Origin of the sequence: Marseilla massiliensis (genome assembly GCF_016899955.1) — a bacterium.
Lineage (GTDB): Bacteria > Bacteroidota > Bacteroidia > Bacteroidales > Bacteroidaceae > Prevotella > Prevotella intestinigallinarum.
Genome location: NZ_JACJJL010000008.1, coordinates 114957 through 162935, shown reverse-complemented (window position 1 = coordinate 162935; position 47979 = coordinate 114957). Strand labels below are relative to the sequence as shown.

The following is a 47979-nucleotide window of genomic DNA, read 5'->3' as shown; positions in this document are numbered from 1 at the left end:
ATTACAACACTGAATTTTGCAGCCGCTTGCTCCCATTTTGTCCTGTTTTTCTCCATGTGGAACGACTTGCCGCTTCCGCTTGGTCCCAGACAAAAGAAGTTGGAGTTGTCTGTCAGCTTATTGCGCCCTTCCTTGCCAGTAATGTCGATGGCCACGGGCACGCCTTGGCGGTCGGTGTAGTATATCTTCAGCGGGGTGTCCTCGCTGTGCTGGATGCGTTCTTTGTACATCAGGCAGGCGGCTGCATCGCCGAGGGTGAGGAAGCGGTCGTAGTCCGGACTCATGCCGTAACAGTTGCCGGGAAACGAAGCCACGAACAGTTCCAGCTGGTTGTACGCCCGCTTGCTGATGTGGATGCCGAGCCTGCCGAAGCTGTTCTCCAAGTAGTTGGTGGGCTTTTGCAGGTCGGTACCCTTGTCACAGCACACCATGAGGTTGTAGTGCATATAGACAAGCTGCTTGCTCTCCCTCGCCACCACGTCCTGCACGCGCTTGATGTCCTCCACGGCCATCAGGTTCGATGGATTGGGGATGCTGGCATGGCGGTTCTTCTTCTTTTCCAGTGCGGCAAGCTCCTTTTTCTGGCCGGGCATGAAAATCATCTGGTTGTAAACCACCGTCCGTGCGTCGGGTATGCTGTCTATCATCGACACCAAGTCCACGGGCATCTTGGTGTTGTTTACCTCGATGTTGGTGAACGGGCGTACCAGCGAGGGCAATCCTGCGCTGTCCACATCGACGATGGAAAACACCTTGCATTTCCTGCCGCCCATCTCCACGCATTCCTCGCCCGCCTTGAAGCTGTCCATCGCCACGGGCTTGCCCAAGAAGTCCATCGTGAAGTAGTGGTCAACGTAAGTACTTGCTTCTGCCTTGTCCAGGAACTGGGTACGGATGCCTGCATCGCGCAACTGGTCTTTCACCTTGCGTATCTTTACCAGGAAGTCCTTCCACCGTTTGTCATCATAGGAGAACAGGTTGCCCTTGCGGTTCTCCTGCGTCACGGTCAGGTAGGTGCGGTTGTCGGTGTACTTTCTGCCTTTGAAATAGCGGAAATAGGATTCGCTCAGGAACTCGTGTCTGCCGTTGCCTGTTTCCTCGAAGCCCTGCCTCGTGAAGATGTCCTGCTTGTGCATGGCATAGCCCTCGCCGAGTGTCTGGGCAAGGGCGGTGAATAAACGGGTATATTCATAGTAGCTGTCGATGTCAGCGGAGAACTTCTGCACCGGATTTTCGATGCGCAGGATGGCGGAGTATTCCCCGGTCTTGGTGTAGAGAATGCCGATGCCGTCTACGTCCTCAATGGAGAAATAGATTTCCCGAAACATACGTTTGCGCTTGCAGCCCGTGCCGAATGCCCGGACGGAGATGGCCATGCCCGCCAAAAGTGCCGTGAATGTCAATAGTACGTATAGTGTCATGGGGTCTTCTTCATTTTAGAATAGGTAGAAAAGTCGTAGTTTCGCCTGGGTATACCGCTTAGATAACCTTCCAGTCACGATGCCGTGGGAGAAGTCCATCAGATAGAAGGTCTCCTTGCCGCTTTCGGAGCAAGTGAGGTATTCGCCTTGCAAGGGGGGTATCAGGCCTTTCAGCGTGGAGGGCTTGGCACATTCCAGCAGGTAATAGAGCTTGGCCAATTCACCGAGTGAGGGCACATAACCGCCGGGATGCCGTGCCGTCTCTTGCAGCATGGTTCGCCTGCCCAAAGGAGAATTTCGCTTGGTTTGTCCATCGGCTTCCACCAGTCCTTGCGTAAGGGTTGCCCCATCAGTATAGCCCAAGGCGCAATCGCTCGAATAGGGCATTCCTGGCTTGTAGATGACCTTGTCATCCTCGCCGATGCCGGTGGTCGGATTGACAATGCCTTCTTTTCGTTTCCCGTCAATGGTCGGGAATCGCCTGCCGCTTGAAACGCCGTTTCCGGAGAATACGAACGATCCCGGACAATCAGATAAGGCAACCGCTTTGCCGTGCTTGCCGTCCGTTTCCATGACCACGGCCATGGAAAGAGTGTCACGCTTCGCCTGTATCGTCCCGTCCCTTTGCAGGTAATGCCCCGTTTGCACGGAATCAACCGGCATCATCCGGAATTTATACGCCAGGCTACGCTCCGGCTCCACCCAACTGCTGTTGATGGCCACGCCCTCGTTGCCTTTGCGGATGGAGAGGTGCGTCATGCTTCCTGCCGTTAAGGGTGGCAACATGGTACGCAACACATGGTCTTTGCCGTTGATGCGGATGATGATAGTAACGGAGCAGGCGGTTTCGGTCGGAATCAGGTAAAGGTCATGCTTCCTGCCGTTGTTCAGCAGGCAGTCCGTACTTCCTGCTTGTAGGCTGCCGTTGGCTTTTTTATCGAACCATCTGCCTGTGTAAGGCTGATAGCCACCTTCAGTATAGATGTCATCCCCGATGAGGGTGATGCCATCCAACCGGTCACGCAGGTCATCGCCCTCACAGACGATGCGTAGCAATGCCATGGAACTTTGCAGCCTGAATGTCGGTTGGATGGTAGTCCCGATGATGCGGCGGGTTTCTACTCCATAAAGGTTTTCATCGAACGGGGCGATCAGGCGGAGAGTATCGTTTGTCCCTAGTCCTTTTCGGAAAGGATAGCAAACGCTGACGGTCGCCGTCGTGTCGGAAGTGAGTGCATGACGGTTTGCCGACACATACACGTCTCCCTTCCGGGTGAACATCGCTCCTGCTAATGCCTGCCTTTCTTCGGGTATGGCAGTGCTTACGTCCATATATACGCCAAGGTGGGGCCATGCAGGGTTTGTTGCCTCCATACCCTCAATGCAGACTTTAATTGTTTGCGGGCTTTTTGCCACTCCATGCGTGTTTTCTCGCCCGATTCGATGGCGGCAACCGTGGGCTTGGGTTGCCTCTCTCCGCCGCAGGAGGCGAGCAGCAGCCCGATACATATCATTAGAAAGACTTGCATCCGTTCGTTGTTTTGTATGGTTCTTTAATCATTTCCGTATTTGCTGTTTTTATGGAGTAATATCATATCCCGCATCAAGGCCGCTTTAATCTTGGCATGGGCGTTTACAGTCCTTTGGAACGGGCATAGACGAACACGCCTTTGTCGTTCTTCTTGCTGTGAAGCCCCTTGCGCTGTTTGAGCAGGATGAGTGCCGCGCCGCTGCCAAGTGTCACCACCAAGACTATCAGCCCCGCAAGGAAACCGGAGAGGCAGTAAGCCACGATGAAGCCGACAATGGCACCACCGATGGCTCCTGCCGCCCAGTAGATGTACCTGCCCTGGATCCCCATGAATTCAAGAGGACGTTGCAGCCCCTTGAACATGGGGTATTCCAGTGGCCGGGTGTCGCCGTTTGTTCCGGGCATGGCTTAGCTGGTGATACCGAAGAACAACGGGAGTGCCTGTGCGGCGGCGACCAGGAAGATACAGGCGCCCACTATCATCATGATGGACTTCTTGACATCCTGTTCCTCGTTGTTCATCTTGATGTACACGCTAATGGCTCCCACGATGGCCACGACACCGGCGATGGCGTAACACAGCTTCACCACGTAAGGCACGTACTTGGCGATTTCGGTCGTCACAGTACCCAAAGCAGTCGTACCTGCCGTGTAATCACCTGCGGCGTTTTGGGCGAGTGCTGCGGTCGTCCCGACCAGCAGCATCAGGGAGAGCATTTTCAGCCTCCCGGAAGGGCGAAGACCCTTCATGCACTTGATGAGTTTTTCCTTAAACATTCTTTTTACCTTAAAAATTAAACACTATGTGAATTGTCTCGTTTCTTCCTGTCATACCCGGTAGCCGAAGAACGCCGGGAACACGATGGACGCGCCTATGATGAACAGGCAGGCACCGACCACCATCATGATTTCCCGTGTGATGCCTTCCTCCCTCGTGTTCATCTTGATGTAAATTTGCAGGCTGGCGTAGATGGCCACGATGGCGGCAACGGCATAGAGCAGGTAGAGGACATACAGCATCATGGTTACCACGTAGTCATGCATGAGTGCCAGCGCGTCCGCGCCCCAGCTGTAGTCCACTCCGCCGCATTTGGCCGAAGCGGGCAAGACTGCACACGCGCCAACCAACAGCCCCGTCAACCTGCGCATCTTACAACTCATTCCTCGTAATCTTCATGGGGGTTTTGAACAAGGTTTCCCGCTTGCCCTCCAACAATTCATGGAGTTCGGGAGCGGTCATGCCTTCCTCGCTTGTTATGTCGGCTTCATACAGGGCCGACTTGATGCGATCCGCCTTTTCTTCGGCTTCACTCTGTTGCTCTTCGGTAGGCTGCCCGGCAGCATCTTCTTCCTCACTTTTTATCGGGTCGGCCGACGTATCTCCTGAACTGCCCACATGGAAGCTGTCACCTGATTCGCTGACTTGCACGGATTCCTCTTCCTCCATGCCTTCCAAGTCAAACACCTCCTCGGTAGAGTTGGTGCGTCCTTTTTTGCCCTGCAAGTCCTTGGCAATGACCACCGCATAATAGATAGCGTAGGCTATTGTCAGCACAAAGGCAAATATCATAAATGGACTCATTGCTTTGTCTGGTTTATAGGTTTACAATCTCGTTTTGCCTGCAAAAGAATAATGGAAAAGCCGTCTTGTGAAACCTCTGACTGAAATACTGGGCTGTTTTAACTTGATTTTTCTTCGCGCGGAGAAATCATACTTTCAATCATACTTTGACAATCTTGCTAAAGACAGTTATACTTACTACGCTTGTTCAGTTATACTTGCCTGACCAACGAAGTAAATCTTCTATGGGCAACGAAGCGTATTAGCCGTCCACGGCTGTTGTTTTTCCTGTGCGAAGGTAAGGCGGTCGGGAAGCTGCAAGGCGCAGTTCCGGGAGGGCGGTCAGCTTCCTCCTTGCATTCGTTCCCTCCTTTCCGCCTTGGCTCTTGCACGTAAAAACAAGTCCCTTTGGACGGGTAAAAGCCCGACGGCAGGGAAGGAGCAAGAAGTCTAACATTAAATTATCAAAACGATGAAACAGATTATTTGGTCAAACGACAGCTTTATGGACGACGAGGCACGGGAGTATTACCAAGACTGCCAGCGTGAGTATTTGGAAGATGACGGTTACACGGTGAGCGATGAAGAATGGGGCGAGGAAGTGTGCAGGTGGCTCGATGACGAACGCATGAACCTCAATGTGCAGGTGGACGGCGTGATAATCGCCTTTGGCGACCTGGGTCTGTGGCGTGGCCGCAGGCAGGGATACCAGATTTTGGGCAGCAACATCGCAGACATCCTGCATAGTTCCTGCGAGGATTGCGAATGGTACGGCGACAGCTATAACATCCGTGGACGCATGGCTCACCACGATGGCACGAATTATGTGCTTTACCGGGTGGCGAAAAGCCGGGAGGATGCCGAAAGGATAGCCGACAAGATTTACAACCTTGAAATTGACGAGAAAGGTTTCCGCAAGCTCACACGTTCGCTCTATCCCTACGTGGCCGACATCTACGGCTGGAAAGTCAGAGGCCGCAAACCGGCGTAAGGGCAAAAAGCAAGAAAGGACAGCCGTTCCCCGATGTGATAGGGCGGTTGTCCTTCCTTGCGATAATTGGCAAGCCAAAGCTTGCTTATACCTTTTATTATTTGTCTAACCTGTTATAAGCAGCTTGCTGATAAACTACTCTACAACAAGAAGTGCTTCAAGTTTTGCCGCTTCGTCTTTCAATTTTTGGGGTTTCTGTTTGGCCAACTTAGCAAGATTAACAAGTTTCCATTTAACAGACGGGTAATCTTTGAAGTATTCAAACTCATACCCATTCCATTTCGGTTCGCCAAGTTCGAAACTGACCAAAAATCTCTTGTCATCATCAGTCATCAACCGGTTGACTTCGGTTATCAGTTTAGTCCTTGTTCCCTCAAATTCCTCGTATGTGAAAGGAATGTCCGTCATGCCATCAAATTGGTTTACCATTGCCACACGTTGGTCTATAAGCCGCGGGGAAAACGATTCATGGATAGGACGGTCGCTGCCAAGCAAGTTAAAGATAAGTCCTTCCCTGCAATCTGCCATCGGCAAATCCATATATTTCACATCAAACAGGTCACGGGGATGTTGCCGGGAAAGAGCCGCCGCAATCTTCCCGCCGTATAGCTGTGTCAGTGGAACTATGTCAGCCTCACAATAGAGTCCGAACTCCTCTTGTGCCTTGTCGCTCAGTGGCATGGTTAATGCCTCACCACCGACAAGACCTCTCTTGGTCTGGTTCACCTCCACCTTGACTTGTTTGCCCCGGTATTCACAAAGTAGTTTGCAGATGTCGTACTTAGGCACGATGTGCATCCCTTTGAAAGCCTTTTCAGCTTTCTCTTTGATGGATTTCAAGTGCAGGTTGATGTCTTCCAAACTTTGGTTTCTGTCTGCCAATGGAGTATATGTCAGGTCTATATCAACCGAATAGCGAGGTAAGTTCTTAAGAAATAGGTTGATGGCAGTGCCACCATGCACGGCAAATACGCCCTCTTCCATGACAATTGGCATCAGTCGCAACAGAAGTTCCACTTTCTGAGCGTATATCTGTGTATTGGCGTTGTTTCTATTCATATTCAGCAAGTTCTTTGGGTATGGTCATATTATATTTAGCGATGTATTTTCCAGTGGGCACTATCATATATCGTGATGTGCCCAATGTTACAGAATCAAGTTTTAGAGCCTTGAACCAAGGGTGGGCCGCTTTTTCTGCCATATAAACAAACAGTCGTTTTACCTTTTGCGAAGTGCATGATTCAAGCAACGATTGCACCAGTTTAGGGCGAAGCGTAGTCAGACTCTCCATGATGTAATACATATCCAGCAAGGAGGAAGCTGCATCTGGCAGATGAAGACATTCCAAGAATGCCCTTTCAGGGGAAGAAACGAGCAAACTGTTACTTTCAACAACCATTGGTTCGACTGCCTTCAAGTCTGTTCCAAGGAAAGAGGTTGTCATATACTTGACAGCCATGTCCCAATTCCCTTGAACAATCCATAAGGGCAGTTTGTTTTCCTTGTCGGTAAACAGGTAGGCTTTAGGCTTGCCGAGGGAAAGATAATGTGAATACCCCCTTAATTCCAAAGCGGTATAAGCGCCCACGATGCACTGTTTACCAAGTTGCGAATTGTAAGCCGCCACCGTTTGCAGCAATGTGGGCGATTTGCCTTTCAAAGCATAAACGCCTTTGGATATACGAGTGAGCCAACCCCTCTTCATGTACGAATGTTGCTCCTTGGAGTTAAGTCCCTGTTTCGTGAGCCAATTCCCGAAAAACAATGAACTATTTGGATGCGATTCCAATATTTGCTGTATTTTTGTTGCCATATTCGCCTTTATTATGAATTTGACGATATTTACCATGCAAAAATACTGCATCCATCCCGAACTGCCAAATATTCCAAGGCAATTCTTTGTGATTCTTGCGGAATATTTTCATTCAAATTCGCATAAATAAGGAATTGCAGACTCTGTAATAAGCAAATCCGTATTATTACGGCATCTTTTTCTTACCAACAAGGATGTCATTGAGGTCTTTGTAGAGCGGGTAGGTTTCCATCATGTCATGCACGGCATCGCCTTTGATTTCCCGTAGCATGTCCACCACACGCCGTCCGGCATCGTCATTGTCGAGATAGCAATAGATGTGCTTGTAGGTTTTCAGCCGTGACAATGCCTTGGGCAAGTTGTTTGCCAAGTTCAACACCAACAGGTCTGCGCCATAACAGGGTACGGACAACCGTTCCCGTTTCCGCAAGGTCAGAAAGGACAAATAGTCCATGAACCCTTCGAACAGGCATACGCAGTCTGTTTGTCCTTGGGAAATGAATGACACCGCTTTCGGAGCAATGCACCCCTTATAATAGGGATTGCGTATCTCATAGCCTCCCGCCTCGTTGGGGAATGCAATGGCATAGTAACTATTTCCATGGCAGGTGTAATGCGCTTCCCAACATTCTTGACTGGCTATTTCCATATCTATGCCTCGTTTGGAAAGGTAGGAAAGCAATGGTAAGGATTCCAACAATTCCAACCGCAGGTTTTGGAATACGGTTGCTTTCAGTTGCGTCCTATCAGGAGCTGATTGTTGCGGATGCGGAACGAATGTCCGTATCCTGAGAGGTGCAGCAGGAGCAGCCTGCTCAATCATTTTTAATATTTTAGGAATGTTGTGGGTGCGGTACACCAATACCGCAAGGTCGATAATGTCGCCGCTCTTGGCTGTAGCGAAGTCATACCATATATTGCGGTTCTTGTTTACTTTGAAGGACAGATCTTCGTCCTCTCGGTATGGTGCGTAGTACCATGCGTAACATGATGTTACCTTGACCGGATAAATCCCTATTGCCAATAAAAAATCCACAATTGGAATTTGTCGGATCAATTTAATGTTCATCCGCTTTATGATAGGCATTTCTGTTCAATTTTAGATTTCCATCGCTAATTCAATGCTTCTTTTGTTACTGCACAACCAACTGTCGAGCTCTTTTCGGTTAAAGAATATCAACTTTCCATGGGGCTTATAATGAGGAACTTCTTTTCCATTCAACAGTTTATATAATTGACTGCTTGAAAGTCCTGTATAAAGGCAGGCTTCCTTAAAGTTTAAGGTTTCCTTTGAATAAGAAAGCATCCGTTCTAACCTGTCTATCTGTGACTGTATGGCACATAATCTTAAGAAACAAGAAGAACAATTTGGTGAATTTGTATGACTTTTGCTTTGTACCATAATTTCAAATTCTTAAATATTACAGAGTTTACCTGCAATATAATTATTGTACGTATTTTGGCTGATTATTCCATTAGATTTCATGTATTGAATATAATTTTTGGATGTACGCTCTTTGACATCCAACATCTCACACAACAATTCTGATAATTCACTGTATGACAGGGATTTTCTTGTGTAGAATATTTCTTTGGCAACATTGATTAAATCGTTGCGTTTACGACGCTCCTTATCTTCAACGGGTTTTTCTCCTGCAAAAATGTGCATGTCTTTATCCGTATCCCAAGAGAACTGCAACAAAGGAACATCCAGTGGGCTTCCATCACGTACTTTTATAGCCTTCACTACCGAATAAACAGGATTATCATCTTTCTCTATGGAAATAATTGCAGCTGCCTTACGTTGGAGTTCCGATCCGATATGCCCTCGTAATTTGATCCCGTTCGGTACAAAATGCAACACACAGATAATACAGGTGCGGTAGATGCCTGCTAAACGATAAAGCTCGTCTACAATGGCGACGCTCTCAGCTTCGTCGTTTGCAGAACGTATCAGATCAGCTATGCCATCAATGACCACAAGGTGGATACCACCGAACCTATGGTAATACAAATCCATACTATCCCTTATTATATCCAACCGTTCTTTTCTGGAAAGAGAGGCAAGATAGAATGAATGATAACTGTCGGGCATATGGGACAAACCACTTCTTTTCAAGGTTTTTGTCATATTCTTATATAGCTGGTATTCTGATTGTTCCGTGTCATAATGCAGGATTGCTTTGTGCTTGAAATTCGGAGTGATGTCAAGTCCCAATGTGTCAATCTCAGAATATTCGTCTACCTCTATCAGGGTTCCTGCAATGATCGCTGAAATAAAATTGCTTTTGCCTGTACCTTCTCCACCCGTAACGCATAATAGATTGTCATAGGTACCAAGTGGAACATTGTTGACTGAGACTACAGTTTTTGAATTTTGCGGGGGATTGTTATAATCCATTTCACATGATTTTATTAGCATGAGTGTATTTGAATAATATTTTTCAAGCGCACCCGTTATTAATGCCTGGAGGTCTGATTTTGTTTTGCCGGATGCGAAAAAATCTGAAATGTCTTTCTCCTTTTTAGTTCCGGGTAAAGGCAGTTCGATCCTTATGACATTATGCCCTGATAATGTTGAGCATTGTCGCAAAGATTCTCTTTTACCCGTTTCGTCAGAATCATACAAGAATATGATATGCCTGAACTTTCTCTCTAACATTTCTATGATTTGTATAGGTATTGTAGCTGTTTCACTATTGAAGCACAAAGCATGGAATCCCTTCGCATACAAAGACATTACATCTTTCTCACCACCCGTAATAAAAACGATGTCACCTTTATTGGGCAATTGTTCAAAGCCAAAGCAATAGGTATCTGGCATTTCTCCGCCATATAGGAAACGGTATTTCTTGTTCATTGGGCGGTATATCTTGACGTACCCTAATCCCTTATATGCAAAAACAGGGTCTATTTCGGAACTTTTGATTTTGAAAGGTTCGTTATTCCTGTTCACGCTTTTGAATACATTGACCGATGATACATGAAAAGTGTCCAAAACAACTTTAGTAATGCCGTATTGTTGCCAATATTCCAATTCGGAACATGTGAAGGTCTTCTCTACAATTTCATATATTGGGACGTCCACCTCAATGATTTGTATCGTGGCTTCTTTATTACGCCTTATCGGATGAAGGGATTGTTTTGAATCTGTAACAACATCCAGATGAAGGTCTTTTGCTATCAGATTAATTATACTTACAAAGTCCGTCTTTAAATTCAGCCCTTTCAATGTAGCCACAAACCAAAAACAATCTCCGGAATAGCCTTCATTGCCAAAGTCTTTCATCTTAAACATCATCGAATGCTTGTCAAAATAGATGTTACACGAAGCGTTTTTATCTTCATATAGGGGATTCCTAAAGTTTTTTCCGGGCTTGAAGGGCATTCCTAAATAGTATTTGAATACATCCAACCCTCGGTTAGTCCTCTCAAGTATCTCGTCTTTGCTTATCATTTCGTTTTATCTTTAGTGACATAGCCGTTCAGAATCACATTGTCTTTAAACTCCATGAGCCTTTTCAAGGCTTCTTCTTTAGGCGTAGCTGGAACCTTGACTTGGTAACATTTTATGGCGACGAAAAGAGATTTGTAGTAATATCTCACATCACCCGAATTAGCGTAGTGATACTTTACCAACCCGTTTTTCCGCCACCTGTACAGGGTGGATTCTGATATTCGCAAGACCTCCATTACATCTTTGCTGCTCATTTCCAAAGCATCGTCAATATCCTTGTTCAACTCCACAGTTCGCTCAATATAGCTTTCTATTCTATCCAATTGCTCTTTCAATTTCAGAAAGGCTGCACTGTCAATTGTGATAACTTCCATATTTATAAGTTTTTATTATTTCTTTTGCATGGAAACTAGAACTTTTTCCAATTTTTGTAGCTCTTCAATGCGTTGTACACCTATCTGAATAGTCACAGAATAAGTGTAGGCTGTGGGGCTTGCATCTCCTGCAAATAATTCAGCAATGGACATCTCCAACACTTTGCAATACTTTTCTATAATGCATAGTTTTACATTGCCTGCATCGCTCTCAACCCTGGATACAGTCGAAGGCGAAACATCCAGTTGTTCAGCCACATACTCTTGCGAATAGTTCTTTTCTTCACGTTTCCTTTTCAGTTTTGCACCGATATTGTCCATATTTTACAAATTTAGTGGCACCTGCAATTGGTTGTATTGCACAATATGCAAACATTTGCAGAGTACGCACCAAACCTTTCAACAGGTGCAAGTTTAATATATATGTAGGAAGATAATAAATACAAGCGAGAACCAGCTGCATGAATATGAATGGGATGTTGCATGAATTCTTATTCATACAGATGATGAATAATTTTTATTGTAGTTAATTTCCTCTTTCATAATAATGGACTAAAACGCTAATTTATCAGCAAAATTACTATATCTTATGCCAAAGTTACATATATTTTTATACCTTTGCATAATAATCCACAACATCCTATGGTAGATAAAGATATAAACAGATTAAAAGTAGTGCTTGCGGAAAAAAACGTACTGCTAAATGGTTGGCCGTAATGCTCAGCAAAGACCCTACAACAGTTAGTAAATGGTGTACGAATAAATCCCAACCATCTTTGGAGATGCTCATGAGAATAGCTGAAGTGCTACAAGTAGACGTTAAGGATTTATTAGTCTCCAATATTCCTTCAAGGGCTGAAAAAGTAATCATCATACAAAATTCATAATATGAGGATAAAGGACATAACAATAAGGAACTTTCGTGGTTTTACAGAACGATCTTTCATTTTTGATTCAAGAATGAATGTTGTTTTAGGAAATAATACAACAGGTAAGACCACGTTACTTCATGCCGTGCAAATAGCATTGGGCGCTTTTTTGCAAGAGTTGACTCTCGTCACCGGATGTGCCAGAAACACGAAAGATAGCGATGTCGTAAGGAAATACAGTGAATTGACTAAAAGTTTTCAAAAACAGCAGGCGAAACCAGTTTTTGAAGTAAATGCTTGCTTCATTGATGGAAACTACAATTTCACATCAAAGGAATACTCCTGCCAAGAAAAGGACATCAAATGGCTTAGACTTGGTCCCAAAAATTCTCGTAAAAATGCTGGGGAATTGAAAGATATGGTGGCTAATATGGAACAGAAACGACGTGATGCTGACATAACAAAAACAACATCGGTATTACCGTTAATGATATCATTCGGTGCTTCCCGTCTTGAGAACAACTATAATGGGGCAGAAAAAACAAAAGCACGTGCTTCGAGGGAAGAAAAGGCATATAAATGTGCGTTGGATGAAAAAGTGGACTTCAAAAGCGCATTTGACTGGATTTATAGATTTGATAAGGAACTGGATAAAGGGCGTGAATTTGCAGGGTCTAACATTGCCTTTCTGAATGCGTTATCTGATGCCATACCTGCATTAAAAGTAATTGAGATTGACCGGAAAAACAATGAGTTTACTGCCGAAATACAGATGGCAAAAGATCCACAACCCTACTGGCTCACGTATGACATGATGAGCGACGGTTTTAAGTCGATGATAAACATCGTCGCAGAAATCGCCTATCGGTGTATTGAACTCAATGGTTTTTTAGGTGTAGACGCGGTAAAAAAGACACCGGGAATTGTCATGATAGACGAGGTGGACTTATATTTACATCCTCATTGGCAAAAGCACATCCTCTTGGATTTGCAGACCGCATTTCCAATGATGCAGTTTATTGTGACTACTCACTCGCCGTTTATCGTGCAAAGTGTGAAAAGCCAGAATGTAATTACTTTGGACGGGGTAAAGGGTATTGATGACCCGAACAAACGGAGTATTGAGGAAATCGTTATAAATGAGATGAATATGGATACAGTCAGAAGTGCCAAATACAATGAAATGGTAGAAAAAGCGGAAGAATACTACCGGCTTGTGAAGGAAGAAAAGGCAGACACGCCAGATGCTCTAAAGGTCAAGAAAGAGTTGGATGAGATAGAAAGCCTGTTTTCTGACGACCCGGCTTATGTGGCACTTCTTAGAGCAGAAAGGAATGTGTTATGAGGCCTGTTGAGAAATGGAATCCTGAGAATGAGCCACGCATCAATGAAAATTATCCCAATTATAAAGATGCAAAGCACCCTTTATGCATGAACTTGGGAACGATATGTTCTTATTGCGAAAAATCTTATGACGATGAACGGGACTTGCAGGTTGAACATATCCAACCTAAAAAATACAAAGATGCTGATGGCAACTATATCTATGCCCATCTTGAAACCGCATGGAGTAATTTCTTGCTTTCCTGTCCAACTTGCAACGGAGCAGACAACAAAGACACAAAAAACGTTGTATATGGAAGTTGCCACTTGCCACACCTCAACAACACTTTTCTGAGCCTTTGCTATAAAGCAGGAGGCGTGGTAGAAGTTAATCCTTCTTTAAGCGGAAAATCAGCGAACAATGCCCGTGCGTTGCTTGAGCTTGTGGGACTAAATAAAGGACCGAAAGATTCAAGTGCGAAAGATTATCGATGGAGGATAAGGTTGGAAAAATGGAACTTGGCAAACATATATCTGGAAAAATATATAGCTGGATCAGTTGATGTTTATACGATTGTCGATTTAGTCAAGGGGCATGGTTGCTGGTCTATATGGTTTACTGTATTTAAAGGACATGATGAGGTACGGAAAGCCCTTATAGAAGAGTTTCCAGGCACAGCAGCTTCTTGCTTTGACGCACAAAACCATTTTGAACCAATCTGTCGGAATCCACTGGATGACGAGGATCCTGTATAATTCTTAATGCAAGTTAAAGCGATATAGACAACATCCAATGGTTCCTTTATTCACCCTTAGTGCATGGTGCAAGCCTCCTTATATAAGGGGCTTGCACCATGCACTAAAAGTGTAGCAGAAATAATCCTAAAAAATTTATTTTCAAACATTTGGAGATTAGTTCGAAAATAACTACTTTTGTACCCAAAAGAAGTGACGATAGAGGTCGTCAGATGGACTTCAGGAAGCATTCAATGCTGTGCTACAAGATTGCTACAAAACGCCAATACGGTGTAACGCAAAAGCGTAATATACAGAGAGTTAGTGTAAAGGTTCATTACCCTCTCTCTCCGCAATAAACATTGAGATTCAATGTTTTATAGAGTTAACACCCGATTTTACACCCAAGAATGTAAAGTCGGGTGTGTTATTTATATAAATAATAGCTATGCATAAAAACCAACTACCTTCATATGGCGAATCATTAGCATCTAAATTCCCTGAAATAGCAAAGGAATGGTGTTATGAAAAAAATGGTAATTTAATACCAGAAACAACTTTTGCGGGTTCCCATAAGGAAGTATTTTGGAAATGTGCTGAATGTGGTCAAATTTATATCCGCTTGCCCGTTATTCAGGACACCCGCCGCATAGATAGCGTAGCCTAATTCTACGGCTGCTATTTTGGTTGCAGTCCACCGGAAAGGGTGTTCCGGTAAGAAAGACCGACTTTTTGCGATGATTACTTGCTTATCAACCCCATGTAGCTTTTTATTCAGATAAATGCAAAGCATATCATTCGCTAATATTTGTGTTGCTTTGTGGTCGTAACAAGTGGAAAACTCCGGATCACGGTCATAAGGTATACAATTCGGACACAGTTTAAAATCAATATGCCCCCGTACAAAATAGTGATTGTCTAAGTGGGTCGCTTTAGAACGGTAATATTGGTAAAAATCCAAATTACTTTCAAAATAGGAAGTCAATTCATCCAATCTGTCGTTATAATACTTTTTTAAGACTTCAATACTTCCATGCGGTTTTCGCATTTCGGTATTGTAAATCTCTGTAAAGTATAATAATCTACTCAATACTTCCGGTTTGATGTGTTTGAAGAAATAAATTTCTTCTTCTTTGCTGCTGAAAGGATGATTGACAATATATGTCCTCAAATCTTCAAGTGACCGTTGCAGGAACTCGACTACATCGAGAACTACCTCTATTGAGATATTCCAATTATCAACATCTATTTTTTCATAGATAGCGCAGTCTATGTTTCTTATAAATTCTTCAAAATCAATTTCATTGCTCATGTTATAACGGTTGTCTTAATGCCGAAAAATGTATCTTTATTATGACTTTTGTAAAAGGCAGAATGCCGGAAATGTTAGGAACAAACATTTCCAGCACCAAGCCTTTTTACGATAAAGTTAGATTAAGACTTTTGCCCTATTGTTATTCTGTAGCCGGAAACCAGCTTCGTGTGTTATTGGCAATCCTTACTAACATCAACATCACCGGAACTTCGACTAGTACGCCCACCACCGTAGCTAATGCAGCCCCGGACTGTAAACCAAAAAGAGAAATAGCCACAGCAACTGACAATTCAAAGAAATTACTTGCCCCAATCATTCCGGCAGGTGCGGCAACATCATGGGGTAATTTCCACCATTTCGCCCAACCGTAAGCAACGAAGAATATCAGAACCGTTTGCAACACAAGCGGAACTGCAATCAATAAGATATGCAGGGGATTGTTCAGTATCGTTTCTCCTTGAAAGGAAAACAGGATAATAAGCGTTAATAGCAATCCAGCTACCGTATAATTATCAAATTTCTTAATAAATACGTTATTGAAATAGTCCACTCCTTTGCGACGAATAACCATTATACGGGTAATAACCCCGGCAGCAAGTGGTATCACAACAAATAATACTACGGATAACAGCAGAGTGTCCCACGGGATAGATACGCCACCAACTCCCAGCAGGAAAGCTACAATAGGCGCAAATGCTACTAATATGATTAAATCGTTTACCGCAACCTGTACCAGCGTGTAAGCGGCATCGCCTTTCGTTAAGTAACTCCATACAAATACCATCGCCGTACAAGGTGCAGCCCCCAATAATACCGCCCCGGCTAAATATTCTTCGGCTAACCCGGCAGGTATAAAGGTTTTGAAAACCACATAGAAGAAGATATAAGCTATTCCGAACATGGTAAACGGCTTTATCAGCCAGTTTGTAACGCAAGTCACCATTATCCCTTTCGGACGCTTGCCAACATTCTTAACGCTTTGAAAATCCACTTTTAGCATCATTGGATAAATCATTAACCAAATTAGAATGGCCACGGGTATAGACACATTGGCATACTCGAATTTGCTTAATGTTTGCGGAATTAGTGGAAGCCATTGTCCTACTGCAATTCCTATAATGATACATAAAGTAACCCAGATTGTTAGGTATTTCTCAAACAATCCAATGCCTTGATTTTTTTCCATATGTTATAGTTTTACTTTGAGAGTTTCAGTATGCGTATCGCGCCTCTAATGACGATGAGAAAGACAATGATGCCTATGATCAAATCAGGGGCGTTGCTGTTCAATAGTCCAACCAACAGCCCTGCAACGATGACTCCTATATTGACAATGACATCGTTGGCTGAGAAAATAACACTGGCTTGTATGTGGGCCTCCTTGCTCTTTGTGCGCTGCAACAACCATAGAGAGGCTGTATTGGCGATTAGTGCAATGAACGAGATGACAATCATAACTAAAAAGTCTGGGGGCGTTTCGAGGCCCATAAAGCGTTTGATAACTTCGATGAGCCCCAATACAGCCAGTGAAATTTGAAGGTAGCCACTGAGTTTTGCTACTTTTTGCTGACGGGCTATAGTTGTTCCAACAGCCATCAGACTCATGCCGTAAACCAAAGCATCTGCCAACATATCCAAACTGTCTGCGACCAAGCCCATCGACTGGGAGATGATGCCTGTTGTGGCTTCTATGATGAAACATAGAAAGTTGATGACGAGCACCCAACACAACGCCCGTCTCTGAACTTTGGAGGTGGTTTCAGACTTTGCTTCATCGCAGAGAGAAGATGCTGTTAGCTTGGCACCGAGGTTTAATGTTTCAAGCTGTTCCTGAATCGACTTCACTTCCCCGTGATGGATGACAACTAAGGTTCTTTCCGCCAAGTCGAAATAGAGACGCTCCACTAAGGGGCTATTGCCTAATTTCAGACGGATTAAATTTTCCTCGCATGGGCAATCCATCTTTGGAACATTGAACTTAGAGATATATTGGTGCATTATTCTTGTTTTCCTTGGATATGGTCGATGTAGAACTGATAGAAGCGGGCTTTTATTTCATCCCGTACCCGATGAAATTCACTGTTTATAAACTCCGGCGTTCCGGTTGCTTCTGATGGGTCGTCAAATCCTATATGCAGCCTGTTCCTTACTTCACCCGTAAACATCGGGCAGCTTTCGTTTGCCCCACCGCAGACCGTAATAACATAGTCCCATTCCTGTCCTATATATAGGTTTACACTTTTAGGGGTATGGTGGGTTAAATCTATACCCATTTCATCCATAACCTTTACCGCCATCGGATTAACCTTTTCAGCAGGTTTTGTTCCTGCTGAAAAGACATCCAGTTTATTGTCAAATGATTGCAAAAAGCCATGTGCCATTTGGCTGCGGCAGCTATTTCCTGTACAAAGAATTAAAATCTTCATGTTTTTAGTTGTTTTTCCAAGCTATCAGGGCAGCATTTCCCTTTGATAATTCTTCTACTTTCTTAATCCAAGCCAATTCATTTTGCGCCTTTGCCCGCAAGAAAGAATTTTCGGTGCCTGTTAATGACAAGCAAGCATTCACGACCCACCATTTATTATTAATCCCGGCACGTTGTAAATCCATTTGCAAACGTTCGGCTTCAAAAACGGGTGTTGCTTCGGGCAGGGTCACAATAACGACTTCTGTTTCCTGCTGGTTTCTCAAACGTGGTAACAGCTTTCTTACAGAAACGGGAGTGTCGCCATGTGTACGTTGCACTTCTTTATGGTAACTTTCCGTTGCATCCAGCAATAACAACGTGTGTCCGGTAGGTGCGGTATCAATCACTACGACTTCATTTTCCGCCTTATCGACAATTTCAGCGAAAGCCCGGAATACTGCGATTTCCTGTGTACACGGTGAACGTAAATCTTCCTCTATATATTCCATATCTTCGGCAGTCATTGTTTCCGCAGCTTTACTGCGAACCTCGTTTTTATAGGCTTCCAATACTTCCGCTTCATCAATACGGCTTACCGTAATGCCCGCCTGAACAGCAAGGTTATAATTCAGATGGTTTGCCGGGTCAGTGGTGGTAAGATGCACTTTTGCACCCAGTTTTGTTAATTTCAGGGCTATTTCAGTGGCTAAAGTGGTTTTTCCCACGCCGCCTTTTCCCATAGTAAAAACAACCCTTTTTCCTGATTGATAGAGGTCGTTTACCAGTTCATCTATCCCTTTGGCATCGGTAATCCGCTGATAGTTCGCATCATTTGTTAAATTATCATTGTAAAGCATCCGGCGGATATTCGTAATATTAGATAAATTGTATGACCGTAAAGGAACATAATAAGACGGATATTCCAGCAGTTCCGCAGGGGTCTGTTTCAGGGCATTTTGCTGCCTGTCATATATCTGTTTCGATACGCTGTCGGCTTCATCTAATTGTAGCAAAAGCCCGTTGATTACCAATAGCTGGTTTTTAATTCCCAGTAATTGCAATTCATGTGAAGAACGAGCAGCTTCTTTTAGTGGTGCGATTTCGGGACGGCTAACCAACACTAAGCGGGTTGCATTTGCATCCGAAAGTGTTTCAACTGCCTGCTTATAGATACCTTTCCGTTCTTCCAAACCGGATAATTGACCTAAGCAAGATGCACCGTGCGTACTCTCACTAATAAATGTACTCCATGCTGATGGCAGTTGTAACATTCGCAACGTGTGTCCCGTGGGGGCTGTATCAAAGATAATATGGTCGTATTCTTTTGCTTTATCGGCATCCGTGATAAAATCGGAAAACTGGTTGAAAGCCGCAATTTCTACCGTACAAGAGCCTGAAAGTTGTTCTTCCATATTCTGAATTACACTTTCGGGCAGTTGTCCCCGGAAAGGAGCGATAACGCTTTCCCTGTATTCGGCTGCGGCTAGTTCCGGGTCGAGATTAACGACCGTCAAGCCGGGTACTTCTTGAATATCCGTACCGTGTCCGTTCAGTGTTTGATTAAACACATCTTGCAGGTTTGAAGCTGGGTCTGTACTGATAAGAAGTATTTTCTTTCCATTATCTGCCAAGCCTACCGCAGTAGCACAAGCAATCGAAGTTTTCCCTACACCGCCCTTTCCAGTGAAGAAAAGGTATTTCGTCAAATCTATATCTGATAAATTAAATGTTTTCATTTTTATATAATTAGCTGGTGAATACTCATTTTACTGGCATAAAATCCAAATTGATACCCGTCCATTCACTCATTTGTTTGGTGGTAGGATAGGTTTTTGAAACAGCGATTTCGCCGTCCACTAAAGTAATAGGCAGTGCATCCGCCCCATGTTTTTGCAGATGCTCGTTTACTGTTTTATTACTTACATACACTTGCGGTTCGTCACGTAAATTGTGACGGGTAACGATGATACCCTGTTTCTTCAATGTTTCAATAACAACCGCAATACGCATTAATTCAGGGTCAATATTTGTTCCACAAAGACCCGTAGGGCAACACATTGCCGGGTCGAAAATTTCTATCTTTTTCATACTGTTTTTATTTAAAATGATACTCTATGTTATAGATAAAAGACTACTGCATAATAAATTCCTACCGCAATAAAGAGGATGGCAACTATTTTACGAAACCATTTCTCGAATATTTGCATCCGGTTATAAAACTTACCCAGTCCGGCAACACTGTACGCTAAAATCCATGCAACAAGGATTACGGGTAATCCCGTAGCAATAGCGTAAATTACAGGTAAGAGATACCCGCCCGTTTCTGCTGCTGACAAAGGCATAAGCATACCGAAATAAAATACTCCACTGGTAGGACAAAAAGCAAGGGCGAATAAAATACCCAATAGCATAGCCCCCCAACTGCCTTTCGTCCTCTTTTTCAAACTTTCACCGCCGATATTGATTTTCGGCAGATTGAGTTTTATTATATCGAGCATAAATATTCCAATGATGATTAACGCCGGAGCAATCAGCATTTCCCCGTACTTGCTTACGACTTTTTGAACCATAAACATGCTTGCCCCCTCACGGAGAATAGGGATAAGGATAAAGCCAAGAACCGTATAGCTTACTATTCTGCCGAATGTATAAAGCAATCCGTTTATAAATATCCGGTGATGGTTTTCTATGTCCTTACTAATAAATCCTATTGCCGTTATGTTGGTCGCTAACGGACACGGGCTAACCGCCGTTAAAATCCCCAATATAAAAGCTGTAATAGCAGGAATAGAACTGTTATCTAATAGCGATTGAAGAAAATCCATCTTACAACTGTTTTAACAATTCGTCAATCTTGCTTTTAATTCCCTCTTTAAACTTGTCCGGTGCATTTTTCGCATTGGAAAAACTAAACTCGGTCATGTTGTTTACATTCTCTTTACCGTCTTTCCAGCCGTTCACAAACAAAGACGACCATGTAACTTCGTACTTGTCTGCAATCGCTTCATTTTCTTTCTTTGAAATGTCTATCACTTTATAGATAATTTTACCGTCCGCTTTTTCTTTTGAATAAAGGCTATCCAAAAGGGCTACTGTATTTGCTTCTATCGCCCGGCAAGTGATACACCGTTGCGCTCCATGAAAATAAAGAACCTCTATGCGGTTAGACTGTATTTCTTCCGCTTGGTTTTCTCCGGTCTTTTTCTTTGAACCATTACCACAGGAAACTAAGACCAGCGTTGCAATCAGTAGATAAAATAATTTTCTCATAGTTCACTTTTATTTGGTTATCAACTCTTTCACTTCTGCAAGGGATAACTTTTTCCCGGCTGATACGACTTTCTCGTCAATCACCAAAGCCGGAAGCCCTAAAATGTTATACTCCATGATTTTCAATAAATCTTCCTCTTTGATAAGGGTTGCATCGCAACCTAATTCTGAAATAGCTTGTTTGGTGGTTTCGTACAAGGCTTTACAGCTTGAACACCCAGTTCCTAATACTTTAATTTCCATTGTCATTCTACTTTAAAGTTAATATAATAATCGCAGTTCGTAGAACTACGAACAATTATTCCAAAAAAAAGGTACTGCTATTCACAGCACGATGTACCTTTACATTTACAGTCCCCTAAAAAAGCTGCAAACAATTTTCGGGCAAGTTCCCAGTTCTCCCGATTTATACAATACCGGACTTTTGGTGTTTCTATTTCACCCTGAATTAAGCCAGCTTCTTTCAGTTCTTTCAAATGCTGCGAAACGGTTGCTTTAGCGATAGGCAGTTCTTCGTGAATATCACCGAAGAAGCAACTATCTTGTTTCGCTAAGAAAGCAAGAATAGCCATCCGTGCCGGATGCCCCATTGCTTTGGCAAAACGAGCAATCTGTTCCTGCTCTGTTGTGTACTGTTTCTCTTTCACTTCAATTCTCCTTTCTTCTTTGTTGTTCGCAAAACTACGAACAATATTTTGAATAGCCAAATAATACGGCATATTTTTTCGGATAGGTGCAAGTATATATCTATATATATAGCTTGCACCTTGCACCTAAGCTGAAACATTTATATACAGAGATTTGCGTAATTAAAAAATGTGTTGTATCTTTGAACCCGTGAGATAGGCAGACAAACAGCGGACAAAGCCGAACAAATAACCCTGCAAAAATCGTTACTATTTCGTTACCTATTTGAAATTTTGGAAAATAAAAAGCTGATTTATAGGCGGTTAGATGTTTGGGTTGGCTCTAGTTTAACAATACGTTGTAAAATGGCATATTAATTGCATATCCATTAAAAAAAGGATAATATCATGACGTATAGTGAAATATTGTCAGCCGCACAGTCTTTATCAGAGACGGAACGGCAATCCTTGGTGCAGGCATTGAGCCCGAACAAACAGTGTGAAGCGACAGTACCTGAAAGCTCACGCCTATCAGCCTTGTTGGAAAAGCAGGGTTGCTGCCCTCATTGCGGCGGCACCCGTTACTACCGTTTCGGCAAGGACCACGGAACGCAGCGCTTCAAATGCAAGGACTGCGGCAGGACTTTCACCGAATTTACCGGCACGTGGCAACAGAAGCTTCACAAGAAATGGCTCGTGAAGGCATACATGCGCCTGATGTCCGAACAGAAGTCGCTTGACAAGATTTCCGCCGCCTTGCATATCAACAAGAAGACGGCCTTCGACTGGCGGCACAAGATATTGCGTTCCCTGAAGCAGGATGAAGGCGGTTCGTTCTCCGGAATAACCGAAAGTGACGAGACGTTCTTTGACAAGTCCGATAAAGGTTGCAGACATCTGAAACGCAAACCTCGCAAACGTGGCGGAGAGACAAAAGGCAAGGGCATATCCAAGGACAAGGCGACCGTAATAGTGACTGCGGACAGGAAAAACGACCTCAACATGACGTTTTGCGGCTATGGACGGCTGACGAAGGCGGAAATCACGGAAAGTCTGCATACTCCTCTGCCCCAAGGGACGGTGCTGTGTTCGGACGGACACGTCAGCTACAAGGGATATGCGATGGACAACCACATCGAGCATGTCGTAATCAGGGCCGACCTTGGCAGGCACGTCAAGAGGGGATTTTACCATATCCAACACGTCAATTCATTGCACAACAGGCTCAAGAAATGGCTTAACGGAACATTCTGGGGTGTCGCAACCAAGTACATGCAGGACTATCTCAACTGGTTCAAAGTAAAAGAGACCGTGCTGAAGTTCTGCAATGACCAGGCCGACGAACTGCTTGGACTGTCTATGAACAACTATAACGTCAAGTTTGCAACGGTATAATTAACTATAGCCGTTTGGGTTCAATACCCTGTCTCTCCGCAATAGAGTATCGGAAGCCCTTGAGTGCGCAAGCACTTGAGGGCTTTTTTAATGATGAAAGTGCTGGGAAGGATGTTTAAGGATGTAAACCGGCAGGACATGAAGATTGAAGTTGAAACGCAGGACAAGGCCAGATACATGGGGCTTCTTTTGCTGGCAGACGAACAGGAGTCGATGATTGCCCGCTATTTGACGCGTGGCGACCTGTTTGTGATGCGTGCAGATGGCGGCCGTGTGGTGTGTGTGGCTGTTGTGACCGACGAGGGCGGCGGTGTGTGCGAGCTGAAAAACTTGGCCGTAGCCCCGTGTTTCCAGAGGCGCGGCTACGGCAAGTATATGGTAGGGTACCTTTGCCGGTTGTATGCTTGCCGCTTTGGCACAATGATGGTTGGCACCGGCGACAGTGTGACCACGGTTTCGTTCTACAGGAGTTGCGGTTTTGAGTACTCCCATTCGGTGGCAGGTTTCTTCACCGACAACTACGATCACATCATTGTTGAAGACGGAAAGGTGCTTACAGACATGCTTTATTTCCGTAAGAGCCTTTGCTGACGCCGACTACGCGGCACCCTGCGCAGCCATCGTCCGGGCTTCGTGGTGCTTGGCGTTTGTGGGCCAAGCGCTGTCACGGCGCGCTATTGGTTGTGGAAAATGTGCATAGGTTGATGATGCGCCGCCCTCGCCCGGCTGCTAATAAGGTATGCCGGGCCCACGTTTGGTGAGCCTCTATGCGGGGGCGGAATATGTTTACCGGCCTTGTTGGGCTATATGCACACTTGCCATTTCAAGTCGTTTGACTTTCTGTCTTGGTTGTGTTGATGTTGCAAAACCAATGTCTGGACCTGTTTAAACTTTTTCCGAAAAGTCTTTTTTTGCTTCATTACGGAGGGGCTTTTCGGTCTGTTCTTTTGCCGTCGTTCGCCGCTTAGCCCGCTACACTCCTTTTCCAGGCAAGGAAACAGCTACGAAAACATCACTCAGACTGAAGTCGAATAAAGTTTCAATGAGTTCTTTGATGAATGTCCTCATGCTGCCCTATGGGGGAAGTTTGAAGGAGTTTGCAGGAGTTAACACACGCTGCGCTCGTTCACATGGTTGGCCGGCATTACCCACCAAAGCTGTTGCCAGCCAACTCCGGGCGCGCATAAGGAAGCCAAACTCACGTTGACGACCCTTTGCCGCTGGGCAACTTGACGGCACTAATGTGATGCTAAATCCGTTAAGTAGCTGTTCAAAATTAACCGATACAATAGACCTTACGGTGTCCTATATATCTTTACCACCATCTTGTGTGCTCTTTCGGGCCGCATGCCAAAGTCTCATCGGTCGCGTAGCCCGCTACGCTCTCTCTTCGGACTTTGGCATGCATCACCGAAATAGCGCACAATTTGATGGCAATTAATTTTGAACACCTACTTATTCCACCCGCAACCGGTCGATCTCTCTTTGCAGATTGTCCAAAAACCGCGCTGCGTGCGCCCCGTCCATTTGTGTGTGGTGAAACTGGAAAGACACCGTGAGCTTTGTCTTGAAGAGGCCTTTGCGGTATCTGCCCCATATCATGAACGGATTGTTGAAAACGCCGCTGTACATGCCCACGGCCCCGTCGATGTCGTATCGGGCGAGGGCCGAGGTGCCAATCACCATGCTTTCCTGCAAGTCGTGGTTCTGGCACATACGGGCAACTTGCTGCGTCAGTTGCGTGTAGTCGCTGCCGAAGCGCTGCAGGTCGTCGGTGAAAGGAATGTCGCATGAGCTTACTTCGCCCTCGCTGTTGGCCACAATGGTGTTTACGGCTATGGTGTCGTATGCGTAGAGCCTGCCGCCTACGGGCAGCATGTAGAACTCTCTGATGCCTGATGCCGCCTTGCCTACGCACCAGCACATCAGTATGTTGAACTTCATGTGGTGCCTGCGGCTTGCCCTTACGAGCCTTGTCACATCGAGCGTCTTGATGAATGTCACCATGGGCATGGGCGCTTTCATCCACATTTCAAATGCGAAGGCCCTGGTGGTCTGCTTCGGGTCAATCTCTTTCATTGTTCCTGGTGAAGGTTGTTGTAGTCGTTGCGCGTTATTACGAACATGTGCTCGGTGCGCCGGTCGCCAAGCGGCGTGGGCTTGTCGGTTTCGGAGTGGTGGAAGCGGAAGCCGCATTTCTCCATCACCCTGCGCGACTGCATGTTGCCGTCGTAGTGGGCGCACCACACCCTTTCGCACCCGAGGGTGGTGAAGCAGCGGCTGACAAGGCAACTAACGGCTTCGGGTGTGAGGCCCATGCCCCAGTAGGGCTTGCCTATCCAGTAGCCTATTTCGGCTTCGCTGCCGGCCGCCGGCGCAGAGTGCAGGCTGTCGGCAGTCATTATGCCGGCGCAGCCAACAGGCTCGCCGGTTTCGCGAAGCACCATGGCATAGGTCTCTGGGGCCGCGAACACAGTGCGTATAATCTCCAGGCTGTGTTCCACCGACGCATGCGGCTCCCATCCGGCGATGGGGCCGATGGCCGGGTCGGAAGCATATTTGTACAGGGCTTCGGCGTCGCCATCGTTCCATGGGCGCAATATGAGCCTCTGTGTGGTCAGTTGTTGTGCGTTGGTTTGCATTTTGTTTTGTCGTGTGTTGAATGTTGTGTCGGTTTTGTCCGGTGCCTGTGGTCGGCTGTTCAGGTCTGCTGGTGTTGCAAGGCTGCCATGTGGCAATTGTTGCAGTAAGATATGTATAGCGTGCCTTCCATGAAGTCGTTGCACAGTGTGCTCCATCCAATCTGGGCAATCAGTTTCATCGGTTGGCCGCACTCAGGGCATGTAGGCACTTCGCAGTCTTGAATCCAGTTGCCGAATCCGCCCACGGTATTGCCGTCGTCGAAGAAAAGCCCGTAGAAAGGAGGCTTGCGTTCTTTGCTGAGCACAAGCCTGTTGGCCCGGGCCGCGTCGTTCATCTCGTCTGTCCAGTAGTTCTCCGCGTCGTCTTCCACACCTTCGTATGGGAATATCGGGTGGCTCTCGCCGTTTGGCACAGCCTTGGCATAGGCCACGGGGTAGGCGAATTGCACGCAGTTGGGGCAACAGCTTATGCTTGTCTTGCCGTCCAAGCCAAGGAATGCCAGCCGCGGGTCGTGCCCGTCGATGGTGATGATGTCCATCAGCTGGCATCCGCAGTGGCGGCAGCGGCCCTCGTGGGGTTGCCCCAGGCGTATGGCATGGTCTTCGTCGGGGTTGCCTGTTTCTATGGCGAAGCACTCCGGGTGGGCCACCTCCAGCCTGTTTCCTTGCTTGTCGAACGTGAAGCCTCCGTCCCAGGCATACACCGACGGGTCAACATAGAGGCCCTTGCGCCATGGGCGCGGGTTGTTTTCCAGTTCTACAAGCGCTTTGAGCGAAACGTCGTCGCCTTGCATTGCCACGCACGCCAACAGTTGGCCGGCCTCGTTGCTGTTGGTCGAGGCCATGAGCCGGCGTATCAGTTCGTCGCGAACGTCGGCCGGGGCATGGTAGTATATTTCATCATGGCCGTATACTTCTGCTTTCAGGGCTGCCCTTTGCAGTTCTTCGTCTGTCCGGCCGTGCACATAGAAAAGCGAAGCAAAGTCATACGTCTCGGGCTCCTCGAAGGCGTCGAGCCTTTTCACGTGCCTTTTCAGGTTGTCCGCCTTTTCTTTCATTTCCTCATCCGTCAGGGCGATGGCTTTTGCCAGTCTTTCCTGCTCGTGGCAGAAATAGCACAATTGGTCGTGCGGTTGTTCTCGTCCGCATTTGGGGCAATGGTGTTCCATAAGTTTGGTGTTGTAGGGCTATATGATAATGTTGCAAATATAACAAAACTCGCCCGATTTCGGATGGATTTAGGAAGAATAATGTAAACTATTGGGCTTTCAGGGAGATACGCAGCATTATTCCGCATTTGTAAATGTGTGCTTTGAAGCCGTTTTTTGAATAGTTAAACGAAAAAATTGCTACCTATCCGTTGCCCATTCCAGTTGTATGGATTTGTTTGAAAATCCTTTCTGCTCCGACCGTAAAGAACGCAGTTTCATCATTTTGGCTTAGCGAAGGTACTTATTTTTTTTGAGATATGAAAAATATTGGTTCCGGAAGTCAATGGTGATAGCTTTGTCGATGTCTGACGATATTTTACATGCCGATGATTAACTCTGTCTCTGTTAATTTTGCAAACAATGGAACAGATTATGAATCAGACAGATGTAAAGGTTTCGTTCTACCTTAAAAAGAGCGAGGCGGATGCCAGGGGAAACTGTCCCGTGATGGCACGGCTTATTGTCGGCAAGCACTCTGAAACAGCATTCAGTGTCAAGTTTCGTGTGCCACAGTCATTGTGGTCATCCGGACGGGCGTGTGGAAAAAGTGTTGCGGCAAGAGACATAAACAACAGACTGGATGAAATACGTGCTGCCGCGCTCGGCATCTATGCGGAACAATCTGCAATCCGTGAGGATGTAACAGCAGAGGATGTAAAGCATCAACTTTTGGGTATGGCTTCGGAACAGGAAACCCTGTTAAGCTATTTCAGACTTTTCATTAGAAATTTCGAGAAACGCGTTGGGATCAATCGTACGGAAAAGACATTGAGGGCTTACCGCAATTCCTACAATCATCTGGTACGTTTTTTACAGATGCAATATAAGCTGTCAGATATCCCTTTTGCCGCATTGGACCGTTCCTTCATTGAAAAATATGACTTGTATCTACGTACGGAATGTTGTCTGGCTTCAGGCACAATAGTCAATCTTACGGTCCAACTGAAAACAATTGTCGGAGAAGCTATTGCTGACGGTATAATAACAGTATTCCCGTTTGTCGGATATGAACCGGTACATCCGAAACCGGAACAGAAATATCTCACCTCCGAAGAATTGAATAGGATTATGACAACACCTCTCCATGATCAGATTCTTTATCATGTGAGAGATATGTTCCTGTTTTCCTGTTATACGGGTATTCCCTATAGCGACATGTGTCTGCTGACAAATGAAAACCTTTCTCTCGCGGAAGATGGTACCTGGTGGATCAGGAGTTCTCGCAAGAAAACCGGTGTGGATTTTGAAATACCGCTTATGGAACTGCCGTTCCATATCATTGAAAAATACCGCGATATGGCTCCTGAAGGAAAGCTTCTCCCCATGTATTCCAACAGTTCATTGAATCGTTATCTGAAACGCATCGCTGAAATTTGCGGTATAGGGCGTAAGTTGGTTTTTCATGCAGCCCGGCATACCTATGCGACAGAAATTACCCTTTCGCATGGAGTCCCGTTGGAGACAGTCAGTAAAATGTTGGGACACAGTCGTATTGAGACCACACAGCATTACGCAAAGGTGACAGACAATAAGATAGATACAGATACGAAAGCATTGGACAAGAAAATTGCTGAAAGGTTTTCTGTAGTCATTTGATAACCGGATAAAAGGACAAGATTATGAAAGAAAAAATTAACAATACGGAAATCAGACATCGCAGTACGTTTGCGGTACTGTTTTATATAAACCGCACCAAAGTCCGCAAGGACGGAACGTGCCAGTTGCTTTGCAAGATAAGCATAGATGCCAAATGGGAACAGATAGGAACGAAAGTATCTGTTAACCCTGCCATATGGAATCCTGAAAAAGGACGGGCTGACGGCCGCAGTGAGAATGCCCTTACCGTCAACCGGGCCATTGATGATTTGACCAAAGAAATAAATGAGCATTACAGACGGATAAAGAGCAGTCTGGGATTCATTACGGCGGAGCAGGTGAAGAATGCCGTGATGGGTGTCGGACAGAAGCCGCTTACACTCCTGGCTCTTTTCCGGGAGCATAATGAGGAGTTCAAAAAACGTATCGGAATAGACCGGATAAAAGAAACTTATGACTCTTACCAGCGTTCATATAAGCATCTTTCGGCTTTCATCGAGGAAAAACGTGGCGTAGAGGATGTTCTTTTACGGAACCTTGACCGTGTTTTTTATGATGACTTTGAACTTTTTCTCAGGACGGACAGGAATTTAAGCCCGAAGAGCGTGCATGAACATCTTTATAGGCTGAAGAAGATGACCATGCGGGCTGTCAGCCAGGGAACAATCCGCCGTGATCCGTATTGTCGCCTTCATCCTGAACTGCCCAAACGGAAAAGTCGTCATCTGAAGCTGGAAGATCTGAAGACACTGCTTACAACACCTGTCGAGAAGCCACAGCTTCAGTTTGTAAGGGATATGTTCATCTTCTCCACTTTTACCGGACTTGCCTATACGGATTTGAAAAAATTGAGGGTAAATGATATTACCCAATCTGAAGACGGTTCATGGTGGATCCATATCCATCGCCAGAAAACAGGAACACTGTCTTCTGTCCGATTGCTGGATATTCCGTTGAAGATAATAGAGAAATATCGGGAACAGAGAAAGGATGACAAGGTCTTCAATCTGTATAGTCGTACGTATTTCATTATGCTCGCCCACCAGTTGGGTGAAGTTTACGGATTTGAACTTACATTTCATAAGGCACGACACAATTTCGGAACCCATATAACCCTTTCATTGGGTGTTCCAATCGAGACAGTCGGCAAAATGATGGGGCACATGCGTATTGAGACCACGCAGCTTTATGCCAAAGTGACTGACAGGAAAGTGGACGAGGACATGAAACGGCTGAAAGCAGCCGGAATGGATCGGATTCCTGGTCTGTATGAAGAAGATGTTATTGTCAAGAAACGAAGAAGGAGATTCGGATACCAATTGTCCGACAACAAAGAGGCTGTCTCAAAATAGAATTGCAAAAGTAAAAATATTACAGATTGAAACTTAGAAATAAAAAATCTCCTGTTTCAGCCTTAGTTTACTCTAATGATATGGCTAAAAGCAGGAGATTTTTATACTATAACTTATAAATTATAAGTATGTCTGTCCAATTTCTCTATTTTGAGACAGCCTCTTTAGCTTCGTTTTATACCCATCGCTGTTCTTCCCTGCATCTTTTATATGCGTCGTCAAGAACTTTCTTTATGTCCGATTCTTTGTAAAGGGCTTTCCCTTGTATAAGGTAGTAAGGTATCACGCCGAGGGTCCGGTATTCCTGTAAGGTACGTCGGCTAACTTTCAACAGTTTTGAAAGTTCCTCGTCCGTGAGGAAATAATCACCGTGGAATGCGGGTCTCGGAGCCGTCCGTATTGCGTCTATCATGCGCTCCATGTTTTCCAGCCCTTTGAAAATAATATCAATCCGCTGGTCTTTTCTGTTTATAAGATCGTAACTCATGGCTTTCTTTTTTGTGGGTGATAACTTGATTCCAACAGGCTTTGTACATCTTCCGGTTTGTAGAAGAACTTGTTCTTGATCCGGGTGAAAGGCAACAGTCCTTTCTCGCGATATACCTGAAGTGTTCTCTTGGATATTCGGAGAATCCCGCATACCTCCTGATTGTCCATCCATTTTTTCAGTGCCGCGTCTTTGGTCTGACTACATATACCGGTGACTTTTTTCTCGATCATGCTGAGACGGACAACCAATTCATCAAAGGTCTGTTTTTCCATACATATAATTTCCATACCGTCATTTTATTAGGGTTGAAGACCGAGTTCTTTTTTTATTCTCGCCGGCAGCACCTTCCCCTTCCTGTTCAGGAAGTCCTGGACTTCCGAAGCCTTGTAGTAGGTACGCCCGTCAATCATGTAGTATGTGACGAGCTTCTTCTGGCGGTAGCGTGCAAGGGTGCGTTTCGTAACGCCAAGGAGTTCGCACATATCCTGGTTGTCGAGCAGTTTGTCACCCTCAAGGGCGGCCGTCTGCCTGTTCATGCGGTTCAGTCTGTCATCTATCCTGTCAAACCGTTCCATTATCTGATGGAGCATCATCTGGAATGTCTCCCTGTCTATCTGTATCATAATGAATTCTGTTTTAGTGTAATAATTCCATTTTTTACACCGTGTTGCGCAACAGGTTTCATTATGATATAGGCCAAAACATGGACCAATGGAGCATATTGCCACATAAAAACATGGCAAGTAGCTGAATAATAGAGAAATAAAAAATCAGCCCCATAAAAACGAGACTGATGGAAGTATTGCAAATGCAATATGTCGCAATACCTTATTGCAATGTTTTGCAATAAATCAGGCGGCAAATTCCATTTTTGAATGTTTTGGTATTTACGATTTTCCATTCACCCTGTGGTATATGCTTTGAGACGGATTTGTAGTCTGGACGGGTGGAGGGAAACAGGAAGATGATTATCTCGTCAATAAGATGATAAAGTGAGAGGCCACGCAGGAGTTCTATGCTTTCCTCGTCATGTATTTCGGCTTGATAAAGGACTGATGGGGCTGACATATCTTTCTCGCACATGAAATCCACAAGCGGATAACCCGGATATAGCCGGCGGGTACTTTTACCGCGTCCATATGAAAATCCGTCCTTATCGTCTCTCAGCCATTGTCGCAACGGATCGTCCTCCGCCGGAATGGAGCCGTCTAATGTCATTGCTATCAGAACCCGTAACCTTGCCATACCTTTTCCTTCAAATAAGAAGCGTGAAACTCACGCACTATCAGGTAGAGGCTCTGGTAAGCCCATTGTAGAATCATGCATGAGCTCACGCTATAAGACATAGCATAAGCTACACGCAATAGTCTCTACAATTTGAAATTTACCAGATTTCTACCTGAGACGTCTTGCGACTTATGTTGTAACATTCGGCAAGGCTCCAAGCAATGCCGATATTCTTTTCTTATGTTTTGACCGTCTGTCCTGCATGGCAGGATTTCCAGTCATTTGCAAATGTAGGCATTTTATTCCGAACAAGCATATAGAATACCCGTTATTTCCTGTTCAACCCGTATTTTTTCATCTTACGGTATAGCGTGGACGGGTCGATATGCAGCATGGCTGCGGCATGTTTGCGATTCCCGTGGGTGATTTTCAATGCCTGGACTATCGAGCGTTTCTCTTCCGCATCGTTTTCGGGGAAAAGATTGATCTCCTCAGTTGCCGCTTCCATTTTAATGTTCAGATCGGTTGTTTTAATGAGCGGCTGTTTTGCCATGAGTACCGCCCTTCTTATTCTGTTATGCAGTTCCCGCACATTTCCCGGCCAATGGTAAGAGAGAAGCAGTTGTTCCGCTTCAGGGCTGAATCCCTCGGTTGGTCTTTTTAGTTCTCCGGAAAATTTCTTCCTGAAATGGTTTGCCAACGGCAGGATATCTTCAGGACATTCGTGCAGGGAAGGCATGACAATCTCGAATTCGCATAGCCGGTGGTATAGGTCTTCCCTGAACCGTTTTTCCTGTATGGCAAGTTGAAGATCCTCGTTTGTGGCGGCTACAATCCTGACGTCAGCCCGCTTTTCCCTGTTGCCACCTATTGGGATGTATGTACCCTCCTGAAGCACTCGCAAGAGCATAGCCTGGACTTCAACAGACAGTGTACCTATCTCGTCAAGGAAAAGGGTGCCGCCTTTCGCCATTTCAAAATACCCGTCCTTATTGGTGTCGGCACCGGTAAATGTACCTTTTATGTGTCCGAAGAAGAGTGAAGGTGCGAGTTCCTTGGGTATAACCCCACAATTCACGGCGACAAACGGCATATCCCTCCGTTCTCCTATATAGTGGATACGCTGTGCCACCGATTCTTTTCCTGCGCCGTTCGGACCGAGTATGAGTACCGAAATATCAAACGGCGCAACTGTCTTGACCAGATGTTCGATTTCTTTCATCTGAAGGCTGTTTCTGGGTAGCAAGCCCTTGTCCTTGTCACATATTACGGAACGAGGGTGGAAAATGTCTTTCAGTTGTCTCTGTAGTTCGTCCATTTGTACCGGTTTTGCCAGATAGTCTTTGGCTCCCAGTTTTATGGCTTGCACAGCACCCGGTACAGAGGCATATCCTGTCATGATAATGAAAGGAATGTCCAGCCTTTCTTTCCGCATCCATTCAAGCAAAGATATACCATCCCCCTCCGGCAGGCGTACGTCGGACAGCACAAGGTCGAAACTTTCTTTCTTGAGCAGTTTTCGTGCCCCTGGTTCATCTATTGTTATCTCTGCTTCATAACCGGATTTTTCCAACCATTTTTTCTGTTGCCCGGCAAGCATGATGTTGTCTTCAACTATCAGTATTCTGTATTTCATTCATGTTTTCATTTAATTATGTCCGTCCATTTCCGATAATCGGCTTTTTGTCTCAGATATCAGCCGGTCTATTCTTCTGACAATTCTTTCCACATCATTGCGGAATGTTGGCTCATCCGTATCTTCCGCATAATGTTCATAGCTGTACGGTTCCAGCTCATGGGCTATTCCCAATTGCTCCCACATCGGGTACATCCTGTGCAGAGTTTCCCATATCCGCTTCCGGTCGGGCTTTTCCTGACTCAAAGAATCCAGCAAGTCAGAACTGTTCCTATTGGATTCCTCTATAAGAGTCTCCAAAGTCCAGCGTTCATCTCCCGTAGTGACATACAGAGTCTCGAAATCTGGAGAATGATTGTCCATAGTTCTGTCCTGTCCAATGAGTGACGAGAGAAATTCGAGCAGGTCTCTTGTATAGAACGGTTTGTGGATACAGCCGGCAAATCCTGCCTGAATATAGCGGTCTGTATCACCATCGTTACGGGCGGTCATTGCAGCTATGGGAATTGTCCGTGAATTTCCTATGTTGGAAAGGCGTAGCAGATGCAACAGGGCAAAACCTCCTGTACCACGCATCTGTATATCGGTCAGCAGCAGGTCGTATTCTCCGGTTCTCAATGCTTTGACCACTTCCTGTGCATTGGTACAGGCTCGGCATGAGATACCGCTCCGTTCCATCATTTCAACGGTGTTGCGCAATTGTATCGGATCGTCATCGACTACAAGAACCCGTCGCGGAAGTCTGAGACTTCCTGCATCCGGTTGGGAATTGTCTTTTGCAGGCTCATCGGTTTGTCTAAGCGGGATTTCTACCTTGAATTCGCTGCCTTTACCAATCTGGCTCGAAACCGATATACTTCCTCCGAACAGGGTCACCAGCCCCTTGGTAATGGAAAGTCCCAGTCCGAAGCCTTCTGAATCCAAATCAGGAGCAGCCCGTTCAAAGGGCTGAAAAATGCGTTGTGCGGTATTCTCGTCCATTCCTATCCCCGTATCTTTGACCTGTACTGAAAGAGTACCGTCTTCATGACTTGCCATAAACTTGATATATCCTGTACGGGTGAATTTTACAGCATTCTCCAGAATATTGACCACTATCTGTCTTATGCGGTCTGCATCGCCAAAGGCGGTGATGCCGCAACCCATAAAAGCCTTGTCAAACATCAATCCTTTGTCGTTCGCCTTGCGTGTGTATTCTTCAGCGATACTTTCCAGAAAGGATTCAAGATGGAAAGGAATTTCGTTCAGGGTCTCCTTTGCATCGTCCAGACGGGAGAGGTCAAGCAGGCTGTTGGCAAGCCGGGTGATATGACGTGATGATTCAAGGATGTTTCCGAGATAGGCATTGCGGCGTTTACGGTCACGAGTATCCATGGCCAGTTCAGCACTGCCACTGATGGCATTGAGAGGTCCTCGTATGTCATGGGAAAGTGTGATGATTATTTTCTTGCGCATGTCGGAGAGTGTACGGTTTTGTGCTGCCGTATCTTCCAGTTCTGCCTTGTCCCTTTCCCTGCGGTTAAGGTCACGCATGATGATAAGGTGCGAAATGATGAGCAGGATGATGGCCATGCCGATTACTCCTGCCATTAAAAAGAACGACATTTTCTCTGCTTCTGCCATTTTTAACTCTCTTTGTGAGAAGGCAGTCTGTGCCTGTTCGTCGAGGTCATTTATAAGTTTGTTCAATGTCCTGTTCAATTCCCTATTGCGCATACGGAGGCTGTCGGCATAAATATCCATTTCGCTCGCTTGCCTTTGCTGTATGGCTATCAGGCTGTCGCTGAAAACGTACAGTTCTTTGGCGGATGGCATTACTTGCATTTCTTCTTTTTTCCCAAAGAATCCTGCAATCCCTTTTTTCTTTTGTTCTATGGTACGGATACGTGTCGCACGCCTCGCCACTTCCGGCAACTGGTTTACCAGCAGGCTGTCCGCTTCAGTCCGTCGTTCAAACATTTCCATTATGTGCAGCAGATGTGTCTCCTTTGCGGCAAGCAGGGCACGAAGAGTGTCTATCTGTTCCGGGCGTACATATTCACGGCAGTGCCGTTTCAGCGAGTTCAGTAAACTGTCAGCTTGCAGTCGACGGTTACGATAGTGCAGATAGTCCGCTTTGTTCCAACTCGCCACGCCCTCACCTAATGTGGCGAGCCCCGTAATACGGCGATGAGCCGTGTTGATACCACGACGTATATGGCTTATGTTTGCCGTTTCAGCCTCAATTTCGCGCATCCGCTGCCGTTCATATACCAAAATGGCGGCCATGCTACCAATGACCGCCAACAAAAGAGCATAGCCCACCAATATTTTATATTGTAATGTCAAATTCTTCAATATTTTGTTTTGTTCTTGTCATAGTCCACTTACGGGGACTGAAATAAGTCTCAGCTTTCTTTATTCAATGTATCGTGTAATATTTTTATATTCAAATGTTTCATTCCGGATATGGTAAGTTGTAATGCACACCGTCTTACCACATTCGTAATGGAACCCCCTGAAAGTTCCGTTTCGGCGGCTTTTGCGATGAGTTCTTCAGCATCATCCCCGAGCCATTCTTTCGGGAGCATACTGCGCCAGAGAGCGGCACGGAGTTCCTCATCAGGCATCGGGAAATAGATGATAGACTGGAAGCGGCGGGAGAAGGCTTCGTCGATGTTGGATTTCAGATTGGTGGCAAGTATGACCGTGCCGGGAAAATCCTCGATGCGTTGAAGCAGGTAGGCTACTTCCTGATTAGCATGACGATCGTTGGAGGTGTTGGTCGATGTGCGTTTGCCGAATAAGGCATCCGCTTCGTCGAAGAACAGAATCCAGTTGCGGTTCTCCGCCAGGTCGAAAACTTTGGCGAGGTTCTTTTCCGTCTCACCGATGTATTTCGATACAATCATGGACAAATCCACACGATACACGTCCATCTGGTTTTTCTTGCCGAGCAGAGTAGCTGCAAGGGTCTTTCCGGTTCCAGGTGGGCCATAGAACAAGGCACGGTATCCAGGCTTCAAGATGCGTTTCAACCCCCAGTCCTCCATGATGGTGTGCTGGTGCGCAATCCATGTATTGATTTCTTCAAGGGCCTCGTAGGTGTTGTAATCCAATATCATGTCCTCCCATTCCAATGGGGTTGTAATGAGCTTGGCCGGAAAACCGATTGTATAGTCGGGCTTATATTCCCGATCCAGCAGGACATGGCTCAGGAACTCTTCGGAGGGACGGAGCTGGCCGCTCAGGAACGGTTCGCCTTCGCCGGCTCCTTCCAGCCGCAAAATATTCTGCGTATAGAACCAGTGGTCCCGCTGGAACATGTGGATGACAGCCTTTTTTTTCTCCATGTCCTCTCCGGCGATAATGAACGAAGCGGTCTCGCCGGTGGGCAGGAAACCACCATGAGACAACCCTTTCCAACCGCCGAACTCGGTGTACTGGCGGTCGAAATTCTTGTTCTGCACAAAGAAGATATCCAATGCCTGCGGACAGGTATGCGGCATCAGAGCCAACATGATAATAACCCGTTCGTTGAACGTGATTTCCTGTCTGCCGGTCATGCCTTCCAGCCATCCGTCAGCAGGGGGTGTGACTTCTTCTATTGAGGCATATTCACACCCTTGCTGAAAATACAGTTGTATGGCTGTGGTCAGCATCCTTTCAAACCATTCGATATGCGCTGTCATCATAGGCTACATCATTTCTGCATTTAATAACTGTTTGCTTTTGCACCCATCACATCGGCCTCATGTTCGAGGTCCACATTATCATTTACGGGCAGTCCGCCCACTTCGGCGGTCGGTTCGACACGGCCTGCCATCTGCTGAGCTACATGCCATGCCTCGTGGGGCAGATGCTGCTCCTGGCCGGGAGCGACATGGATGTCCGTCCCTTGTGTATAGGCCAATGCCTGTACGGTTGCCGGTTTGTCCGAATTGTAATGCACACGCACATCGTCCATAGAGAAGCCGGACAGGTCTTCGATGCCCGCTTTCAGATTATCGGGCATACCTGTCTCGTTCTTCTGTACAGGCTGCTCGAATTTCCCCTGTAGGGCTTCATCATCATCTTCTTCACGCTGTATGGGTTGCACGAATTTTCCCTGCAACGGTTCGTCTTCTTCGTCATCAAGCCGTTGTACGGGTTCTGCCACGGCCTGAAGGATTCCACTTGGGCGATTGTCAAAAAAGTCATATGTTACTTTGCGATTATGTTTTGACTGAATAGTTCGTGGAATATTAATATTGTTTTGCAATTCTTCTTTCATTTATAGTCTTTTTCTGCATTCGAAAATTTCTTGATTTATTTTTATATATGTTCCCTTTACAAGATTTATTGAATCATAGGATAATAAAATAGACGTATTGTTTATATCATAGATTAATTTCGTTACGTTATTAAGTGTTTCTCTTGGTAATGTTCCCAAATGAAAATCTGTATCTGGAACAGAATATGTTGGACTATCATTGTCCGACTTTATTCGGTTCGAATGACTATTCAAGGTTTGCAAATTATCCACATCGTGATAGTATAACCTAGCTTCTCTAAGAGTGTACCTTCCATCATCTAACATTGTTTTTAGAATTTGGCTCCAGGGTATGATATGATCCATTTCCATGGCCCAAATTGGAGCAGTTAATCCCGTAACATCAGTTATCATATCGTTAGGATTGTCAGTATTATATTTATATCTAAAATAAGCATTTCTATATCCTTCTTGCCATCTAGGACGATCAATCGGACTTAATGGTGTATTGTTTCCATGAGGATTATAACTCGTAATTATTCTCGCTTGAGGCTTTGGGTTTTGATTAATTGAAGTAGGCACTTGAAATTGAGTTAAATGATTTAATTTGTTTTTACTTATAGCCTGCAATATTCCGGCAGGGCGGTTATCCGCAAACTCCAATGCGCCTTCACCATTACGCTTCTGCTGGATGGTACGCGCCACTTTGTTTTGATAGGTTTTTTCCGCTTCCATATAGGTATATATTTAATTGTTATAATTCTCAAAGTCAAATTCTTCCTTGTCACGCCAGATGACATTGATTTTCTTCTTGAGCCACGGCAACCGTATCTGTCGATATGACCACGACAGGGTATCCAGCAGGATGTCGTAGGAACGGTTTTCCACATACAGCACCCATTTGTCCTCACGCTGTTCCAGTTTGCCCGGACGTTCGATGAAACTATGCTGGAAACCTTTTACCGAGGTGTTCTTCAGCTTGTCCCAGTTCGACTTCACTCCCGAAAGCATGGATTCTACGGTCTGTATTTCCTGACTGGTCAGGGTCAATGTTTTCGGTAAAGGCACATAGAACGGGCATCCGGTAAGAATGCGGTTGAATGCCAGTTCCTGTTCCTTGTATTCACGGGGCTCTCCCGTAACAATCCGTTGCAGGATAAAGATGGCGCGGATCCGGGCTTCGGTATCCTTCAGGTCTTTCTTGCCGTCTTCTTTTTCTTCCAGCAAGCCAAGCATTCCGAACAGGCGCGTGAACCAAACAGCCAGCAGGCACAGTCCGGCATTCGGCACTTCGATGTATTCCGGCTGTAGGGCCTCTTCCAACGCCTGTTCCGCATCGGTCAGGTGCAGTTCCTCTTCCACGAGCTTGACAACCGCTTCCAGTGCGGTTTTCCTTTCGGCAGGTCGTGGTGGTTCCGTCTGTTTTTCTTCTTCCGGTTCTTTCTGTTCCGACCTGCCTTCGACTCCTGTGCCGGTGGACCGTTCACGGATGTACTCCGGCCTTCCGTTTTCCCATGAAAGGGCAATGACATTCTCCAGATACCTCTTGACGATGTCCGAAGCGTTGCCGTAACGGATGCGTTCTATAGGATAAGAAGCCACAAACCGTACCAGTCCTTCAGCAAGTACTTTATTTTCTATTCCGTATTTTTCCGAAACCGTTCCGACTGTCCGGCCCAAGGTGTCTCCCAGAGAGAGAGACATGCCGGAAATCATTTCCTGCCAATCTTCAACACCAAGCCATTCACTCCATTGAGCGGAAGCGACATGCCTCCTGCCGGGAGTACTGACGGTCGAATACCGTACCAGTTTCCAGAGCAGTTCCGGTTGCCAGCGGGCATAATGGCGTAATATCTGTGATTTTTCCGTATCACTGACAGACGGGGACAACAACCATGTCGCCCATTCATCGAAGAGTGTTTCGTCCTGTCCGGTTCCGGAAACTTCGAAAGAGAGTGAAGCCGCTTTCTGTTCGGATGTACTCTTGTTTTCAGTATCCTCCAAGGGTGTTTCCGGCGTGATTATACGAACAGCCTGTCGTTCTATTGTTTCCCATTGACCGCGGTCTGCATCCGTATATTCTCTGTTCCCGGTCAGGATATGATGAAGGTGGCGCAGGAAAAGGGAAACGCTCTCTTCCACATTCATTATTCCCATGTCCACTCTTTCCGTCATCATGCGGAGTGTGGCTTTCGCAACGGACTGTTCCCATTCTTCGCTGCCGCCTGTAAACAATACGTTACCAGACAATACTGTATTTATCGCTCCGATGGTTCGGAATAATCTTTCTGACAACATGGAATCTGACTGTCCGAGAAGATAAAGCAAGGCATCCTTACCGATGATTTCAGCCCACAGTTCAACAGTGCCTTCATCCAAGGCGACGGTTTCCCGAAGCAGACGTATTGCTTCTTTGGGCGAATCGTTCATATAATGACGGAACACTTCACTTTTCAATGCGGATGTGTATGTACCGTCTCGCAACCAGCCGAGCAGTCCGGTCATGTCGTCCACATATTGTTCAAATGCGGTTCGTGTCTCATTCAAGGCAACCCTATCAGGATTGTCATCCTCCGGAATCCGGTGTAAAGCGGTATCTGTATTAGTCGGATTGCCGTAGAGAACATCCGATGCAGGCCATTCAGAAGTCCGGTCCTCCGAACGGATGTATCTCCATGTCCGGACCAATAAGGACAATAGAAAGTTGTCTTCCAAGTCCGGAAGGGTTCTTATCGTATTGGAGTCGTGATATGTCCTTTCATTATCCGTTACTGCCGTATCGGGAATACGTAACAATCGGCTGATCAGTGATTCGAGAACCGTCTTTATGTTGTTGCTGTCATTGCCGGTCACGGCAGAAAGCAACCGTACAACCGCATCGTTCACCGATACGGAAACAGTCCTGGCATCCCATGAAGCGAGCGACAGGAATAGCGAATGCCATACGTCTTTTACAGGACGTGACACAAGTACTGCGACTGTCTCGATATGCTGTACAAGCCATCCGATAAAGCGTATGGCATCTGTCCCGGCTTCTGGACTGTAAACCTGTCCGGCGAGCCTCATGATGAGGTTGCGTAATGCTGTCCTGTCAAGCAGGTCGAAGACGGTATCCGACAGTTTCTCCGACAGCAAGACAGAAACCAGTTCGTTTTCCTTGCCCCGATAAATGTCGAACCATTGCAGTACAAATATCTTCTTTGCCTGTTCCGGTATGCTGTTGTCCGAAAGGACGGTCTTTAGGGAAGTGACTATCTTCCCAGCCTGATTATCCATGCGGGAACGCTCTTCCGTAATGTCCGTAGTCTTCGGTACGGACATCCCGGCAACTTCCAGGATTCCGGCATATACATCGTCATCGGACGGAAGTTCCCGTCCGGTTATTTCTTTATAAAACAATCCGGACAGCTTCCGCATCCGGGCCGAAGCGGAATCCGAATCTGGGTATGCTCCCATGGAAATCCCTTGCCATACAGCCATCTTCAAAGCATTTGTCACCCGGTCTTTTCCGGCATTCCGCAACCACATGACGGATGCGGATGCCTTTTCAACCGTATCAGACAGGACGGCAAGTGTCTCTGCCAGTTGCAGGGAAACATGTCCCGCAAGTCTCATCAAGGCTGTCTGTCCGGTCAGAGCCGCCAGTAAGGACAGATACTTCCTGTCCGGTCGCCCTGTCAGCCACCGTATTAACAGTTCAGGCTTGTCCTGTATCAGCTGTGAGAGCGTTCTGCGCTTCATCCCGTCCGGCAGTTCCGTATTTTCCAGCCATCTGTCGAATGCGCCGTCATTGCGGGCAAGGGCCTCGGGAACCTGGACAGACAAGAATACTTCATCTGCCTTTTCATCAGACGTTGGTCTGCCGGTATGCCCGGCTGTATCCTGTTCTGTCCGAATCAGGGACAGTTGGAGCATTATATAATACAGTTCCCATACATAGCTGTCGCCGCTTTCGGGAGAGCCGTCCTTGTCCAGCCGCTGGTTATGGTAGATGATGTCAAGCACGGTCAGGTAATAGTCCGCTCCGAACACTTCCAGCAGGAACTGCATGGTCATATCCACTTTTGAAAGATAGACGGGTGAATTTCTCTTATGTATGAAAGTCAGCAGGCTGCGGTTCAGGTGAATCCGGAAATGTGGCTTGTCCCCGAACATGGGCACCCCGTTGAATGGGTAATACTCCAGAAGCCATCCGTACAGTCTGTACCAGTATTCCGGCACGCCGATTTCCGCATGGTCTTCCGTTTCGGTGGCCATGATGGACCTGACATGCGGATTTTCCAGCAACTCCGCCATGAAGTCCAGTCTGCCGGAGTCGTGCGAAACATGGATGAACCGTACCACACTCTGGGGGACCGTTTCCAGAATCATGGACAGAAGTCTCTGACGTTCATATCGGCCAAGGGAAAATTCGTGGGAGAACAGCATGGAAAGGAATGAATCGGTTCCTGCCCCGTCAGCCGCACTGAAAAACAACTTTTCAAGCTGGGCGCTGTCTAGTCGGGTAAACAGCCTTGCCAGTACATGGGGATGTTCCATCAGGGGGAACAGCCGGTTTCCGTACCCCATATCCATGTATTTGCGGAGTTCTTCATACAGGTCGAAGTCCGGCCTTTCCCATTCCAGCAGGCAGAAACCGTGCTCCAGATAATGCAGCAGGTTTTCAAAACGTCTTGTACGGGCATTTCCGGCCGAGACAGACTCCGGAATATCCGTCCGTAAAATTTCCTTATATGACAAGAATTTCTTTTCCAGCTCTTCGCGGAACCTGACAGGAAAAACTTCAAGGAACCGTTCCTGAGGTATGCTTCCCAGATCCAGTTCCAAGGTGGGAATTTCCAGGCAGGTCTCCATGTCATCGTAAGCGGCGAAGAATTCTTCCAGAATGTCCGTCACACAGTGTCGGCAGAACCCGTCCCAGTCCGCATAAAGGTTTCTGGCAAACATTTCGTCCGCCATCCTGAACCTGAACGATATTTTGTCAATCACTGTCATACGTCTCTGTGTTATATCCTATCCCTGTCCCTGTTTTTCTATTATATCCATCATTGTTTTCTGCAGGAGCGGTTTCAGGTCTTCGGGCAACCTGCCAGCCAAGCAGTCGTGCCATTTCCTGTAACATTCCTCAAACCGTTGCATCTGCGAGGAGCGTAGCCAGCAGGTTTCCATCTTCAGATGGGCCGGCAGTACCGACCGTGCCAGTTGCGTACAGGCATCCCTGAAGCGCATGGAGCGTGTTCTGGCCGTCCATCCGGTGAACACCAACAGTACCGTCAGCGGTTCGGCGGGGTCGAACAGGCTCTTTTCCACCACATATACGGCCTCGCATTGCCGGTTCAGGTCACGCAGGTAACGGCACAGGGTATTGGCCCATCCCCGGAGTCTCTGCTTGTCGTCCGAACGACCGAGGTTCATACGCAGACGTTCTTCCCGTCCCTGGAATACAAGAAGCCATTCTCCGTTACCCACTTTCACCAGATTGTAGGCACTCAGGCGGATTCCTTCGCGGAAGAGCGAGCCGCTGATCCAGTTGGAATTGAATATCGGCAGGTGACGCCTCAATTCTTCATCGCGTTCCAGTTTTTCCGCTTCCGTCTTGGGCGGATCGTCCGGTTCGATTGCTTCCACTGTGTCGGTAACGAAAAGGGAATCGTCAATCATGGCCGAGTTCATCAGTTCACGGACGCGCTGTCCTTTCTCACCGTCACCCATCAGGATCAGGTTATGCCCGGGAAGTACGTTGCCTACGGAAATCTCCTCGTCGCAGTTGAAGTCCAGCAGGAGGGAAAGATAGCGTTTTATCGCCGGTATGTTTTCTCCACCGTATGCTCCCGTGATGTCCATTCCCCGTGAACGGTAACGTGTCAGCCTCGGCAGTTCCCTCAGGAAGGCCATCCGTCGGCGCAGCCTGCCGCTTTCCGTACGGCTGTAATAATCGAATTCCCTGAGCCATACGGGGGCACTGTCCACACCGTATAATCCGTCGAGGAAATCCATGTATTCGTTTTTCAGGTCTGCCACTTTCCGGAACTTGTCCCTGACCTTACGCATGTCAAGTTCCTCATCCGGAAGCGTGGGGATGCGTCCGGGGGTATCGGTGTCTCTCAGGGAAAGCATGCTTTTCAGCCCGTCCAGTTCTTCCAGACCGCGTTTCATCAGCAGGTCGAACAGCCTGAGATAGCTACCGAAGTTCACCGCTTCCGCCCTTTCCTTCCCGTCCGTACCGCTCATGAAATCCGCATCGGCGGTATGGTAACACTTGGGAAGTTCCCGGCTTACCGGATAATGGCCATATACATTCCTATAGTGGGCTTTTCGCACCAACTCCTGCACGGACGTATCTCCGTGCATGTCATTCATGCCACGGCCCTTTTCCTGCATGAAGTGCCGCATACGCAAGGTGGAGCGCATGAAATACATGGCTTTCAGCCTCTCCTTGAACTCGTCCACATCGGCATAGACCTGTTCGTCGCGTACCTTTACCGTCACGTTCCGGAAATCGTCCGGAATCAGAAGCATATATCCGTCGCTGAAGTCCGTTACAGGGTGTCCGTCCCTGTCCTTGAACCAGCAGGTCTTGAAGTCCCTGACACCTTCGATACCGTAAAGAATCCAATAGAGTTCCCGCTCCGTATTCACCTGGTCGGGAATCACTACCCGTACATCCTTTACCGGACCGTCATACCAGACATCGGGGCTGCACGTTTCCCCGGAATGTCCGGAGCCGTCCATTTCCAGTTGTACCGAACCGGAAAGATACTGCATGGCATTCCAATAAATCTGTACCAGTATCTCGGTGGCGTTATATCCGGGCAATATCTCGAATTCGGTTTCAAAAGTCAATTCCTTCGGGTGTTCCACTTCCACTTTGCCGATGTTCTCGCACAAGTTGCGGTGTCTGTTCAGGAAACTCCTCACGCGGCTGACAATACCGTTCTCATCCTCAAAGAAAGGGGAAAGGCGGAGCGTGAAATCGTAGGCACGGGCTTCACGGTCTGTCTTCACGGTCACATTCTGCACCATCGGGAAACGGGCAAGGACAAGCCTGCGGTAATCATCGGCCGTGACGGGAGTCGTAGGATAGACCTCGGAAGCCGGGAACAGACCGTATCTGCCCACCTGCCATGTCCCGTCCGTATCAGTCAGGTAATCCTCCAGGTCGAAATCCAGTTTATAGTCAATTTCCGTCAAAGCATAGTTCACCGTGTCGGCCACGGTCACTCCGGGATCATGGGGATTGTAGTCGGTCCACACTTCTCCTGAAATGCGCTGAAGCTCTTCAAGCGTTTTCCGTTGGAGGACGGTATAAAGGTCGTCCCCTTCCGGGCGGGTTATATATAATGATTTGTCAGCCATCCTGTCTGAAATTAGGTTTTACATATCCCACAAAGTCTCTATCCGGCAGGAAATGCACTCCTCGCCGTACCTGTTCCGACAGCTTTTCATCTGCAGATACAGCTTGCGGTCCTGTATCTGCCAGCGTATTTTGATTTTACCGGACCATCCCCACCAGTGTCTCCTGCGGGACGACATCTTGCGGCGCATACCGTCCGAATGGGAAGCGGTAGCTTCGCAAAAGGCATATTTCCCGGAACGCGGATGATGCCAGCAGGCGGAAATGCGGTACACCCTGCATCCGTCACTCTTCCTTTTCACGGCGGCCTCTACGGGCAGGTCGTGCCAGTAGCCGTCGGCCTTCACCTTCACGATACCGTCGCTGTCCGGCACGTTCTCTTCCTTCTGTTCTTTCCGGTCTTCTCCACTGCCGTTATCCTTTCGTTCCGGCATAGCCACACTTCCGTCCTTTCCGATAACCAGGAACTTCACCCCCTGTCCGTTACTGATGACCAGCGAACCGTCATCTGCCAGCGAGATTCGCCACAAGGGTTTTGCATCCGGCAATACGGGCTGTCTGCTGAACAGCGAAGCAAGAACCCGTCCGTTGCCGGCAGGGTACAATATCAGTCCGTCGTCCTCGGAGGCGGTCAGACATCCGTCATCGTTGATGTTGTGCAACGAATCGATCAGGGCGGCAAACTGTTCTTCAGTTGGAACCCGACCTTTTTGAAAGTACGACTTGAGCGTCTCCCTGTTTTTATGCCTGTTATCCATGGTGTGTCCTATTATTTGTTATCAATTATCTTATCACAAAATCATCGCCGATACGTGCCTCTTCCACCCCGGATCGGTTTTCTGTCAGGTCGATATGGATATCCTTGACATACAGCACTCCGCCAATGGTCGAAGCGGTGTACCAGAGGTCATTTTCGGCTGTTTCATTCCGGGCTCCATCGACTCTCAGCAAGATGGTCTCCGTGACGGCCTCGTCGTTGCCCACACGGGCCAGCAGAGCTTCGTAAGAGAATTTCAGTGCCAGGTCAGGAAGGGTGCCGTCCTCCAGCCAGGTACAGAAAAATCTCCTGATGCGGCGTTTCAGCCTGCGCCGCACTTCGCCTATGTCCTGCACTCCTTGGCGGACTACTGCCTTGAAGGTGACATCTATCGGCTCGTAAACCGGGTTGATGACCCTTATCCGGGCGAACGGGGAGGATTTCGAGCGGAGGTAATCTTCCATCTCGGCAAGTTTCCACAGCGGAAGGAGCGGATAGGTACGTCTGGCAGGTTTGGGGAATACCACCACCGTCACGTCGCCTTCCTGTCCGGAGGAGGGAATACAGCAGGCCTTTTCAATATCGGAGAACTTTTCAATGACTAACGCCTCGTAGTCGCCTGGGCATACGGCCCTGCCACGGGTGGAAATACGGATACGTTCACGGATATGGGAGACTGCAGCTGTTTCGGCAGGTATGCCCCCGTAGCCCGGAAGCGGCTGTTCCACACCGGCAATACGGCTGTCTTCCGCAAGCGTGGAGCTAATGGTGCCTGCCGGCAATGGGTTCCCGTCGCCGTTTTCCGCTGTCACATGGAAGCAGTTCATCCAGACGCCTTCTACTGCCGTATCCGTTGGGGCACTTCCTTCGGGGAAATGGAACATCAGCCATGCCCTGTCGTCTTCTCCGTGTTCAGGGCATTGCACCTCGATGAATCCGCTCCGTGTCAGACCTTCCGTTTCTTCGCACAGGATATATTCCTGCGGGAGTTCCTTCCATCCCTCACCGTGCTGGTAACAGGAAACGGCCATACGTCCGCTTCCGTTCCTGCCTGTACAGTTAGCGACCTTGTCGCCGGTCATGACATATCTCAGGCTGAAGTAAAGTCTGATATGTGCCGTGTCACCCAGCCGGGTAAACCCGAGAACCAGTGAAGGCACTGCCATGGCAGGGACAAAAAGAGGCAGCGAGTCACCGTCCGCACTGGTGTATTCATCGCATCCGGCCGTTTCGGACACCTGAAGCAGATGTGACGTACCTGTGTCACCCGGTATGAACGTCTCGTCCGATTCATATCCGAAAGAGGCTTCCGCCAGCAGAGGGACCTGCGGCATTTCCGGTACGGGAATGTGATGTTTTTCCTTTTCCTTGCCATTGTGCATCATGGCTGCCGCATAGAGCGTATAATAATCATTCACGCCGAAGCCGATTTCGGGAGATTCCAGCGTGAGACGGTAAAGCCCTTTTCTGTCGTGTGCGTCCGCATAACCGGCAGATCCGTCCAGGTTGAGTTCCATTACGGCGCGGTCGGACAATGCACCATTGTCTGCCGTCCTGAACAGTTGGATGGGAGAACCCGTACACGGACGCCACCGGTTGCCTGCCAGCCATTCACATCCTATCTTGAAACTGCTGTTGCTGATGGCAGTCCGTGTACCGTAGTGGAGGTATATTTCCCGATAGCCTTTTTCCGGCAGTCGGTTCCATATTCCTTTCAGAGACACCCTGACAATATTCTTCAATGCCGTTTCCGGATGGCCGAACACAAGTCTGCTGCCACGTTCTCCCAACGGGCCGAAGGGATAGAACGGTTGTCCCGGATCCATATCTCCCAGGTCGCCACGCAGAATGAATCCCTTCATGCCTTCCACTCTGGTCCGAATACGTATGTTCCGGATGCGTAATCCTTCCGGCAGGGTGTCTGTCTTGCTCCGGTCCGCAAAAAGGACCTTGACAGCCGGATATTCCGTATCGAGCCCGTGGACATTCCCGACACACGGTGCCGGACACGGGTCATCTTCTTCGAATGAAAAGGTAAATTCAAGCACATCTCCACCGGCCCTGTATGCCGGCTTGCTTGTCAGCGGCATCCAGCCTTCCTCGCTGCTGACAAAGAGCCTGAATGAGGGGACATCTTCCTCCTCCCCGGTCCAGAGGCCGGAAAGCGATGCTCCGCCGTCGTTCCGTAAATAGAATCCGAGTTCCACGTTGCGCCTGCCCTCCGATAGAACGAGACTTCGTGAAACGACCAGCCACCCGTATTCGAGTTCCTCGGATGCGGCATTGCTGTCGGGAAAAAGAGAGGAGCCAGGATTCTCTGCCGTGAGCAGGGACATCGTGTGATACTTTCCGTCCTTGTGGAATACCGACTGTACAGACGCCAGGTTACCGGGAA

General features: G+C 46.9%; 46 protein-coding genes and 2 pseudogenes (1 of these 48 cut by a window edge). 9 read left to right on the top strand and 39 right to left on the bottom strand.

Annotation, left to right across the window (positions count from 1 at the left end; all coding sequences use genetic code 11):
* The 6 genes from H6B30_RS06740 to H6B30_RS06715 form a co-directional block, all read right to left on the bottom strand.
* The coding region (locus tag H6B30_RS06740) for a TraG/VirB4 family ATPase (protein ID WP_500684404.1) at window positions 1-1421 on the bottom strand (1421 nt) is incomplete at its 3' end.
* A 15-nt stretch (window positions 1422-1436) separates the two neighbouring features.
* Complete coding sequence (locus H6B30_RS06735) at window positions 1437-2837, bottom strand: hypothetical protein (protein ID WP_239483672.1); 1401 nt, start codon at window positions 2835-2837, stop codon at window positions 1437-1439.
* A gap of 217 nt (window positions 2838-3054) precedes the next feature.
* The gene (locus H6B30_RS06730; protein WP_205108973.1) at window positions 3055-3357 is read right to left on the bottom strand and encodes a DUF4133 domain-containing protein; all 303 of its coding nucleotides are present in this window, start codon (window positions 3355-3357) and stop codon (window positions 3055-3057) included.
* 3 nt (window positions 3358-3360) lie between these two features.
* Window positions 3361-3702 (bottom strand): DUF4134 domain-containing protein, encoded by a 342-nt coding sequence (locus H6B30_RS06725; protein WP_423804006.1) that lies wholly within the window; start codon window positions 3700-3702, stop codon window positions 3361-3363.
* A gap of 78 nt (window positions 3703-3780) precedes the next feature.
* Entirely contained in the window at window positions 3781-4101 is a 321-nt protein-coding gene (locus H6B30_RS06720; RefSeq protein ID WP_239483704.1) for a DUF4134 family protein, read from the bottom strand.
* 1 nt (window position 4102) lies between these two features.
* Complete coding sequence (locus tag H6B30_RS06715) at window positions 4103-4534, bottom strand: prolipoprotein diacylglyceryl transferase (protein ID WP_205108967.1); 432 nt, start codon at window positions 4532-4534, stop codon at window positions 4103-4105.
* A 451-nt stretch (window positions 4535-4985) separates the two neighbouring features.
* On the opposite strand from H6B30_RS06715, the gene H6B30_RS06710 reads away from it, so the two are divergent.
* On the top strand, window positions 4986-5504 hold the full coding sequence (locus H6B30_RS06710) for a hypothetical protein (RefSeq protein WP_205108965.1): 519 nt from the start codon (window positions 4986-4988) through the stop codon (window positions 5502-5504).
* Between the two features lie 135 nt (window positions 5505-5639).
* Here the strand turns inward: H6B30_RS06710 and H6B30_RS06705 are convergent, their stop codons facing one another.
* From H6B30_RS06705 to H6B30_RS06675, 7 genes are all read right to left on the bottom strand, one after another.
* Window positions 5640-6563, bottom strand: coding sequence for a nucleotidyl transferase AbiEii/AbiGii toxin family protein (locus tag H6B30_RS06705; RefSeq protein ID WP_205108963.1), 924 nt, complete (start codon window positions 6561-6563; stop codon window positions 5640-5642).
* On the bottom strand, window positions 6556-7317 hold the full coding sequence (locus H6B30_RS06700; protein WP_205102701.1) for a type IV toxin-antitoxin system AbiEi family antitoxin: 762 nt from the start codon (window positions 7315-7317) through the stop codon (window positions 6556-6558). Before H6B30_RS06700 ends, H6B30_RS06705 begins: the two co-directional genes overlap by 8 nt.
* Window positions 7318-7483: 166 nt before the next feature.
* Window positions 7484-8386: a DUF8464 domain-containing protein gene (locus tag H6B30_RS06695; protein WP_087248330.1), complete on the bottom strand. Its 903-nt coding sequence runs from the start codon at window positions 8384-8386 to the stop codon at window positions 7484-7486.
* Window positions 8387-8416: 30 nt separating this feature from the next.
* Window positions 8417-8623 carry a helix-turn-helix domain-containing protein gene (locus tag H6B30_RS06690; RefSeq protein WP_239480707.1) on the bottom strand — a complete coding sequence of 69 codons (207 nt, stop codon included), beginning with the start codon at window positions 8621-8623 and terminating at the stop codon, window positions 8417-8419.
* A 108-nt stretch (window positions 8624-8731) separates the two neighbouring features.
* Window positions 8732-10774 carry a toprim domain-containing protein gene (locus tag H6B30_RS06685; protein ID WP_205108961.1) on the bottom strand — a complete coding sequence of 681 codons (2043 nt, stop codon included), beginning with the start codon at window positions 10772-10774 and terminating at the stop codon, window positions 8732-8734.
* Complete coding sequence (locus tag H6B30_RS06680; protein ID WP_013619299.1) at window positions 10771-11148, bottom strand: helix-turn-helix domain-containing protein; 378 nt, start codon at window positions 11146-11148, stop codon at window positions 10771-10773. The genes H6B30_RS06685 and H6B30_RS06680 overlap by 4 nt, the downstream gene beginning before the upstream one ends.
* Window positions 11149-11163: 15 nt before the next feature.
* The gene (locus H6B30_RS06675; RefSeq protein WP_013619298.1) at window positions 11164-11469 is read right to left on the bottom strand and encodes a helix-turn-helix domain-containing protein; all 306 of its coding nucleotides are present in this window, start codon (window positions 11467-11469) and stop codon (window positions 11164-11166) included.
* Window positions 11470-11790: 321 nt separating this feature from the next.
* On the opposite strand from H6B30_RS06675, the pseudogene H6B30_RS06670 reads away from it, so the two are divergent.
* From H6B30_RS06670 to H6B30_RS16745, 4 genes and pseudogenes are all read left to right on the top strand, one after another.
* A pseudogene (locus H6B30_RS06670) lies at window positions 11791-12035 on the top strand (helix-turn-helix transcriptional regulator).
* Between the two features lies 1 nt (window position 12036).
* Window positions 12037-13362 (top strand): AAA family ATPase, encoded by a 1326-nt coding sequence (locus H6B30_RS06665; protein WP_205108959.1) that lies wholly within the window; start codon window positions 12037-12039, stop codon window positions 13360-13362.
* Window positions 13359-14096 carry an HNH endonuclease gene (locus H6B30_RS06660; protein ID WP_205108957.1) on the top strand — a complete coding sequence of 246 codons (738 nt, stop codon included), beginning with the start codon at window positions 13359-13361 and terminating at the stop codon, window positions 14094-14096. Before H6B30_RS06665 ends, H6B30_RS06660 begins: the two co-directional genes overlap by 4 nt.
* 427 nt (window positions 14097-14523) lie before the next feature.
* A pseudogene (locus H6B30_RS16745) lies at window positions 14524-14640 on the top strand (hypothetical protein); the annotation flags it as partial.
* Here H6B30_RS16745 and H6B30_RS06650 read toward each other — a convergent pair.
* The 10 genes from H6B30_RS06650 to H6B30_RS06605 all read right to left on the bottom strand — a co-directional run bounded on the left by H6B30_RS06650 (window position 14617) and on the right by H6B30_RS06605 (window position 21714).
* The gene (locus H6B30_RS06650) at window positions 14617-15387 is read right to left on the bottom strand and encodes an RteC domain-containing protein (protein ID WP_239483670.1); all 771 of its coding nucleotides are present in this window, start codon (window positions 15385-15387) and stop codon (window positions 14617-14619) included. The pseudogene H6B30_RS16745 and the gene H6B30_RS06650 sit on opposite strands and share 24 nt — an antisense overlap.
* Before the next feature lie 142 nt (window positions 15388-15529).
* Window positions 15530-16576, bottom strand: coding sequence for an ACR3 family arsenite efflux transporter (gene arsB / locus H6B30_RS06645; protein WP_036790587.1), 1047 nt, complete (start codon window positions 16574-16576; stop codon window positions 15530-15532).
* 11 nt (window positions 16577-16587) lie between these two features.
* The gene (locus H6B30_RS06640) at window positions 16588-17388 is read right to left on the bottom strand and encodes a cation efflux transmembrane domain-containing protein (protein ID WP_205108953.1); all 801 of its coding nucleotides are present in this window, start codon (window positions 17386-17388) and stop codon (window positions 16588-16590) included.
* Window positions 17388-17816, bottom strand: a complete 429-nt coding sequence (locus tag H6B30_RS06635; protein WP_036865039.1) for an arsenate reductase ArsC — start codon at window positions 17814-17816, stop codon at window positions 17388-17390. Before H6B30_RS06635 ends, H6B30_RS06640 begins: the two co-directional genes overlap by 1 nt.
* Window positions 17817-17820: 4 nt before the next feature.
* Window positions 17821-19533 carry an arsenical pump-driving ATPase gene (gene arsA, locus H6B30_RS06630; RefSeq protein ID WP_205108952.1) on the bottom strand — a complete coding sequence of 571 codons (1713 nt, stop codon included), beginning with the start codon at window positions 19531-19533 and terminating at the stop codon, window positions 17821-17823.
* Window positions 19534-19558: 25 nt separating this feature from the next.
* Complete coding sequence (gene arsD / locus H6B30_RS06625; RefSeq protein WP_005655270.1) at window positions 19559-19885, bottom strand: arsenite efflux transporter metallochaperone ArsD; 327 nt, start codon at window positions 19883-19885, stop codon at window positions 19559-19561.
* A 29-nt stretch (window positions 19886-19914) separates the two neighbouring features.
* Window positions 19915-20622 (bottom strand): aromatic aminobenezylarsenical efflux permease ArsG family transporter, encoded by a 708-nt coding sequence (locus tag H6B30_RS06620; RefSeq protein WP_205108949.1) that lies wholly within the window; start codon window positions 20620-20622, stop codon window positions 19915-19917.
* 1 nt (window position 20623) lies between these two features.
* The gene (locus H6B30_RS06615) at window positions 20624-21067 is read right to left on the bottom strand and encodes a nitrophenyl compound nitroreductase subunit ArsF family protein (RefSeq protein WP_005655272.1); all 444 of its coding nucleotides are present in this window, start codon (window positions 21065-21067) and stop codon (window positions 20624-20626) included.
* 9 nt (window positions 21068-21076) lie between these two features.
* Complete coding sequence (locus H6B30_RS06610; RefSeq protein ID WP_005800948.1) at window positions 21077-21310, bottom strand: thioredoxin family protein; 234 nt, start codon at window positions 21308-21310, stop codon at window positions 21077-21079.
* Window positions 21311-21387: 77 nt separating this feature from the next.
* Entirely contained in the window at window positions 21388-21714 is a 327-nt protein-coding gene (locus tag H6B30_RS06605; protein ID WP_005800946.1) for an ArsR/SmtB family transcription factor, read from the bottom strand.
* A gap of 387 nt (window positions 21715-22101) precedes the next feature.
* Here H6B30_RS06605 and H6B30_RS06600 point away from each other — a divergent pair, with 387 nt between their 5' ends.
* Both H6B30_RS06600 and H6B30_RS06595 read left to right on the top strand, forming a co-directional pair.
* The gene (locus tag H6B30_RS06600; RefSeq protein ID WP_205108947.1) at window positions 22102-23088 is read left to right on the top strand and encodes an IS1595 family transposase; all 987 of its coding nucleotides are present in this window, start codon (window positions 22102-22104) and stop codon (window positions 23086-23088) included.
* A gap of 138 nt (window positions 23089-23226) precedes the next feature.
* Complete coding sequence (locus H6B30_RS06595) at window positions 23227-23679, top strand: GNAT family N-acetyltransferase (RefSeq protein ID WP_205108945.1); 453 nt, start codon at window positions 23227-23229, stop codon at window positions 23677-23679.
* Between the two features lie 864 nt (window positions 23680-24543).
* Here the strand turns inward: H6B30_RS06595 and H6B30_RS06590 are convergent.
* Genes H6B30_RS06590 through H6B30_RS06580 form a run of 3 tightly spaced genes read right to left on the bottom strand, consistent with a single transcriptional unit; the run spans window position 24544 to window position 26899 of the window.
* A complete protein-coding gene (locus H6B30_RS06590; protein ID WP_205108943.1) occupies window positions 24544-25167 on the bottom strand; it encodes a CatA-like O-acetyltransferase, family 2 in 624 nt (207 codons plus the stop codon).
* Window positions 25164-25730, bottom strand: coding sequence for a GNAT family N-acetyltransferase (locus tag H6B30_RS06585; protein ID WP_205108941.1), 567 nt, complete (start codon window positions 25728-25730; stop codon window positions 25164-25166). The genes H6B30_RS06590 and H6B30_RS06585 overlap by 4 nt, the downstream gene beginning before the upstream one ends.
* Before the next feature lie 59 nt (window positions 25731-25789).
* Entirely contained in the window at window positions 25790-26899 is a 1110-nt protein-coding gene (locus H6B30_RS06580) for a hypothetical protein (protein ID WP_205108939.1), read from the bottom strand.
* 414 nt (window positions 26900-27313) lie between these two features.
* On the opposite strand from H6B30_RS06580, the gene H6B30_RS06575 reads away from it, so the two are divergent.
* Window positions 27314-28537, top strand: a complete 1224-nt coding sequence (locus H6B30_RS06575; protein WP_204428408.1) for a site-specific integrase — start codon at window positions 27314-27316, stop codon at window positions 28535-28537.
* Between the two features lie 23 nt (window positions 28538-28560).
* On the top strand, window positions 28561-29889 hold the full coding sequence (locus tag H6B30_RS06570) for a site-specific integrase (protein ID WP_204428406.1): 1329 nt from the start codon (window positions 28561-28563) through the stop codon (window positions 29887-29889).
* A 175-nt stretch (window positions 29890-30064) separates the two neighbouring features.
* Here H6B30_RS06570 and H6B30_RS06565 read toward each other — a convergent pair whose 3' ends face one another.
* The 13 genes from H6B30_RS06565 to H6B30_RS06505 all read right to left on the bottom strand — a co-directional run.
* The gene (locus H6B30_RS06565; protein WP_118308690.1) at window positions 30065-30376 is read right to left on the bottom strand and encodes a helix-turn-helix domain-containing protein; all 312 of its coding nucleotides are present in this window, start codon (window positions 30374-30376) and stop codon (window positions 30065-30067) included.
* Complete coding sequence (locus H6B30_RS06560) at window positions 30373-30666, bottom strand: helix-turn-helix domain-containing protein (protein ID WP_055301264.1); 294 nt, start codon at window positions 30664-30666, stop codon at window positions 30373-30375. The genes H6B30_RS06565 and H6B30_RS06560 overlap by 4 nt, the downstream gene beginning before the upstream one ends.
* Before the next feature lie 12 nt (window positions 30667-30678).
* The gene (locus H6B30_RS06555) at window positions 30679-31002 is read right to left on the bottom strand and encodes a helix-turn-helix domain-containing protein (protein ID WP_032944609.1); all 324 of its coding nucleotides are present in this window, start codon (window positions 31000-31002) and stop codon (window positions 30679-30681) included.
* Entirely contained in the window at window positions 30999-31280 is a 282-nt protein-coding gene (locus H6B30_RS06550; protein WP_205108937.1) for a hypothetical protein, read from the bottom strand. Before H6B30_RS06550 ends, H6B30_RS06555 begins: the two co-directional genes overlap by 4 nt.
* Window positions 31281-31934: 654 nt before the next feature.
* Window positions 31935-33242, bottom strand: a complete 1308-nt coding sequence (locus tag H6B30_RS06545; protein WP_118308694.1) for a sigma-54-dependent transcriptional regulator — start codon at window positions 33240-33242, stop codon at window positions 31935-31937.
* A 12-nt stretch (window positions 33243-33254) separates the two neighbouring features.
* Window positions 33255-35579 carry a hybrid sensor histidine kinase/response regulator gene (locus tag H6B30_RS06540; protein ID WP_239483668.1) on the bottom strand — a complete coding sequence of 775 codons (2325 nt, stop codon included), beginning with the start codon at window positions 35577-35579 and terminating at the stop codon, window positions 33255-33257.
* 50 nt (window positions 35580-35629) lie between these two features.
* Window positions 35630-36913, bottom strand: coding sequence for an ATP-binding protein (locus H6B30_RS06535; protein WP_204428429.1), 1284 nt, complete (start codon window positions 36911-36913; stop codon window positions 35630-35632).
* A gap of 23 nt (window positions 36914-36936) precedes the next feature.
* Window positions 36937-37494, bottom strand: a complete 558-nt coding sequence (locus tag H6B30_RS06530) for an eCIS core domain-containing protein (RefSeq protein ID WP_204428403.1) — start codon at window positions 37492-37494, stop codon at window positions 36937-36939.
* On the bottom strand, window positions 37495-38208 hold the full coding sequence (locus H6B30_RS06525; protein WP_204428431.1) for an HNH endonuclease family protein: 714 nt from the start codon (window positions 38206-38208) through the stop codon (window positions 37495-37497).
* 12 nt (window positions 38209-38220) lie between these two features.
* Entirely contained in the window at window positions 38221-42468 is a 4248-nt protein-coding gene (locus tag H6B30_RS06520) for a contractile injection system tape measure protein (protein ID WP_204428401.1), read from the bottom strand.
* A gap of 18 nt (window positions 42469-42486) precedes the next feature.
* Window positions 42487-44829 carry a hypothetical protein gene (locus H6B30_RS06515; protein ID WP_204428399.1) on the bottom strand — a complete coding sequence of 781 codons (2343 nt, stop codon included), beginning with the start codon at window positions 44827-44829 and terminating at the stop codon, window positions 42487-42489.
* Between the two features lie 18 nt (window positions 44830-44847).
* Entirely contained in the window at window positions 44848-45585 is a 738-nt protein-coding gene (locus H6B30_RS06510) for a hypothetical protein (RefSeq protein WP_204428397.1), read from the bottom strand.
* A 25-nt stretch (window positions 45586-45610) separates the two neighbouring features.
* A protein-coding gene (locus H6B30_RS06505) for a baseplate J/gp47 family protein (RefSeq protein WP_204428395.1) crosses the window boundary here: on the bottom strand, window positions 45611-47979 show its 3' portion. Its footprint extends 868 nt past the window's final position; the window shows 2369 of its 3237 coding nt (coding positions 869-3237); its start codon lies off the right edge, out of view — the gene reads right to left on this strand; its stop codon occupies window positions 45611-45613.

What these genes read in the sequence shown, in the direction of transcription:
- H6B30_RS06730 (WP_205108973.1), bottom strand. Translation starts at nt 3,357, where the DNA reads ATGCCCGGAACAAACGGCGACACCCGGCCACTGGAATACCCCATGTTC.
- H6B30_RS06725 (WP_423804006.1), bottom strand. Translation starts at nt 3,702, where the DNA reads ATGAAGGGTCTTCGCCCTTCCGGGAGGCTGAAAATGCTCTCCCTGATG.
- H6B30_RS06720 (WP_239483704.1), bottom strand. Translation starts at nt 4,101, where the DNA reads ATGCGCAGGTTGACGGGGCTGTTGGTTGGCGCGTGTGCAGTCTTGCCC.
- H6B30_RS06715 (WP_205108967.1), bottom strand. Translation starts at nt 4,534, where the DNA reads ATGAGTCCATTTATGATATTTGCCTTTGTGCTGACAATAGCCTACGCT.
- H6B30_RS06710 (WP_205108965.1), top strand. Translation starts at nt 4,986, where the DNA reads ATGAAACAGATTATTTGGTCAAACGACAGCTTTATGGACGACGAGGCA.
- H6B30_RS06705 (WP_205108963.1), bottom strand. Translation starts at nt 6,563, where the DNA reads ATGAATAGAAACAACGCCAATACACAGATATACGCTCAGAAAGTGGAA.
- H6B30_RS06700 (WP_205102701.1), bottom strand. Translation starts at nt 7,317, where the DNA reads ATGGCAACAAAAATACAGCAAATATTGGAATCGCATCCAAATAGTTCA.
- H6B30_RS06695 (WP_087248330.1), bottom strand. Translation starts at nt 8,386, where the DNA reads ATGAACATTAAATTGATCCGACAAATTCCAATTGTGGATTTTTTATTG.
- H6B30_RS06690 (WP_239480707.1), bottom strand. Translation starts at nt 8,623, where the DNA reads ATGCTTTCTTATTCAAAGGAAACCTTAAACTTTAAGGAAGCCTGCCTT.
- H6B30_RS06685 (WP_205108961.1), bottom strand. Translation starts at nt 10,774, where the DNA reads ATGATAAGCAAAGACGAGATACTTGAGAGGACTAACCGAGGGTTGGAT.
- H6B30_RS06680 (WP_013619299.1), bottom strand. Translation starts at nt 11,148, where the DNA reads ATGGAAGTTATCACAATTGACAGTGCAGCCTTTCTGAAATTGAAAGAG.
- H6B30_RS06675 (WP_013619298.1), bottom strand. Translation starts at nt 11,469, where the DNA reads ATGGACAATATCGGTGCAAAACTGAAAAGGAAACGTGAAGAAAAGAAC.
- H6B30_RS06665 (WP_205108959.1), top strand. Translation starts at nt 12,037, where the DNA reads ATGAGGATAAAGGACATAACAATAAGGAACTTTCGTGGTTTTACAGAA.
- H6B30_RS06660 (WP_205108957.1), top strand. Translation starts at nt 13,359, where the DNA reads ATGAGGCCTGTTGAGAAATGGAATCCTGAGAATGAGCCACGCATCAAT.
- H6B30_RS06650 (WP_239483670.1), bottom strand. Translation starts at nt 15,387, where the DNA reads ATGAGCAATGAAATTGATTTTGAAGAATTTATAAGAAACATAGACTGC.
- arsB (WP_036790587.1), bottom strand. Translation starts at nt 16,576, where the DNA reads ATGGAAAAAAATCAAGGCATTGGATTGTTTGAGAAATACCTAACAATC.
- H6B30_RS06640 (WP_205108953.1), bottom strand. Translation starts at nt 17,388, where the DNA reads ATGCACCAATATATCTCTAAGTTCAATGTTCCAAAGATGGATTGCCCA.
- H6B30_RS06635 (WP_036865039.1), bottom strand. Translation starts at nt 17,816, where the DNA reads ATGAAGATTTTAATTCTTTGTACAGGAAATAGCTGCCGCAGCCAAATG.
- arsA (WP_205108952.1), bottom strand. Translation starts at nt 19,533, where the DNA reads ATGAAAACATTTAATTTATCAGATATAGATTTGACGAAATACCTTTTC.
- arsD (WP_005655270.1), bottom strand. Translation starts at nt 19,885, where the DNA reads ATGAAAAAGATAGAAATTTTCGACCCGGCAATGTGTTGCCCTACGGGT.
- H6B30_RS06620 (WP_205108949.1), bottom strand. Translation starts at nt 20,622, where the DNA reads ATGGATTTTCTTCAATCGCTATTAGATAACAGTTCTATTCCTGCTATT.
- H6B30_RS06615 (WP_005655272.1), bottom strand. Translation starts at nt 21,067, where the DNA reads ATGAGAAAATTATTTTATCTACTGATTGCAACGCTGGTCTTAGTTTCC.
- H6B30_RS06610 (WP_005800948.1), bottom strand. Translation starts at nt 21,310, where the DNA reads ATGGAAATTAAAGTATTAGGAACTGGGTGTTCAAGCTGTAAAGCCTTG.
- H6B30_RS06600 (WP_205108947.1), top strand. Translation starts at nt 22,102, where the DNA reads ATGACGTATAGTGAAATATTGTCAGCCGCACAGTCTTTATCAGAGACG.
- H6B30_RS06595 (WP_205108945.1), top strand. Translation starts at nt 23,227, where the DNA reads ATGAAGATTGAAGTTGAAACGCAGGACAAGGCCAGATACATGGGGCTT.
- H6B30_RS06590 (WP_205108943.1), bottom strand. Translation starts at nt 25,167, where the DNA reads ATGAAAGAGATTGACCCGAAGCAGACCACCAGGGCCTTCGCATTTGAA.
- H6B30_RS06585 (WP_205108941.1), bottom strand. Translation starts at nt 25,730, where the DNA reads ATGCAAACCAACGCACAACAACTGACCACACAGAGGCTCATATTGCGC.
- H6B30_RS06580 (WP_205108939.1), bottom strand. Translation starts at nt 26,899, where the DNA reads ATGGAACACCATTGCCCCAAATGCGGACGAGAACAACCGCACGACCAA.
- H6B30_RS06575 (WP_204428408.1), top strand. Translation starts at nt 27,314, where the DNA reads ATGAATCAGACAGATGTAAAGGTTTCGTTCTACCTTAAAAAGAGCGAG.
- H6B30_RS06570 (WP_204428406.1), top strand. Translation starts at nt 28,561, where the DNA reads ATGAAAGAAAAAATTAACAATACGGAAATCAGACATCGCAGTACGTTT.
- H6B30_RS06565 (WP_118308690.1), bottom strand. Translation starts at nt 30,376, where the DNA reads ATGAGTTACGATCTTATAAACAGAAAAGACCAGCGGATTGATATTATT.
- H6B30_RS06560 (WP_055301264.1), bottom strand. Translation starts at nt 30,666, where the DNA reads ATGGAAATTATATGTATGGAAAAACAGACCTTTGATGAATTGGTTGTC.
- H6B30_RS06555 (WP_032944609.1), bottom strand. Translation starts at nt 31,002, where the DNA reads ATGATACAGATAGACAGGGAGACATTCCAGATGATGCTCCATCAGATA.
- H6B30_RS06550 (WP_205108937.1), bottom strand. Translation starts at nt 31,280, where the DNA reads ATGGAAAATCGTAAATACCAAAACATTCAAAAATGGAATTTGCCGCCT.
- H6B30_RS06545 (WP_118308694.1), bottom strand. Translation starts at nt 33,242, where the DNA reads ATGAAATACAGAATACTGATAGTTGAAGACAACATCATGCTTGCCGGG.
- H6B30_RS06535 (WP_204428429.1), bottom strand. Translation starts at nt 36,913, where the DNA reads ATGACAGCGCATATCGAATGGTTTGAAAGGATGCTGACCACAGCCATA.
- H6B30_RS06530 (WP_204428403.1), bottom strand. Translation starts at nt 37,494, where the DNA reads ATGAAAGAAGAATTGCAAAACAATATTAATATTCCACGAACTATTCAG.
- H6B30_RS06525 (WP_204428431.1), bottom strand. Translation starts at nt 38,208, where the DNA reads ATGGAAGCGGAAAAAACCTATCAAAACAAAGTGGCGCGTACCATCCAG.
- H6B30_RS06520 (WP_204428401.1), bottom strand. Translation starts at nt 42,468, where the DNA reads ATGACAGTGATTGACAAAATATCGTTCAGGTTCAGGATGGCGGACGAA.
- H6B30_RS06515 (WP_204428399.1), bottom strand. Translation starts at nt 44,829, where the DNA reads ATGGCTGACAAATCATTATATATAACCCGCCCGGAAGGGGACGACCTT.
- H6B30_RS06510 (WP_204428397.1), bottom strand. Translation starts at nt 45,585, where the DNA reads ATGGATAACAGGCATAAAAACAGGGAGACGCTCAAGTCGTACTTTCAA.